Raw genomic sequence first — 57,122 nt, forward strand, 5'->3', positions numbered from 1 at the left:
GCGGACTCCAGGAGCCGCTTGGTCAGCTGCTGGAGCAGCCCGCCCTCGCCGGTCAGCTGCAGGCCCTCGGCCTGGGCACGGCCGACCAACTCGTCAATGAGCTGGTCGTCCACTCCCTTCGCCGGCTGCGGCTCAGCGGAGTTGACGGACTCGGCCTCGGTCACGTTGTTGCTGGTCATCGATGCATCCTCCTTGATCAGGAGTTACACCGATCGTTTTACAGTCCCCCTGCCCGAACGGGGCGCACGGGGCGCCCCGCCCGGCTCGTCGCAGGCCGGCTCGTGCTCAGACGCGGTCGGCGGCGATCAGCACGTACTGGAAGGAACCGTCCTTGTAGGAGTTGATGAAGGCCTCCTCGATGCCGGTGACCAGCGAGGAGGTGGCGCGCAGCTCCCAGTACGGCAGGGTCTGCGGGGTGAGGTCCACCACGGCCTGCGGCACGAGGCGGTTGTCGGCCATCGCCCGCAGGTACTCGCGGCGGGAGTGGATGTTGCACTCGAAGTGCGCGTTGATCTGGGAGACCCACTTGGACGGTTGGCCGTATCGCGGGTTCCAGCACCCGGTGATGGTCACGTAGCGGCCCCCGACGCCCAGAACGCGGGCGTGCTCGGCAAACAAGTCGTGCAGGTCGACGTACATGCTGGACTCGTTGTTCCAGGAGCCGGCTGCCTGCCCGGTTCCGAAGGGCATGTCGAGCATGTTGCACACCTGGGCGTGCACCCGGTCCTCGATGCCGAGTTCGCCGGCGCGGCGGTTGGCGAACTCCGCCTGCTTGGCCGAGAGCGTGACGCCCTCGACAGCACAGCCGAATCGCTGGTGGGCCATCACCATGGAGCCGCCCCGCCCGCAGCCGGCGTCGACGAGCAGGTCGTCGCGGCGGATGGGCCCGAGGTGGTCGAGGAGGACCTCTGCCTGGGCGGACTCCAGTCGGTGGAGCTCGGCGACGAGCCGCTTGTCGTAGGCGGAGTCGCCCGCGTCGCCGAGAGCGGCGTGGTCGACGTCTCCGATGCCGTAGTGGTGGTGGTAGAGCCCGTCCACATCGCCCAGGCGCAGGTTCACGGGCCTGGCCTCGGCGTCCCAGTAGCGGGCGATGTCGCCCTGGTACGGGGACGCGGGGGCGGGCACGAAGGCGGAGGGCCGGGTGGCGGTGGGCAGTTCGGTGCTGGTCACAGTGGGGTTCCGTTTCTTACCAGTTCTTACCAGAAGTCGGGCAGGCTGTATCGGTAGGTGTTGGTGCGGTGCCAGTAGTGGTTGCCGTCGACCCAGGCGGCCACGCCCCGCAGAAAGCGCAGCACGGTCGGGACGGGGCAGGATGCCGCCAGTGCGGCCGCCTCGGCCTCGAAGTCGCGCATCAGATCGTTGTGGACCTCGACGGCCTTGAGATAGGCGTCCCGTTCGGTGAGGCCCTCGCGGTCGGCGATCACCACGGGCAGGTTGAGGTGCCGGCCGGGTGAGGCCAGTTCCTTGGTGTACGAGTACAGGTCGTTGACGATGGTGGTGGCGTTCGAGGCCAAGGCGATGACCCGCTGCACGGCGGGCTGGGCGTGCAGGTCGGCGGCGAGTTCGTAGCCCCCGACGGTGTCGGTGATGGTCGGGCAGGGGCGGAAGTTGTTGAACTGCCGCATGGCCAGGTACTCCCACACTTCGGGGGTGTGGTCGGTCTGGGCCCAGGCCGCCTCGGCGAGATAGCCCAGGTGCAGGCGGGCCATGTCGTGCCGGTACCGGTCCGCCTGTGAGGGGGTGGCCCGGTGCGTGAAGTGCTCCATGGCGGAGCGGTAGGCGCGGCGCGGGGCGTCCGAGTGCAGCGACGCGTTCCCGGGCCGCTGGTACTCCCGGGTGGTGTGCAGGGGGTCGAGGGCGGTGTGCGCCAGCAGGAGTCGGCTGCCGAGCCCGACGGGGGAACCGCCGTGGTCCTCGCAGTAGCAGTCGTCCACGGCGTTCTCCGCGACCATCAGGCGGGTGGCCACCATGACGTGCTCGACGGTGGGCGCGTCCGGGTGGCAGGCGACCATGTAGCGGCCGACGGAGAAGCCGTCGAACTCGCCCTCCCATTCCGGCGGGAAGAGCTGGATCTCGTCGACGGCCCACGACTTGATCCGGCGGCTGACCTCCGCGACCCGAACGGGGTCGGGCTCCGCCACGGGATGGTGGTAGAGGCCGGGGACGGCGGGTCCGTCCGCGACGGGCGGCTCCGCGGGCGCGGGACCGTCCGGTGCCGGTCCGGGGGCGCCGGGCCGCGCCGGGGGTGCGGGCGACGTGGCGAGGCTCAGGCTCCGGGTACCCAGCCCGCTGGGGCCGTGCGGGATCCGCCCCGGGGCGGTGAGCGGGGCCTGTGCCGCCGGCGGGGGCGTGTTCCGGACCAGGGGGCCCGGTCCGGTGGGGGGCGGCACCGTCGCGGGCCTCGGTACGGTGCCCGTGGTGGGGAACGTGTAGGACGCGGGCGTGCGGGACGGGGCGGCGGACGGCACTGCCGCGGCCGGTGCCGCCGGGGGGCGTGGTGCGAGGGCTGGGAGGCCGGTTGTCAGGGCGGCCAGGTGCTCCTGGAGGCTCGCCGCCCCGGGCGGCGGGTCCGGCGGGTGCGGGGAGCGCCCGGTGTCGGGCATCCGTAACTCCTTGCTGAGGGGCGGGGGAAGGCTGTCGGGACCTGGGGAGGCACGGATGCGCCGCGGGGATCCGTGCGCGGCGCGCCTTCCGGGTGCGGTGCGCTCGGCGGCGGTGCGCTCGGCGGCGGAATCCGGGCGTGTGGGGTCCGTGTGGTCCTGCGGCGCGGTCAGTTCCGCCGACGGGCGATCTGAACGTTCTCCAGTACACCGAGCGCATCGGGGACCAGGACCGCCGCGGAGTAGTAGGTGCTGACCAGGTAGGAGATGATCGCCTGCTCGCTGATGCCCATGAAGCGCACCGACAGACCGGGCTCGTACTCCTCCGGAAGACCCGTCTGGAACAGTCCGATGACTCCCTGGTTGTCCTCGCCCGTACGCATCGCGAGGATGGAGCTGGTGTTCTCCTCGCTGATGGGGATCTTGTTGCAGGGCAGGATCGGCACTCCCCGCCAGGCCGGTACCTGCTGGCCCCCGACGTCCACGTGGTCCGGGTAGAGCCCGCGGGCGTTGAACTCGCGTCCGATCGCGGCGATCGTCCGCGGGTGCGCCAGCATCAGCTTGGTGCCGCGGCGGCGGCAGAGGAGTTCGTCGAGGTCGTCCGGGGCGGGCGGACCCGCGTGGGGCTGGAGGCGCTGCTTGAAGTCGACGTTGGCGAGCAGCCCGAACTCCGGGTTGTTGACGAGTTCGTACTCCTGGCGCTCCCGCAACGCCTCGATGGTGAGGCGGAGTTGCTCCTCCGTCTGGTCGTGGGGGCCGTTGTAGAGATCGGCGACCCTGGTGTGGACGCGCAGCACGGTCTGTGCGACGGAGAGTTCGTACTCCCTCGGGCGGAGTTCGTAGTCCACGAAGGCGCCCGGCAGCACGGCCTCGCCGACATGGCCGGCGGACATCGCGATCTCGGCCTCGCCGTGGCGGTTCTGCCGCTGCCGGGGCAGCGAACTGAAGTTCTCGATGTGCTCCCGCAGGCCGGGCGCAGAGGAGAGGACGGCGGCGAAGTCGGAACGGGACAGGGTGAGGAGGGTGCCGGCGGTCTCGGCGGTGGCGGTGTAGTCCCAGGTCGCGTCGGTGTCCAGGAGGGCGTTCTCGCCGAAGCGGTCGCCGTCCGCGCGTGTGGCGACGGTGACTTCGTCGCCGTACTTGCCGGCCGTGGTCTGGGCGATCCGGCCGTGGGCGATGAGGTGGATCTGCTCGGCGGGCGCGCCCCGTTGGACGAGGACCTCGCCCGGGCGGAAGTCGTGCTTCACACAGCGGTCGGCGAGTGCGGTGAGCACCTCCACGTCCTCGAACCCGCGGAGCAGGGCCAGTTCGCCGAGTTCGCGGGGGATCACGCGGACGTCCGAACCGTTCTGGACGAACTCGATGCGGCCGTCGCCGACGGTGTAGCTCAGGCGCCGGTTCACCCGGTAGGAACCGCCCCTTGCCTCGACCCACGGAAGCATCCGCAGCAGCCAGCGGGAGGTGATCTCCTGCATCTGCGGTGCGGACTTCGTCGTCGAGGCGAGGTTGCGGGCGGCGGCCGTGCCCAGGCTCGACTGCTGCCGGGGCAACTGCTCCGCCTGCACTTCCTGGCTGGTCTCAACTGACATCGGGCGAGGTCTCCTTCGCAGGGGTGGTTCGGTGGGCACACATGTGCCCACCGGTAGAGGAAAGAGGAGAAGGTGGTCGAGTTCGGGGAATTCACCTGGAACCAGGAAGGACAGTAACGACTTGTGAGCGCCTCCCGGCGGGAGAGGCCGTTCTCTTACCTCGATGCGGTGATCTTGCTCGGAAGTCGGTTTATCCACACGATCATCGGTACCGGGATCATCGGATCAGCCGCCCGCCCGGAAACGCTCTGTTGGCCGGGTCTTCCCATCGCGGCTCCCGGAGGGAAAACTGTGCCGGGCACTGTGGTGCCCCTGTCCGGACGGGAGTTGGACAACGTTGTCATACCCCGACTCCGTCCGGGGTCCGCGCCTTCCGTCTCCCCCGAGAGGACCGCTATGCGGGAACCCGCCGCCGCCGAACACCCGCTGCCCCGGACGAGACGGGGGCGGCTGCGCGCCGCCGTCGTCGCCGCGTTCACCTCGGGCGCGCTCGTCGCCGGCCTGGCGCCGGCCACGGGCACCGCCACGCCCGCCGCAGCCGCCGAGGCCGCGCCGAGGGCCTCGGCGATCAGCGCGTACGACGCCGTCGACCCGTTCATCGGGACCGCGTTGGACCCGTCCCAGAACAAGGGCAACAGCGCGTACGGCAACACCTGGCCGGGGGCGACGACCCCGTTCGGCATGGTGCAGTCGAGCCCGACGACGTACCGCTCGTCCGACGGCGACCAGAAGGGCGGCTACGAGTACAGCGCCGACAGGATCCGCGGCTTCGGGATGACGCGGCTCTCCGGCACCGGCTGCGAGGGCCGGTTCAGCGCCTTCGACTTCCCGGTCCTGCCGTACACGGGCGCGCTCGACGGCGGTGCGCTGCCGACCAGTCCCGGCACCCGGATCGAGCCGTACTACCCGGGCTTCGACCACCGCGACGAGACGGCGGCCCCCGGCCATTACACGGTCGGTCTGGCCAACGGCGTCGAGACCGAGCTGACCGCGACCACCCGGACCGCGGTCAACCGGTACGCGTTCCCGGCCCGCAAGGAGTCCTCGACGCTGATCCTGGATGTGGCCGGCTCCAACAACCGGGTCTTCGACAGCGAGGTGAGGGTCGAGGGCCGTACGGTCAGCGGCTGGGTGGAGACGGCGTCGGTGTGCGACGAGGGCGGCCGCTACCGTGCCTACTTCTCCTCGACCTTCGACCGCGCCTTCACCTCGTACGGCACCTGGCAGGGCGGCGAGGTCACCCCGGGCGCGGCAGCCGCCCGCGGTGGTGCGGCCAGGCACGGCGCGGGTGCGTACCTGGTCTTCCCGAAGGGCGCGACGGTCACCGCGCGCACCGGGCTGAGCTACGTCAGTGTGGCGAACGCGGCGCGCAACGCGGAGGCGGAGACCGGTGGCCGGAACTTCGACCAGGTGCGCAGGGCGGCCGCGCAGGCGTGGAAGGACGCGCTGGGCACGGTGAAGGCCACCGGCGGGACGAAGTCGGAGCGGGTGAAGTTCTACACGGCGCTCTACCACTCCCTGCTCCACCCGAACATCGCCGACGACGTGAACGGCCAGTACCCGGGCCACGACGGCACGGTCCGCAGGGTCGCCCCCGGCCGGCACCACTACGTCACCTACGCGGGCTGGGACATGTACCGGGGCCAGGCGCAGCTCATCGCGCTGCTCTTCCCGAAGGTCGGCGACGACATCAACCAGTCGCTGGTGGACCTGGTGAAGCAGACGGGCGCCTGGCCCAACTGGCCGCATCTGAACCAGTCGCAGCAGAAGATGAGCGGTGACTCGCTCCAGGTGGTGCTGTCGTCGATCGACGCGTTCGGCAGCGTGGACTACGACCGCAGGGCGGCGCTCGCCTCGATGCGCACGACGCAGTCGCTGCCCGTCGGCGCGACGAAGCGGGCGCACGCTCAGCAGTACTTCAGCGCCGGGTTCATCGACAACGGCAGGGGCGACTCCGCGACATCGAAGACGCTGGAGTACGCGATCGACGACTTCGCGATCGCCCAACTGGCGGGCCGCCTCGGCGAGAAGGCGACGTACGAGCGGTTCATGACCCGCGCGCAGAACTGGCAGAACCTCCTCGACCCCGAGACGGACCGCATCCGGCCGCGCGGCCGCAACGGCTTCGACCGGTCCTTCAACCTCGGTGAACGCGGCAACCAGTTCGAGCAGGCGACCGGCTACCAGTACGGCTGGATGGTCCCGCAGAACCTCGGCACGCTGATCGAGAAGCGCGGCGGCGCCGCCGCGGTCACGCGCGACCTCGACGAGCACACGAAGTCGCTGGACGCGGGCGTGTACAACACCACGGGCGCCTATCTGAGCAACCAGCCGAGCTTCTCCATGCCGTACGTCTACAACTGGCTTCGCCGGCCGGACCGTACCTCGGAGGTGCTGCGCCGGGCGGTGGACGAGATGTACGACACGAGTCCGTCGGGCCTGCCGGGCAACGACGATCTGGGCTCGCTCAGCTCCTGGTACGTGTGGGCGAACCTCGGGATGCACCCGGTGGTGTACGGCACGGCGAACCTGGTGCTCAGTTCGCCGATGTTCGACCGCATCACGATCGCGGCGGCGGACGGCGACCGCCGGATCACGATCAGGGCGGCGGGGGCGGCCGCGGACAAGCCGTACGTCACGGGCCTGAAGGTCAACGGCCGCGCCACGACACGGTCCTGGCTGAGCGAGGACTTCGCGCGGGCGGGCGGTGAGCTGACGTTCACGATGGGCGAGGCTCCCCGGGCTTGGGGCACGGGTGAGGCCGATGTCCCGCCGTCGTACACGCAGGGCTCCGACGCCCGCAACAACATCGGCTCGACGCCCGACGGGCAGGGCAGGCTGGGCTCGCTCGACCTGAGCGACAACTCCCTCTCCCGCGAGAAGCTGGCGGCGGCGGGCGCAGCCCCGGGCGCGAAGCTGCCGCTGGGCGACACGGGAGTGACCTTCACCTGGCCGAAGGCGGAGCCGGGCGAGCCGGACAACTGGATCCCGCACGGCCAGCGGGTGGATCTGTCGGGCAGGAACGGCAAGGGCGTCAGGGCGACCGGTATCTCCTTCCTCGGCCTCGCGACCAACGGCCCGGCGCAGGGCCTGGCGACGGTGGAGTACGAGGACGGCTCGACGCAGAACGTGGCGGTGCAGTTCACCGACTGGACGCCGGGCATCAACTACCTTTACGGCAATGTCCCGTTGGTGGTCACCGAGGGCCGCAACAGGGTGAACGGCACCTCGGACACGACGCGGACGGTGGTCTTCGGCACGGTCCCGCAGGTGCTGGACGGGAAGAAGCGGGTGCGGTCGGTGGTGCTGCCCCAGGGCACGGACCGGGGCGTCATGCATGTCTTCGACGTGGCCCTGACGACCGACCCGGACCTGCGGGCGCCGGGCGTGCTGCCCGAGCGCATCGTCCTCACCCCGACGGCCACGCCCGCCATCTCCCAGGCGGTGACCTGGCGGACGGGCACCGGCACGACGGAGGGTGAGGTGCGGTACCGCGAGGCGGGCTCCCACTCCGCCTGGCGCAGGGCGAAGGCGACGACGAACGAGGAGCTGCTGAGCGGCGGCGTGCCGACGCGGACGCACTCGGCGGTGATGGCCCGGCTGAGGCCGGGCACGGCGTACGAGTACCGGGTCGGCACGGGGGACAGGCTGAGCGGGACGTACGCCTTCACCTCGGCCAGTGAGCCGGGCGAGGAGTTCACGTTCCTCTACTTCGGCGACGCCCAGAACGACCTGAAGGCGAAGTGGGCCCCGGTCGTGGAGCGCGCCTACCAGCGCTTCCCGAAGGCGGTCGGCAGCGTCAACGCGGGCGACCTGGTGGACTCGGGCGGCAACGCGGGCCAGTGGGACGAGTGGTTCGGCGCGATGGACGGGCGCAGCCGGACGACGAACGTGATCGCGGCGCCGGGGAACCACGAGTACAACGCGGACCTGTTCCTGCGGACGTGGAAGTCGACGTTCGCGTATCCGGCGAACGGGCCGGTGCCGGTGCCGGCGAGGGACACGACCCCGGCGGAGCGCCAGCGGGCGGCGTACGAGAGCCATATGGCGAAGGCGATGGCGGAGACGGTGTACTACACCGACTACCAGGGCGTGCGTTTCATCAGCCTGAACGCGAGCACGCACGACGCCCGCGAGCTGATGACCCCGCCGGACCTGCCGCCCTGCGCCGAGGGCTGCCCGGACCCGCAGAAGCTCTGGCTGGACCTCCAGGCCCGCTGGCTCGACCGCGTCCTCGCCGGCAACCCCCACAAGTGGTCGGTCGCCACCTTCCACCAGCCGGTCTTCTCGGCGGCGGTGGGCCGCGACGAGAAGCCGGTCCGCGACGCCTGGCTCCCGGTCTTCCAGCGCAACGACATCGACCTGGTCCTGATGGGCCATGACCATGTGTACGCCCGCGGCTACGTCGACGCGGACGCGACGGACACACCCGGTGTGACGACGGGCCCGGTCTACGCGGTCGCGATGGCGGGCCCGAAGTACTACGAACTGGCCCCGGCCGACGACAACGTGTGGACCCGCAACGGCGCGACACAGGTGGCCCGCGCGGCCCATACGTCCACCTTCCAGGGCATCACGGTCACGAAGGACACGATCCGCTACGAGGCGGTCGTCGGCGCGAAGTGGGACGACAGGTCGACGACGGACAAGGAGGTGGGCGAGACCCTGGACGCGTTCACGATCACGAAGCGGGACGACGGCGTGAAGTACGTGACGGAGGAGGGGGTGGGGGTGCCGGGGGCGCGGTAGGGGGCTCCGGGGCGGGGGCGGCACGTGGGGCGGGGTCCTGCGTGCCGCCCGGGGCTCGGAGCCGGCCCGATGGCGGTGGAGAACACTTCCGGGCAGCGGCTATTCGGCCACGGTGCCGCCGGAGGAGCGGGCCGCGCTTCTTCTGCGGTGGACGATCACCCCGCCCACCGCGAGGAGCAGCACGGCCACGGCCGAGACGCCGAGGGCCGTCCGCTCGGCGAAGAGCCTTCCCAGCACGGAGAGAACGCCGAGGCCCGCGGTCGCGTAGATCAGCGCCCAGGCCGCCCCGCCGACGAAGAGGGCGGGGAGGTAGCGCGACAGGGGCATGCGCATGCTGCCCGCGAGGAAGTTGGCGGCGGTCTGGAAGCCGATGGTCAGGAAGGAGACGGCCACGACCGGTGCTCCCCACCGCTGGATGGCCCGCTCGGCGCGCTGGAACTTCGCGGAGGAGAGCCGGGCGGCGAACCTGCTGCGCCGGGCGCCGGCACCGGACAGCAGCCCGACGGCGAAGGTGCCGCCGGCCCGGAGCAGGACGATCACGTACAGGGCGCCGGCGGTGAGGGCGACCTTACCCATATCGCCCCGTTCCGGGCACAGGGCCGGGAGCCGCGTCCTCTGCCGTCTGCGGGGGCGTCCCGCCCTCGGCGGGGGCGCGACGCACACAGGCCCGGTCACCGTGTCTCACCTGCGCGCCCGTCTCCTTTGGGTTCCCGCCCGCAGTGCGCATCCCGGACCCGATCCCGGACCGCTGCACGCAGGCAAGGGCAGCCTAACCGACTGCGTATGCGTCGCGGCGGGCCGCCCCGGCAGCGGGGCTCCCCCGAACGATCACCGCCGGTTGATCCGTACCGGTCGGGGGTAGCGGAGGGCCATGGCATCCGACGACTCCTCCGCCGCGGTGAGCGGCTATACGCGGCCCGAGATCGACGTCAAGGCCCTGGCTGCCGTGCTCGACGGCGGGTACGGCGGGATCCGCGGCCTGGTGCGGGCCGGTCTGGTGGAGCATGCCTCCGTACTGGAGGACGCCGAGCGGCTCGGCATGGACGCGTTCCGTGAGCGGGTGCGGGACGTGGTGGTCGAGCTGGCCGGGACCGGCCGGACGGGTATGGGTTTTCCGGCGGTGTACGGCGGTGGCGACGATGTCGGCGCCTCGGTCGCCGCCTTCGAGACCCTCGCGTTCGGCGATCTGTCCGTGCTGGTCAAGGTCGGGGTCCAGTTCGGGCTGTTCGGCGGGGCCGTTCTGCATCTGGGCACCGGGCGGCACCACGACGCCTATCTCCCGGACCTGGTCGCCGGGCGGCTGCTGGGCTGCTTCGCGATGACCGAGACCGGACACGGTTCCAACGTCCAGGCGCTCGGGACGGTGGCCCGGTACGACGCCGGGGCGCAGGAGTTCGTCGTCACCACCGAGGGGGACGCCGCCCGCAAGGACTACATCGGGAACGCGGCCCGCCACGCCGAGCTGGCGGTGGTCTTCGCGCAGCTGGAGGTGGGCGGGGAGTCCCGTGGCGTGCACGCGCTGGTCGTCCCGCTGCGGTCCGGGGGACGGGTCCTGCCGGGGGTGGAGATCGAGGACGACGGCCGCAAGATGGGCCTCAACGGCGTCGACAACGGCCGTATCCGCTTCAACGGGGTCCGGGTGCCGCGCGAGGCGCTGCTCAACCGCTTCGCGGACGTCACCCCCGACGGCACATACACCAGCTTCATCGACAGCCCCGACCGCCGCTTCTTCACCATGCTCGGCACCCTGGTCCAGGGCCGGGTCTGCGTCGGTGGCGCCGGGGTGAACGTGGCCAAGGTCGCCCTCACCCTGGCCGTCAGGTACGCGGTGCGGCGGCGCCAGTTCGAGGCGTCGCCGGGTGCCGAGGAACGGCTCCTGCTGGACTACGGGCTGCACCAGCGCCGGCTGCTGCCTCTGCTGGCCCGCACGTACGCGCTGCATTTCGCGCAGGACGTGGTCCGGGGGCAGCTGCACGAGGTGTTCTCCGGCGACGGGGACGATCCGCGGGCGCGGCGGCGGCTGGAGTCGCGGGCCGCCGGAACGAAGGCGCTCGGCACCTGGCACGCCACCCGCACGGTGCAGGAGTGCCGTGAGGCGTGCGGCGGCGCGGGCTATCTGGCGGTGAACCGTTTCGCGGCCCTCAAGGCCGACAGCGACGTCTTCACCACCTTCGAGGGCGACAACCATGTGCTGCTCCAGTTGGTCGCGAAGGGCCTGCTGACCGATTACGCGGGCGAGTTCGAGGATCTGGACCAGCTCGGTGTGGTCCGGTACGTCACCGGGCTGGCGGTCGAGACGGTCATCGAGAAGGCGTCCGTGCACAAGCTGCTGGAGCGGGTCCGGGACCTGCTGCCGGGCGGTGACGAGTGGGACCAGGAGGCGGGGCTGCTCGACTCGGAGTACCAGCTGGCGATGCTGCGCTACCGGGAGGAGCACATGCTCGCCGGGCTGGCGCGCCGGCTGAAGCGCGGTGTCGACCAGAAGCGCGATCCCGGGGCTGTCTTCTCGCAGGTGCAGGACCATGTGATCGCGCTCGCGCACGCGCACGTCGAGCGGTTGGTGCTGGAGGCGTTCGTGGACGCGTTCCGGGCCGTGCCCGACGGGGGGAACAAGGTCGCGGTCGGACTGCTGTGCGACCTGTTCGCGCTCTCCACGATCGAGGCGGACCGGGCCTGGTTCATGGAGCACGGCCGGCTGACCGTCCAGCGGTCCAAGGCGATCAGCCGGGAGGTGAACGACCTCTGCCGCAAGGTCCGGCCGCTGGCCGTCGACCTGGTCGACGCCTGGAACATCCCGCCCGAGCTGCTGCGGGCCCCGGATCTGCTGGAATGACACCGGCCCGGCAGCCGGCGCGAGGCCGGGCAACGGGAGCGGGCAGGAGACGAGCGGGCGGCCGGCCGTCAGGCGTCCAGGAGGCGGTGCAGGACGGGGCTCACCCCGGTGACACGGATCCGGCCGCCGGGAGACTGCCGCAGGGTGATCAGGCGCCGGGCCTCGAGTTCGGTGAGCAGTTGGCGCACGACGAGGGGTTCGGTGGCGCACACGGTGGCGAGGGCGGCCGGGGTGGTCACCCCCGTCGGGCGGGCGGCGGCCAGGAGGCGCAGGATCCGGTCGTGGGCCTCCTCGTGGCCGGGTGCCGCCGCGGGCAGCCCGGCGATGTAGCCGGTGCGGGTCAGGGTGGCCTGGCGGACCCTGCCGCGGAGCCGGTTCACGGTCACGGCGTCCGCGGACTCCAGGGCCGCCAGGGGCTCGGCCGTCTCCGGCTCCCGCAGGCCCGACTCCTCGGCCCGGGCGGCGACCCGGGCCCAGGGCAGCGGGCCGAGCCGCCCGAGCGGCAGGGCCGTGCGGACCGTCGCGGTCAGCAGGGTGCCGTCGGCGGGGCTCAGTCCCGGCACCAGAGGGGCGGCGACGGGTGGGGGCGGTTCGGGGACGCCGTGGATCGCGTCGGCCACCCGGCGTGCGACCGCGGCGGCTCCCCCGGCCGTCCCGTCGGCCGTCAGCCAGAGGCGGTAGGCGAGGGCGAGGGGCGGGCGGGCTCCGTCGAGGCAGACCGTGATCAGCCGGCGGCCGTTCTCCACGCGGAGGTACACCGCGGCTTCGAGTTCCTCCCGGACCCAGGGCTTGGCCATCGACCCCGGGGAGACGATCAGTACGATCGCGTCGGCCCGGGTCAGGCCCTCGTCGAAGACGCGGCGGGGCAGGCTGTCGTCCGGCTCGATCTCCCAGGCGTCCACCCAGGACCGGACGCCGTGGCGGGCGAGTCCGGCGGCGAGCGGCTTGACGAAGGACTCCTTGACGTCGCTCGCGTGCGAGAGGAACGCGAGCGGTCCCTCGGCGCTCACGCGGGCGGCTCGCGCAGCAGGTCCTCCAGGGCGCCGATCGCGGTGGCGAGTTCCCCGAGGCGCTTCTGCTGGGCGGTGGTGAGGGTGTCCGGCGGTCGCAGTGCGCGCAGCGCGGTCCGGGCGGGGGCCACGGTGCGGTCCTGCCATTCGGCCGCGGCCGCGACGGTGATGTCGTCGGCGGTGCGGTCGAGGTCGGCCCGGAGCTTGCTCAGCCGCTTCTGCTCCTTGCCGGCCCTGCGTTCGGCGAGATAGCCGATCAGCAGTGCGGCACCGCCCTCCAGCCCGCTCTCCAGCATGCCGTCCGCCACTCCCTCCCCGCCGGACGGAGCGGACACCTGCCCCTGGTCCGGGGGCAGCGCCGTGGTGTCGGCGGCTGTCGTGTCGGTGGCTGTCGTGTCGGTGGCGGTGGTGTCGGTCGCCTCGCCGGATCCGCCGGTTCCGCCGCCGGCCCCGGGGACGCCGCCCGGGGCGGTGTCCCCGGGCGGCGGCATCGCCGCAGGGGTTCCCGCCGTGGCCCGGGCGTCGGTGAACTCGGCGATCTCGGTGCGGGCCGCGTCGGCGGCGCGGCCGTGGAGCCGGTCGAAGCTGCGCCGGGAGCCGCCGCGGACGGCCTCGCCGATGCTGTCGAACAGGTGCATCATCCCAAGGACGTTCAGCGGGGAGACCCCGCCGTCGGGTTTCGGCGCGGGCGCTGCCGCGAGGGAGAGCACATCGTCGAGGTAGTCGTGCAGGACCTGTGCTCCCGGCCGGGTCCTCGCCGCGTCGGCGTGGGCCCCGGCGCGGGTGGTGATCAGAGTGACCTCGCGTCCCCACCGTGCGCTCCAGGCGTCGAAGGTGCCGGTGAGACGTCGGCGCACCGCAGTACGCAGGGCGTCGCCCGTGGTGGTGGGGGCGGCCTGGGTGAGCTGCCCCAGCTCCTCCCGGACGGCGGTGCGCAGTTCGGCCCGTGCCGCGGCGTCCAGCGCGTCGAGTTCCCGTTCCAGTGACGTCAGGTGTCCGGTGTCCCGTTCGCTCTCGGCGCGGGCCTCCTCGGCACGGTCGCGCTCGTGCCGTGCGGCTCGCAGGACGTGCGCGGCCGCGGTGCTCCAGAAGCGGACGAGCGTCGCGGCCCGCAGTTCGTCGTGGCGTGCCGGCAGCCGGGCCAGGGCCGTGCGCAGCCCGTCCATGCCGTCCCATTCCCCTGTGCCCTCGTAGTCGACGGGCTCGGGGGCCGGGTCGGCGCCGACCATGCCCTCCAGGTCGGCGACCACGATGTGCACATCGGTGTCGGGCGCGGGGGCGAACAGGAGATCCAGGTCGCGGCGTACGCGGGCGACGGCCCCGGCGAACTCCTCGGGCGCGTCGTACGGCGACGGACCGATGAGGTCGGCCTGTGCGACGACGGTCAGGAGCGCGCCGTGGGGCAGCGGAAGCGGGGTGCCGGGGTTGAAGAACTCGCCGGTGACGATGGACAGGACGCGGTCCTTCTGCTTCCGGTCCGTGAGGAGTTTGGGCAGCAGCACCAGCATCAGGACGTCGGTCCCGGTCAGGGCGTCCTCGGCGGCCTGTTCGTCGCCGCCGTCCGCGCCGATGCCGGGGGTGTCGACGTAGCAGAGCCCGCCCGACTCGATCATGCGCGCCTCGAAGGTCTCGCGCCGGCCGCTGACGGTCAGCCATCCCGGTACCGGTGTGCCGTTCTCCACCAGCAGGCGTTTGAGGAGTGTCGACTTGCCGGCGTCGTAGGGGCCGAAGAGGGTGACGCTCACCAGTTCCCGGGCCGCGAGCTGCTGTGCGTGGGCGGCGAGCGCGGCGGTCCAGGGTTCCTCGGCGATCGGGGTGATCGCCTGCCGTACGCGCTCGGTCCAGGGGGGCGTGGTCTGGTCCGTCACCGTGGTTCTCCCTTCTGTGTGCCGGGCCGCGGTGTTTCCGCGCCGGGCCGCAGGGCCCGTTCGGCGACGGCCATCAGGTCGTTGCAGCGGGTGATCAGGTCCTGGGCGGCGGCGATCTTCTCCAGCCGGTCCAGGCGCTGCTCGCCCAGTTCGGTGGCGGCTGCTTCCAGGGCCAGGCACTGCTCGGCGACGGACTCGGGGCCGTCGCTGTGTTCGAGGAGCGAGGTCCAGGTCTCGGCGGACTGGCGCATGCCCTGAAGGAGGGCCTCCCTCAGTTCCTTCAGCCGGCTCTCCTTGTTGAGCGAGTCGAGCAGGGCGGCGACTTCGACCACCGCGTGCACGACGTGGAGCAACGAGCGTCCGGCGTCGAAGGCTTCGAGCAGTTCGGTCGCCTCGTAGGGGGCGAGTTCATGGCCGGCGATCTCGGCGATTTCCTGGATCCGGTCGGCGTCCAGCAGCAGGGTCAGGTCGCCGGCCGACTCGGCGCTGTGCAGGACGGCCTTCGCGCTTGCGGTGGTGGCCGGGGTGACGAGGAAGCCGATGTCGATGTCCGGCCGGTGTTCGGGGAACGCCGTCTTGAAGGCGGGAGAGCCGGTCCTGCGGGTCACGGCGGCCCGGACGTCCTCGTGCCAGCGTTCGACCCGTTCCGCGAAGTCGCTGTGCCACCGCCCCAGGATCTGCTGGAACTCCTTGTCCGTGGACCAGTTCCGGCAGCGCTTGGCCCGCAGGGCGCGCTGGTCCTGGTCGGTGGCGCTCAGGGCGTCCTGGGCGAGGGTGGCGGTGAAGTCCTCGGCCAGCCGGCCGGCCGTGCCGACCTCGTCCCGCAGCAGGGTCCGTCCGATCCGGGCCGCCGAGGTCAGGTCGGCGCCGAGTGCGGCGAGCTGGGCGACCTGCTGCTCCAGGTCGTGGGAGTCGGCCCGGGTGGCGTGGCGCAGGGCGCCGAGCCGGACCAGGCCGCCGTGCAGCAGGGTGACGTCCACGGCGGTGGATCCCAGGGTGTTCCTGACCTCGACCAGGGCCTTGGCGAAGCCTCGGAACCCGTCCCAGGAACGGTACGGGTCGAAGCCGGCGGCGGAGGCGGGCGTGGTCTCGAAGGGGTCGGCGGCGACGGACACGATGCGGTCCCGGCGCAGCCGGTCGCGGGTGCCCGGGCCCTGTGCGCCCGGTCCCCCGGTGCCGTCCGTCCGGTCGGCGGTGCCGGCGAGCCGGGCGAGGGCGGCCGCCAGTCGCTCCTCCTGGGCGTCGGCCAGCTGCCGGAACTCCTCGGGTGCGTCGAGGGGGTCGGGGGCCAGGTCGTCCACGCGGTTGACGACGAACAGCGCCCGGTCCAGTTTGGCGGGCACGCCGCGCGGGGCGTCGCCGCGCAGCAGCAGCCGCAGGTCGCTCCGGTCGCCGACGGCGAACCCCGAGGGCGTGAAGAGGTGGATCACCACGGCGGCGTCGGCCATTGCGGCGCGCGCGGCCCGCGCGTGTTCCTCGCGGCCGCTCTGGAACCCGGGGGTGTCGATCAGAAGCATGCCGTCCCAGGCGTACTCCTCGGCCCGCTCGGTCTCCGGTCCGCCCGCGACGGTGAGCCGGTCGGGCACCGGTAGGCCCGCTTCCAGCAGCAGCCTGCGGATGAAGGACGACTTGCCGGAGCTGTAGTCGCCGGTGACGACGATCCGGGGCCGCCCGTCCGCGGCCAGCGCGTCGAGTTCGGCCAGGCAGTGCGCGGCCGCCGGTTCGCCGTCGAGCACGGTGTGCATCCGGGCCAGGAAGGCCCGGCCCGCGCCTGGGTGGGGCTCGGGCCGGGGCCGGAACAGCGCGCTGCGGAGCCGGTCGAGCAGGCCGGGCCCGAAGGAGGGGCTGCTCCGGTGCCGCCGTGTCGTCTCCGGTTCCGGCTCGTCGGTCACGACGAGCCCCTCGGGGTCGTCGGTCCAGGAGCCGCCGAGCCACAGGGAGTCGGCCTGCCGTCCGTCGCGGATTCCCGCGCGCTGCTCGCGCAGCCGTACGGCCCGGGTCAGCACGGCGACGGGGTCGCCGGTCTCGGGGGTGACGTCCCGGACCTCCTGGACGGCCCGCATGCCGCGGCGGGCGGCGGCCTCGATCTCCCGGAACGCGACCGCGCTCTCCACTTCCGGGCTCAGCGCCACCAGGTACGCCTGCCGGATGTCGCGCACGCAGGCGGCGGCCGCCGCTTCGCCCAGCTTGTCGAAGAAGTCGCCCACCGCGCGGCGGGCGTCCGTCCGGCCGTTCGTCCTGGCCTCCTCCATCTGCTTGGCGGCGCTCTTGCGGCCGTAGCGGGAGAACAGCCGGGTGGCGATGCCGGTGACGGCCGCCGCGAATCCGAGGGCCCAGCCCGCCGGGTTCCAGATGTTGGTGAGGGCGGCGATACCCAGTCCGGCGGACAGCCCGCTGCCGAGGAATCCGGCCGCGTAGCCGGCGGTGCGCCTGCGCCGGCCCCGGTCGCCGCCGATCTCGGCGTGCTGGTTGGCCACGGCGCTCAGGTCGGCCCGGACGTCGGCGACGGTCAGCTTGATCCGGTCCTCGATGTAGCGGCGGAAGGTGTCGATCGCCTCCGTGGCGGCGCGGTCGATGGCCGTGCGGTCCAGTACGGCTGCCTCGAACTCCTCGGCGGTGACCTGGACCCGGTTCTCGAAGGCCCGTTCCACGAGTGCGTCGGCCTTGCTCTGCGCGTCGTCCCGGAGCGGTCCGAGCGCGGCGCCCAGCAGATGCCGCGCGTGGCGGCGGGCCTCGCCCTCCACCGGGACGGTGAAGCTGCCGCCGCGCAGGACCTCCAGCTGGGCGAGACGGGCCAGCAGTTTCACGTAGGCGATGTCCTCCGGGCGTTGCACGGGGTGGTCCGGGGGTTGGGGGCGGCCCAGGATGCGCAGGTAGTCCTCGATGCCGCGCTCGTACTGCTCGGCGAACCGGCGGGCGGGCTCCCGCAGTGCGAGGTCCAGCTCGCCGTCCGCCACGTCGAGCGTGGCGCGGACCTGCCGGGTGAGGCCGCCGAGCCGCAGGCTCACGGCGTCCGTGGTGAGGGCGGTGGTCAGCAGGTCTTCCAGTGCCGGCAGGTTGGAGTACCGCAGCAGCCGGTCGGGCCCGAGGCGGGTGCGGAGTTGGCGGATCGTGTCCGGATAGGGCCCACGGTAGACGTGGGCCGCGCGGGCGGCGACGGCCTTCTGCGTCTGGATCGCGACCAGGGGGACGCCCGGGAGGCCGATCCTGGTCAGTTCCGCGCGAATGGTGGCGGCGTGCTCGGCGACCGTGCGCTGGAGTTTCCGCCGGGTCTGCCGGCGGGGTACCCGGGCGGGGTCGCGCCATGCCTTGCTCCGGCAGTTCAGGACGGCGATCGCGGGTTTGCGGTAGGCCGCGATCCAGTCGGCGACCTTCTGGAACTCGGCCTCCTGCTGGTTCTGGTTGTCGAAGCAGAGCAGCACCAGGTCCGCCGTGACGACGGCGCGCCGGGCCTGCTCCTCCAACCGCTCCGAGGGGCCGGCGCGTCCCCATCCGCCGATGCCGGGGGTGTCGACAAGCCGGCAACTCGCCCAGCCGAGCGCCCTGATCGCGGTGGTGAAGTCGCTCTCACCGGGGGAGATGGTCTGCCCGTCGCCCCCGGACACGGCCTCGATCAGGCTGCTCTTGCCGACGCCGGTGCGGCCGAAGAGCGCGATGTCGATCGTGTCGACGGATCGCAGCCTCTCGTCCACGAGTTCCTGGAGTCCGGCGGTCACATGGGCGCGTACGCGGGCCTCGGCGCGCCGGAGTTCCGCCAGTGACGCGTCGTCGCGGGCGGTGGCCGGGGTGTCCCGGTCCAGCGTGCGGACGAGTCTGTCGATCCGGTCGGCCATCGCGGCGGCGGGTGGCCTGCTTCTGGCCACCGCGTCGGCGACGGCGGCCCGGAGCGCGGATGCGTGGGTGTGCGCGCCGTCCTGGTTGTTCGCGCTGTCGGCATGACCGTGCGCGCGGCCCTGTGCGCGATCTCGCGCGCGTTCTCTTGTGTGGTCGTTCGCGTGGCGGTGCTCGTGGTCGCCCGCGTCGGTGGTCGTTCTCTCTGCCACGGTGCCCCCCAGCGCCGCTTCCGCACCCGACGGCCGTCGCGTTCAGTGTGCGCAAGTGCACTCATCGTAAAGCGAGTTGAGGAGCTTGTGTGGATTTCGGAAGAACCGATGGGATCGCATGGCGGGGCCTTCCCCGATTGCGCCGGGGGCGGGGTCAGCCCCGTGCGGCCCGCCGGTGGGCGAGGTGGCAGACGGCCAGGCCGGCCAGGAAGGCGGCGAGGGGTGCGGCGGCCTCCGTCCAGGGGTTGCTGACGGACTTGTAGACGGCGGTTCCGCCGGCGATGACGATGAAGCCCCGGGGGCGGGCCCCGGCGCCTCCGCCTCCCCCGCCGCCGGTCCGGGCCGTCTCGGTCTCGCGCCCCGCGCCGAGGCCGGCGCCGAATCCGTAGGCGGTCCCGGCGACGGGGACGACGGTGACGTCGCCGTGGGTGACGGGCTCGCCGAACACGGTCCGCGCGCAGGCCCGTGCGCCGAATCTGTCGGCCAGCGCCTCGAGCAGGTCCGCGGCGGTGCGGGCGGCGTCCGCCGCTGCGGGCGGGGCGGGGCGGTCCGCGTCGTCCTCGCTGGTCATGCGTGCCTCCTCGGTCGCCGGAGCGGCCCCGCAACCCATTGTCGGGGACGTGCGCGGGCCGCACCACGCCACGGGTTGCCCCGGAACAACTCCGTGGATGTCGGGGCCGGTTCTGCCCAGGTCCGGCGGCAGGCTGACGAGTGCTTCACGCATCCCCGGTTGGCCGCGATCCACGATGCGCTCGCTCCCGACCGCGGTGATGCGGGGCCACGGCCTGCGGCACGGGCGGGTGGCGGCGGCGACGCCGTCCATCCCGCCGGTGTCCTCACCGCTCAGGTCACCAAACTCGTCGGTGGTGCGGTCCGGTGAGTCGGTGTCGCCGCACGGGTCGCGGTATTGCGCCCGGCCCCTGCACGCCGACGTGGACCGGGAGGTCGCCGCCGATCTGCCCGCGCACCTCACGGCGTAGCCGACGCCACGGGCCCAGGGAGTGTCCGGAACGTCGCGCCGTTCGCCCGGAGGGCGTGGTTCGCGGCGTCCGGTGCGTGCGATCGCAAGGCGGAGGAGGGGGACAATGGCGGAGCCATGGCCCCTGACGACAACGCGGCGAGGGTGCGTGCCGGACGTCGCGAACCAGGCGAGACTTTGCGGACACGACCCAGGCCCGGGCCCCTACCGTGGCCGTATGGAACAGCGCATCAGTCTCGTCACCCTCGGCGTCCGGGACCTCGACCGGGCCCGGCGCTTCTACGAGGACCTCGGCTGGCGGGGGCAGGAGGTGGAGCGGACGGTCTTCTTCCAGGCGGGCGGCCTCGCCTTCGTCCTGTGGGACCGCGACCTGCTGGCCGCGGACTGCGGGCTCCCGCCCTCCGCGCCGCCGGGGCCGGACGACGCGGGCCCCGGCTTCGGCGGGATCGCCCTGGCGCACAACGTCCGGTCCAGGGACGAGGTGGACGCGCTGCTCGCCGCCGCCGAGTCGGCGGGCGGGACGATCACCAAAGCGGCGGCCGTCAACCCCGTCGGCTTCTACTCCGGCGCGTTCACCGACCCCGAAGGGCATCCGTGGGAGGTCGCCCACAATCCGGGGTTCCCGCTCGCGGAGGACGGTTCGCTGACCCTGCCCGACTTCGGCGCGGGGCCGGACCGCCAGGACGGGCAGGACGGGTGACCGGTCCCCCCGCGGCGGGCCGGAAATCCCCTCCCGTGGCGGTCCGGTCCCCGGCTATGATCCACCGCGGCATCGCGTGCCGGTCACCGGCTGGGTGAGGCATGGAGGTGTCGGGAGTTGCCCTCGGAGGCATCCCTTGTCAGTCGATCTCAACCACACCATCGTTCATTCCCGTGACAACCGGGAATCCGCGGAGTTCCTCGCGACCCTGCTCGGCCTCGACATCGCCGGAGAGTGGGGCCCGTTCATCGCCGTCGTTCTCGGCAACGGCGTGACCCTGGACTTCGCCACCGTCCCCGCCGAAACGATCACCCCGCAGCACTACGCCTTCCTCGTCTCCGAGGAGGAGTTCGACGCGGCGTACGCGCAGATCCGGGAACGCGGGATCGAGCACTACGCCGACCCGCAGCGCAGGCAGCCCGCCACGATCAACCACAACGACGGCGGCCGCGGCGTGTACTTCATGGACCCGGCCGGGCACGCGATGGAACTCATCACGGTGCCGTACGGCGGCTGGCCCGCGTAACGCGGAGGGAGGCGGGGTGGGGGTGCCGCCCGCAGCGCGCCCCGCCCCGTTCCTTCCTACGATGGGCGTGTGACAGCCACCGGCCGTTCGCTGGGTGGGGGGCGTACGGTACAGCCGCCGGGTTCGGCGCGGACCGTCATCCTGACCGTGGATGACGATCCGGGGGTGTCCCGTGCCGTCGCGCGTGATCTGCGGCGGCGGTACGGCGAGGCGCACCGGATCGTGCGGGCCGAGTCGGGTCAGGCCGGGCTCGACGCTCTGCGGGAGCTGAAGCTGCGCGGGGACCAGGTGGCGGTGATCCTGGCCGACTACCGGATGCCGCAGATGAACGGCATCGAGTTCCTGGAGCAGGCGCTCGATGTGTACCCGGGGGCGCGCCGGGCGCTGCTCACGGCGTACGCGGACACCAACGCGGCGATCGACGCGATCAATGTGATCGACCTCGACCACTATCTGCTCAAGCCGTGGGACCCGCCGGAGGAGAAGCTCTACCCGATCCTCGACGATCTCCTCGCCGCCTGGCGGGCCAGCGACTACCGGCCCGTTCCGACCTGCAAGGTGGTCGGCCACCGCTGGTCGGCGCGCACCTCGGGGGTGCGGGAGTTCCTGGCCCGCAACCAGGTGCCGTACCGCTGGTACGCGTCCGACTCGCCGGAGGGGCAGCGGCTGCTGGCCGCGGCCGGGCAGGACGGGGAGCGGCTGCCGCTGGTCGTCACCGCGGACGGCACCCCGCTGGTGGAGCCCGACGACACCGATCTCGCGGCGAAGGTGGGGCTGGCCACCACACCGGCGGCGGAGTTCTACGACCTGGTCGTCATCGGCGGGGGCCCGGCCGGGCTGGGGGCGGCCGTGTACGGGGCGTCCGAGGGGCTGCGCACGGTGCTCGTCGAGCGGTCGGCGACGGGCGGGCAGGCCGGGCAGAGCTCCCGGATCGAGAACTACCTCGGCTTCCCCGACGGGGTGTCCGGCGCGCAGCTGATCGACCGGGCGCGGCGGCAGGCGGCCAAGTTCGGCGCGGAGATCCTGACCGCGCGCGAGGTGAGCGGCCTGGAGGTGACGGGAGGGTCGCGGACCATCCGCTTCACGGACGGTTCCGCGATCGCGGCGCACGCGGTGATCCTGGCGACCGGGGTGTCCTACCGGCGGCTGGAGGCCCCGGGGCTGGACGGTCTGACCGGCTGCGGCGTCTTCTACGGCTCGGCGCTGACCGAGGCGGCCGCCTGCCAGGGCCACGATGTGTACATCGTGGGCGGCGCGAACTCCGCGGGCCAGGCGGCCCAGTTCCTGTCCCGGGGCGCGAAGTCCGTCACGATCCTGGTACGCGGGCCCTCGCTCGCGGCATCGATGTCGCACTATCTGATCCGGCAGATCGAGCAGACGCCGAATGTGTCCGTGCGTACCGGCACGGTGGTCGAGTCCGCTGAGGGCGACGGTCATCTGGAGCGGCTCACCCTGCGGGACGTGGCGAGCGGGCGGACCGAGACGGTGGACGCGCAGTGGGTGTTCGTGTTCATCGGCGCGGCGCCGCTCACCGACTGGCTGGAGGGGACGGTGCTGCGGGACGGGCGCGGGTTCATCAAGGCCGGTCCGGACATGACCCCGGACGGGCAGCCGCCGGCGGGCTGGGAGCTGGAGCGGCCGCCGTACCACCTGGAGACCAGTGTGCCCGGCGTGTTCGTGGCCGGGGACGCGCGTGCCGAGTCCGCGAAGCGGGTCGCGTCCGCCGTCGGAGAGGGAGCCATGGCCGTGATACTCGTCCACCGGTATCTGGAGCAGTCGTGAACCGCGGGCCGGGAGGGACCATGACCCACTGGCCGGGCGGGACCCTGTGCCGGGGGTCGTCGTGAGTCCGCGGCGCCTCGCGTGCGACCCGGCGGAGCTGGGGTCGCTGTTCCTCTTCGAGAAGCTGGACGGCGAGCAGCTGGCGCGGCTGTGCCGGGAGGGCCGGGTCGAGGAGTTCGAGCCGGGCTGGGTGTACCGCGAGGGCGAGCCCGCGACCTGCTTCTATGTGCTTCTGGAGGGCAGCCTGGTGCTGTCGCGGCGGGTCGGCGGCGACGACGTGGAGGTCAACCGCAGTACACAGCGCGGGGTGTACTCGGGGGCGATGCAGGCGTATCTGAGCGGCGGGGAGCAGGCGGTGTACCGGGGTTCGATGCGGGTGGCCGAGCCGTCGCGGTTCTTCGTGCTGCCGGCCGAGACCTTCGCGGCGGTCCTGCGGGAGTGGTTCCCGATGGCGGTGCATCTGCTGGAGGGCCTGTTCTTCGGGATGCAGAACACCCAGCGGACCATCAACCAGCGCGAGCGGCTGCTGGCGCTGGGGTCGCTGTCGGCGGGGCTGACGCATGAGCTCAACAACCCGGCCGCGGCGGCGGTGCGGGCCACGTCGGCGCTGCGGGACCGGGTGGCGCACATGCGCGCCAAGCTCGGGGTGATCGCCTCGGGGCCGTACCGGCGGGAGGCGCTGCAGGCGCTGGTGGAGATCCAGGAGCGGACGGCGGAACGGGTGGCCAAGGCGCCGTCGCTGAGCCCGCTGGAGGCCGCCGACCGGGAGGACGCCCTCGCGGACTGGTTCGACGACCACGGTCTGGCCGGGGGGCTGCGGATCGCGCCGACCTTGGTGCAGGGCGGTCTGGACACGGACTGGCTGGAGCAGGTCGCGGACGCGGTGGAGGAGGAGATCCTGCCGGGGGCGGTCGGGTGGCTGAACTACACGGTGGAGACCGAGCTGCTCATGAACGAGATCGCGGACTCCACCGCCCGGATCTCCCATCTGGTGGACGCGGCCAAGCAGTACGCGCAGCTCGACCGGGCGCCGTACCAGGAGGCCGATGTGCATGAACTGCTGGACAGCACGCTGATGATGCTGGGCGGGAAGATGAAGCGGGGCGTCGAGGTCGTCCGGGAGTACGACCGGTCCCTGCCGAGGATTCCCGCGTATCCGGGCGAGCTGAACCAGGTGTGGACCAATCTGATCGACAACGCCCTGGCCGCGATGGACGGCGAGGGGACGCTGACGGTGCGCACGGCCCGGGACGGGGACCAGGCGCTGGTCGAGTTCGCGGACACCGGGCCGGGGGTTCCGGAGGAGATCCGGGACCGCATCTTCGACCCGTTCTTCACCACGAAGCCCGTGGGTGAGGGGACGGGGCTCGGCCTGGACATCTCCTGGCGCATCGTCGTCAACAAGCACCACGGCAGCCTTCAGGTGCGGTCGGTGCCCGGGGACACCCGTTTCCGTGTGCATCTGCCGCTGACGGCGCCGGACACTCCGGAGGAGTCCTCATGACCGACCCGAACACGCCCAGCACGCCCAGCACACCCGACACGTCGAATGCGTCGGACGGGATCGATCCGTCCGTCCCGCCGAGCGGCGCCGGGTGCGTGGACTGCGACGCCGCCGGCGGCTGGTGGGTCCATCTGCGCCGTTGCGCCCGCTGCGGCCATATCGGCTGCTGCGACGACTCGCCGGGGCGGCACGCGACGGCGCACGCGCGGAGCAGCGGCCATCCGGTGGTGCGCAGCTACGAGCCGGGTGAGAGCTGGTTCTGGAACTACGAGACCTCGAAGCTCTCCCCGTCGGGGCCCGAGCTGGCTCCCCCGCAGAGCCATCCCGCCGGCCAGGCGGTGCCGGGTCCTGCGGACCGGCTCCCGCCGGACTGGGCCGAGACCCTGCGCTGACCCCGGCGGGCCGGGTGGCGGGCGGGGTGCTCAGGCTCCCAGCCACAGGTCCGGGCCGAAGACCTCGTAGTGGATCCGCTCGGCGGGCACCCCGCGCCGGAGCAGGTCGCCGCGGACCGCGCGCATGAACGGCAGGGGCCCGCACAGGTACGCCGTGAGGCCGTCCGGCAGGTCGAGGGTGCTCAGGTCGGCGCGCCCGGCGCCGACCTGCCGCGGTGCGCCGGCGCCGGGCGTCTCGTACCAGAGGTGGAGCCGCGCGCCGGGCAACTCCCCTACCAGGCCGAGGTGTTCGGTGCGGTGCGCGTGGTCGGCCGGGGAGCGGTCGGCGTGGACCGCGACGACCTGGCGGACTGATCCGGTGGCGGCCAGATGGCCGAGGACGGAGAGGACGGGGGTGTTCCCGATCCCGGCGGACGCCAGCAGCAGGGGGCCGTCGCCCTCGGGGAGGACGAGGTCGCCGGCGGGCGCGGAGACGGTGAGGGTGTCGCCCGGCCGCGCGTGGTCGTGGAGCCAGGAGGAGACCTCGCCGTCCGGTCCGGCGGCGCCCTGGACGCGCTTGACGCTGATCCGGCAGGTCCGGCGGCCGGGGGCGGCGGAGAGGCTGTACTGGTGGATCTGCCGTGCCCCGTCGGGGAGTTCGACCTGCACGGAGAGGTACTGGCCCGGGCGGAAGGGCGCGGCGGGGCGTCCGTCGGTGGTGCGCAGGACGAGGGAGACGACGTCGGGTGTCTCCTGGCGGCGTTCGGCGATCTCCATGCGGCGCCAGACCTCGCCCTCGGCGGTGCCGGCCTCGCGGTAGAGGCGGGCCTCGACGGCGACGAGGGCGTTGGCCATCAGCCAGTAGACCTCGTCCCACGCGGCGGCGACCTCCTCGGTCACGGCGTCGCCGAGGACCTCCCCTATCGCGGCGAAGAGATGACGGTGGACGATCTTGTACTGGTCGGAGGTGACGCCGAGGGAGACGTGCTTGTGCGCGATTCGGCCGAGCAGGGCGTCGGGGCGGCTGTCCGGCTGCTCCAGGAGGAGGCCGGCGAACGCGGCGATGGAGCCGGCGAGGGCCTTCTGCTGGTCGCCGTTCGCCTGGTTGCCGCGGTTGAACAGGTCGCGCAGAAGGTCGGGGTGGGCGGCGAAGAGGCGGCGGTAGAAGGTCTCGGCGATGGGTCCGAGGGCTCCGCCGACCGCGGGCAGGGTGGCGCGGACGACGGGTGCGGACTGCGCGGACAGCATGGCGGCTCCCGCTTAATCGGTAAGTGATCTTCGCATTTTTGGGCGAGCATCGGGACGGGACGGCGAGCGCGGTCGGGCGGGGCTGGGGAGTGTCCGGCGGATCAGGGCCGGACACCTCCTAGCGGGGCGGCGGGGCGCCGAGGCCGACGAGCACCGGACCGGTGGGCGAGGCGACGAGGTCGGCCACGGTGAGCGGGTCGAGCGCGGTGTAGAACGCCTCCTGGGCGGCGCGCAGCGCGCCCCGCAGGCGGCAGGCCCCGCGCAGGGGGCAGGGCGGGTCGTCGCAGGCGACGACCTCCTCCTCCCCTTCGAGCTGCCGCACCAGCCAGCCCACCGAGGCGGACCGGCCGAAGCCGGTGAGGGCGAGCCCGCCCCCGCGCCCGCGCCGGGCCTCGACGACCCCGAGGTGCTGGAGGCGCGAGACGGCCTTCGCGGCGTGCGTCTGCCGGACGTCCATGGCCTCGGCCACCTCACGGGTGGTGAGCACCTCGCCGTCGGCGCAGACCGCCAGGCGCATCACGGAACGCAGCGCCAGATCGGTGAACTTGGTCAGCCTCACACGGTGGACACTATCAAAGGCGCATTCTGGATTCGTATTCAGGGGGTGGCCGGGACGAGGCGGGCGGGCCGGGTGCGGCGGCCCTATAAGCTGCCACCCATGAACGACATGTGGACGGGGCCCACCGTGCGCCTGCGGGGCGTCGAGTCGGCGGACTGGGAGCACTTCCGGGATCTGGCGAGGCACAGCGTCGACGCGCGGAACGCCGACACGGTCGAGCCGCCGCGCTCGGACGAGGCGTTCCGAGCGTGGACCGCCGAGCGGGCGGGCCGCTCCCCCGGTGGCGACGCCTTCCTGCTCGCCGTCGAGACGACGGCGGAGGGCGCGTTCGCGGGGGCCGTGACGGTCGGGGAGACGGACAGGCGTGCGGGACGGTTCAGGACCGGGATCGAGATCGCCCGGGAGCACCGCGGCCGCGGCCTCGCGACCGAGGCGACCCTGCTGCTGCTCACGTACATGTTCGCCGAGCAGCGTATGAACAAGTGCGAGGTGGAGGTCTACGCGTTCAACGACGCCTCCCTCGCGCTCTACCGGAAGGCGGGGTTCACGGAGGAGGGGCGTCTGCGGCAGCACGAGTTCTTCGCAGGCCGCCACCACGACGTGGTGCTGCTGGGAATCACTGCCGAGGAGCACTGGGCCGCGCACGACCGGCCTCCGGTGCGCTGACGGCCAGAGCGGCGGCGCCCGGCCCCGTCCCGACGCATGGGACGGGCGGGCCTCGGCATCCGAACGGCGACCCCGAGCCAAGGAGTTCCTGATGATGGTCGTCGGCATCGTCGCCGTATATGTGGCCCTCGCGGTCCTTGCCTTCTTCCTTCCCCGTCTCTCGCGCCGCCCCGAGCGCGGCACCCAGCGGACGCTCGGTGTCGGACGAGGGCGGGAGGCAAGGCGCCCGGCGTACTCGGACGCCTGTTCAGCAAGCCCTTCCGCAGCAGTTCGAAGGCGGTCGGCCGCAGTGGTCCGGCCGGGCGGCGGACGCGCGGCAGGACGCCGTTCTGACCTGATCTGACGGGTGCGCGCGGGGGGCGTCCCCTGCGGCTCCAGCGGTCGTCGTCATCGCGGGCCCGGCAGCGGGTCGGTGGCCGCCAGTCCGTGGCGGGCCAGGAAGGCCAGTACCAGGAGGGCGACCTCGGGCCACCGGTGGTCGAGGGCGAGGGTGTGGCCGCGGCCGGGCAGTTCCAGGTACTCGGTCGGGCCGGGGCCGCGCCGCTGGACGCGGTAGGCGGCCCGCACGTCCGCCGGCGGGACGACGCGGTCCTCGGCGGCGGCGACCAGCAGCAGCGGCCCCCGGTTCGCGGACGGGTCCGGTCGGGCCGCCGGGGCGGAGGGCCGGGCGGCGAGGGCGGCCCGCAGCGGGCGTACGGGGGCGGGCCGGGCGTGCGCCGTCCACAGGTGTTCGGCCTCGCTGCGCGTCAGGGTGTTGGCGAACCGGCGGCGGAAGCCCGTCGCGGTGGGGGTGTCCCTGGTGCGGGGGTCCAGGCGGGGCGCGGTGGCCCGCAGCCACGCGGCGCGGCGGCGCAGTCCGCGGGCGGGTACGGGGGCGATGGCCGCGCCGCCACGGGCGTAGTCCAGCGCGAGCAGCCGCTGGGCGATCAGGCCGCCGAGACCGTGGCCGATCACGATCGGCGGCGACCAGAGCCCGCTGATCAGCCGCGCGTAGTGGTCGGTCAGGGCCTCCGTCCCCGGCCGCGCCCCAAAGCCGGCGCGGCCCGGCGGCCCCTCCCCCGGCCAGCGCGGCGCGAGGGGCGCGTAGCCGTGCGCGGCGAACAGCGCCTCCCACGGGGCCCAGGCGTCCGCGCCGGGGAACCGGCCCCGCAGGAAGACGACCGGCCGGTCCTCGGCGCGGGACGGCACGGCCCCGGCGCGGGTCATCGCGGCCTCCTCGGAACCGCCGCGGCAGCGGGCGGCCCGTGGGTCCGCGCGGGGCGGCACGGGCGTCCCCGCCCCGCCGTGCCCGGGGCGTGGTGTCGGCCTACCGTGGAAGGCACGGCCCGCCACCGGTGACGTCCGGACGGAGGCTCCCCATGGCGACGGTGCTCGACACGGCCGGCATCCCCGCGGCGGAGCGGGCGGAGGCGGTCTTCTCGGTCATGGTGGAGGCCACCGTCCCCTGCTATGTGGTCCAGGAGGAGCGGGGCGCGGACATCCACGCCCGGATGACGGTCTTCCCGCTGGAGACCCTGCGGGTGTTCACCACCGAATCGACGGGGATACGGCTGGTCCGGACGGCGCGGCAGGCCCGGCAGGACGCCCGGCCGGTGATCGCCCTCTCCGTCCAGGAGCGCGCCGAGGGCCGCCAGGACCATCTGCGGCACCAGCGGGTGGTCCCGCCGGGCGAGCTGCTCATGATGGACCTCACCGCTCCCTACGACTTCTCGTGGACGGGGCGCGGCGCCGCCCGCAGCGTGCAGATCCCCGTGGACCAGCTCCGGCTGCCCGTCGACCTGGTGCGGGACGCCATCCCGCTGCTGCCGGCCAGTCCGTACTACCGGATGGTGGCCGACCATGTCGCGAACCTGACGGAGGGCGTCGAGGCGCTGGCGGCCGACCCGTCGGCCGTGCGTCTGGAGGGGATCACCGTCGATCTGGTGCGGGCCCTGCTGGCCTCCGCCTCCCGGCAGGACCGGTGGGCCCGGCCGACGCTGGCGGAGACCCGGCTGACACGCATCCGGGCCTATGTCCGCCGGCATCTCGCCGATCCGGACCTGACGCCCGCCAGGATCGCGGCCGCCCACCATCTCTCGGTCCGGTCCCTGTACAAGCTGTGCGCCGGGGCCGACATCAGCCTCCGCCAGTGGATCATCGGGCAGCGGCTGGAGGGCGCCCGGGAGGAACTGGCCCATCCGGCGGCGCGGAACCGCACGATCGCGATGGTCGCGCGCCGGTGGGGGTTCACCGACCCGACGCACTTCAGCCACCGCTTCCGGGACGCGTACGGCATGTCGCCACGGGAGTGGCGGCGCCTGGCCCTGGAGGACGACGCGGCACGGGCGGACGACAGCGCGCGACCGCCGGTCTGACGCCGGACGGGCCGGGGGCGGACGGGTCGGCGGCGGACCGGTCGGCCGGGCCGGTGCCGGGCGCGCCGGCGCAGGGTCAGCCGGGCGGGCCGGGCGCCGGGAGGTCAGGCCGATGCCTCGACGGCGGCCTTGATGCGCTGGCCGAAGGCGGGGGCGTCCTTGCGGGCCGCGCTCCCCGCCAGCGGAAGCAGCAGTTTCCCCAGGCCGTGGCCTTCGAGGACGTTGAACAGACGCACCCGGGTGCCGCCCTCGGCGGTGCGTTCCAGGTCGTAGCCGCCCTCCTCGGCGGTGATGGAGTTGTGGGAGACCTCGTGCCAGCGGATCCGGGTCGGGGCGGTCATCTCGCTGATCTCGAAGTCCCGCTGGGACGTCATACCGGCGTCCTTGACGGTGCTGTGGAAGACGGTGCCCACCCGGGTGGCTCCCTCGGGGCTCTTGTCGATCTCCAGGACCCGTGGGCTGAACTCGGGGTCGTGCCGGCCGTCCGCGAGATAGGCGAACACCTCCTCGATGGGGCGGTCGATGTCGACGGTCGCCTCGAACTGCGTGCTCATGGCTGCTCCCTCGGCTGGCTTCCCCCTCGGCCTGTGCCGTCCCGACGCTAGTCCGGGGGCGGGCCGCCGGGCGGGCTGTGCGCGCACAACCGCTGGCCGGGCGTGCACGGGTGCGACACGGCGGGGCCCTGCCGCCCGGGGTGTCAGGCGGGGGCGGCGGCGGTGATGTGGCTGAGGACGCACTGCCAGCGGCCGTGGCGCCGTACGAACACATCGGTGGTCCACTCGTCCGCGTCATGGCGCACGCCCCGGTAGTGGGCGGTGTTGGTGACGCGGCCGGTGAGGACGGCCGTGTCGCCGTAGACGCGGATCCGGGGCGGTGCGACGAGGTCCATCGCCGAGTGGGTCAGGTCGCCGGACCGGACCACGGAGAGGAACTGCTCCCGGGTGGAGACGCCGGACTCGGAGACGATGACCCAGTCGTCGGCCATGAAGGCGGCGATGCGCGCGGGGTCGTTGCCGGCGATCGCGGCGGCCCACTCCTCGGCGAGGCGCCGCAGCTCGGCCCGCACCGCGTCCGGGCCGCCGGTGTCCGGGGGCGGCGGGTGGGGGCCGGGGTGCTGTCGCTCGTCCACGTGCCGACGGTAGTCCACCCGCCCCGGGCGGGCGCGGCGGCGGCCGTTCAGGCGCGGTCGAGTTCCGCGCGCCGCCGGCGCAGCCACATCCCCGTGGCGGCGGCGACCAGGGTGGCGCAGCCGGTGAAGACGAGGCCGGCGCCGCGCAGGCCCAGGGCGAGGGCGAGGGCTCCGACGCCGATGACGGGCAGGGAGATGCCGGTGTAGGCGACGACGAAGAAGGACGAGACGGTCGCGGCGCGGTGCGCCGCGGGGGCCGCGGCGCTGACGGCCGTCAGCCCGGCCCGGAAGGCGAGGCCCTGGCCGAGCCCGCCGCAGGCCCCGCCCACGACGAGCAGGGCCGTCGACTCGGCCCACAGTGACGCGCCCACCAGCAGGAGTCCCCCGACCAGGACCAGGCAGCCGAGGGGCAGGGTCAGTCCGGCGGGGCGGCCGCCGGCGAGGGCCTGTCCCGCGGTGGAGGCCAGGAAGACGGCGAACACCACGAGGCCGCAGACGGCGAGGTTCCGCTCCCCGAGGGTCTCGGCGAGGAAGCTCGGCGCGACGGCGGTGAACAGCCCGAGGAGCGAGAAGCCGGCGAACGCGGCCACGGCGGCGGGGGTGAAGACGGCCCGGACCCGCGCTGGGACATAGAGGCCCTGGGGCCGGGGGCGTGCGGTGAGCCGGGGGTTGTCGACCGTCTCGGGCAGCAGGAGCACGACGACGGCGGCGACGGCCAGCAGCGCCAGGTGGACCAGGTACGGCGTGGTCAGCGGCGAGGGCGCGTACTCGGCGAGGAAGCCGGCGAGCAGGGGCCCGCAGCCGAGGCCGCCCATGTTGGCGGCCGTGGCGGCGAACCCGGCGCGCGAGCGGCGGCCGGGATCGGCGAGTTCCAGCACGGTGACGGTGCCCGCGCCGCTGAGCAGCCCGGCGGAGAGGCCGGACAGCAGTCGTCCCGCGTACAGCAGGGGCAGTCCGCTCTCCAGGAGGAAGCAGCCCGCGGAGGCCGCCGCGAGGGCGAGGGCGCACAGCAGGACGGGGCGCCGGCCAACGCGGTCGGAGTGGTTGCCGACCAGCAGCAGGGTGAGGATGACGCCCACCGCGTAGGTGGCGAACACCAGCGTCACGGTCAGCTCGGAGAAGCCGAGTTCCTCGCGGTAGAGCCCGTACAGCGGGGTGGGCAGGGTGGTGCCGGCCATCCCGACGGCGAAGACCGCGGCGGCCGAGCGGAATCCGGGGCGGCGGCGCCCGGGGTGCGGGGGACGCCGGCGGGTCGCGGTCATGGCGCCACCCTAGAAGGCGGCGGCGCGCGGCCGGCGGCGGGACGGGCTCGGCGCGCCGTCGTGTCGCCGGAACACACCACCTATTGACTTTCGATAGCTTCCTATCGAAACTCGATAGATGCATCGTCTTGTGATCAGCGCTCTCCGCTTCGGTATCGCCCTGACCGTTCTGCTCGGGCTCTTCGGACAGATCGTGGTCGTCCCGACCACGGCCGCCGACGAGGTCGAGCTGTTCCCGCCGTACGAGCCGTACGCGCTGCCCTACGCGGCGGCGGCGATCGCCGGGATCGCCTGCGTCCAGGTCGCGTGTGCCGCGGTGTGGATGCTGCTCGGCATGGTGGAGCGGGACGCGATCTTCACCGCCGCCGCGTTCCGCTGGGTGGACCTGGTGATCGGCGCCGCCGGTGCGGCGACCCTGGTGGCGCTGGCCGCGTCGGCCCATCTGACCTTCGCCACCATCCCCTCCCCCGACGACGGGATGGACGTGGAGAGCGCGCTGCTGGGCGCGCTGGCGTGTGTGGCGGCGGGTGCGGCGTTCTGTCTGCTGATGGTCGTGATGCGGAGCCTGCTGGGCAAGGCGACCGGTATGCGCGCCGAGCTCTCCGCGGTCGTCTGATGGCGATCGTCGTCGACCTGGACGTCCAACTGGCCCGGCGGCGCATGTCGGTGGCCGAGTTCGCCGCGGCGGTCGGGATCACGCCGGCCAATGTCGCCGTGCTGAAGAACGGCCGGGCGAAGGCGGTGCGGTTCACCACGCTGGACGCCATCTGCCGCACCCTGGAGTGCCAGCCGGGCGACGTCCTGCGCTGGGTGCCCGACGAGGACGCCGGGGGCGCGGACGGCGCCGGGGTAGAACTGGGGCCATGATCTACCATGTCGTACCGCTCACCGCATGGCGCGAACGCCCCGGGAGCCCGTACGCGCCCGCCTCCCTGGAGACGGACGGGTACGTGCACTGCTCGCCGGACGAGGCGACCACGCTCGCGGTCGTCAACGCCTTCTACCGGTCCGCGCCCCGGCCGCTGCTGGCCCTGGTGCTGGACGAGGAGCGGCTGTCGGCCGGCGTCCGCTTCGAGGCGGCGGAACCGGCCCCGCTGCCGGGCGCCCCGGAGGGCGTCCTCTTCCCCCATGTGCACGGGCCCGTCGAACGGGAGGCCGTGGTGCGCCTGCTGGAGGTCCGGTGGGACGACGCGGGGCGGGCGACGGGACTGGCGGAGTTCGTCCCGTCGCCGCCGCCGTCCGCGCCGTAGCGGTCAGCGCTTGCCAGGCGGAACGGCGGCCGCGGCCGTCTCGCCGTGGACCGCGGGGAACAGCTCGGCGGCCAGCAGGAGCAGCCGGCGCGGCTGGGGCCGCAGGCCGGTGACGGTGAGGGTGCGGGCGCGCAGACGGGCCGCCTGCCGCTGGTCACGGAACAGGTGGAGTGCGGCGACGTCCATGAACGGGGTGTCGCACATGTCCCAGGTGATGGTGTGCACGGTGCCCGGGAGGGCGGCGGTCTCCGCGTGCAGGCCCGGCAGGGCGTCGTAGCCGAGGTCGCCGTGCGGGGTGATCCGGGCGGTGCCGTTGTCGATCACTGTGGTCGTGTGCATGAGGTCGCCCCCTTCCGGGGGTCGTGAGCGCACAGACGGACCGGCGTGTGCGGTGCCGGTCGCCCGAGGGGATCCGAATGCCCGGGGTGGGGGCAACGTCCGGATGCCGTGTGCGGGCGGCCGGAGGAACCGGGGCCGCCGCACCAACTCGTCGTCGGGCCATCGTCGCACGGTGGTCGGGGCGCTGGCCAGGCCCGGGCCGGAAGCCCCAGTTCCGGGCCCCGGCGCCGTGTGGCCGGGGTCGGATTCCGTTCCGCGCGGGGGCGGATGGGGCGGCCATGCGGGTGATCTCGGCCGGGCGACGCCCCGCCCGGGGGCACGGGTCTCCTCGCGAGGGTGTGGGCGGCGGGTGCCCGCGGGTAGCAGGTGGTGATGAACGACGACACCGCAGACGACAGCCCACGGGACCGCATGGCGAAGGTCGCCCTCTACCTGGAGACGGTGAAGGCGCGGATGGCGCCCGAGCAGTTCGCCACCCTGCACGAGGCCGTGCAGGAGATGACACGTCTGATCGACGAGGGCCAGGACGGCTTCCTCGAAGCCGGTGACCGGGAGAGCTTCACCGGGGACGTCCAGCGCGAGTTCCTGGCCGTGATGGCGATCGTCACCACGGGCCGGATGGACCACGAGGTGGTCGACATGCCGGGGCCGGACGGCAGCGCCGGGTACGCGGTCGTCACCCCCGAGGTCGCCAACGACCCGGAGGCGCTCGCCGACGTGCGGGAGCAGGTCCACGCCTGGATGACGGAGCGCAAGGCGGTCGACGAGGAGTTGGAGGGCATCGCCCGCGCGAGCGGTCTCGACCCCGAGGTCTGAGCGTCGGCCGCCCCGCCCTCGGCGTCCCGCTCGCGGCCGCCGGGGAACCGGCCTGTCCGGACGCCGAACGCCTGCCGGTGCCGCTGAGCGACGAGGAGGTGAGCCGGGTGCGCCACCAGGCCGCTCACCTGGCAGCGGTGCACGCCGCGGCCGGCTGAGACCCGGCGGGGTACGCGCCGCGGGAGGTTACCCGTGCGTTCCGCACCCGGCAGTGGTGACAGCGGTGACTGTCGGGGGCCGATCGCCGCGTGACACCGTCTCTTCTGTCGCCGACAGGAGGGGAAAAGGGCGTGAACAAGGGCTATGCCGTGTTCTGCGACGCGGACCGTCACTTCTACGACGCACCGCACCGCACGCCCCGTACCGGCGCCGGGCGGGGGTCGCGGTACGCGGCCGCCGAACGGCCCGTCCCCGAGGGGTGGGAGCGGCACGAGCGGGGTGACTGGCTGGCGCTGCGCCCGTCGGGAGCACAACTGCCCGCGCAGGGCTGGAAGATCCATGTCTCCGCCGGTCTGGACAACGCCGAGTCGGTCCTGGAGCGGGTGTCGGCGCACTGCCTGGCGCACGGTGTCGCGTTCAAGTTCGTGCCCGGCCGGTATCTGCTGCACCAGCGGAACGCCAAGTACGCGGACCGCGCGGCGAGCGGCAAGTTCCTCACCGTCTACCCGCGCGACGAGGCGGAGTTCGAGCGGCTGACGGGCGAACTGGACGCCCTGCTCGCGGGCGAGCCCGGTCCGCTGGTCCTCAGCGATCTGCGGATCGGGGACGGTCCGGTCCATGTCCGGTACGGCGGCTTCACCCGCCGGGAGTGCTACGACGCGGACGGCGTCCTGACGCCGGCGGTGGCCGATCCCGCCGGGGTCCTGGTGCCCGATGTGCGGGGTCCGGTCTTCCGGGTGCCGGAGTGGGTGGAGATACCGGAGTTCCTGCGTCCGCATCTTCGGGCACGGGAGGCGGTGACGGTCTCCGGGGTGCCGTACGCGATCGAGGCGGCCCTGCACTTCTCCAACGGCGGCGGGGTCTACCGGGCGCGGGACACCCGCTCGGGGGCGACGGTGGTGCTGAAGGAGGCGCGCCCGCACGCGGGGCTGGCCGCCGACGGCGCGGACGCGGTGACCCGGCTGCACCGGGAACGGAGGGCGCTTCAGGCGCTGTCGGGCCTGGGCTGCACGCCCGAGGTGCTGGACTCCTTCACCGTCGGCGAGCATCACTTCCTGGTGCTGGAGCACATCGACGGCAAGCCCCTGAACACCTTCTTCGCCCGCCGGCACCCGCTGATCGAGTCCGATCCCTCCCCCGAGCGGCTGACCGGGTACACCGAGTGGGCGCTGCGGATCCACGCTCTGGTGGAGCGGGCGGTGGCCCAGGTGCACGGGCGGGGGATCGTCTTCAACGACCTGCATCTGTTCAACATCATGGTGTCCGAGGACGAGTCCTCGGTGACCCTGCTGGACTTCGAGGCCGCGCACCCGGTGGACGGGCCGGGACGCCAGACGGTGGCCAGCCCCGGCTTCGTGGCCCCGGCGGACCGCCGGGGGTTCGCGGTGGACCGGTACGCGCTGGCGTGCTTACGGCTGGCCCTGTTCCTGCCGCTGACGAGCCTGCTGGCCGTCGACCGCCGGAAGGCGGTCCATCTCGCGGAGGTGGTGGCGGAGCACTTCCCGGTGCCGCGCTCCTTCCTGCGGGAGGCCGTCGAGGAGATCCTCGCGGGGGCGGCGGGCGCGGCGGCCGGAGCGGTCGCACGGCGCGCGCCGGAGGCTCCGGTGGTGCCGGTCGCGCCGGGTGACTGGCCGCGCAGCCGGGACTCGATGGCGGCCGCCGTCGTCGCCTCGCTGACCCCCGAACGCGAGGACCGGGTCTTCCCGGGTGACATCGCCGCGTTCGCCACCGCGGGCGGCGGCCTCTCCTTCGCGTACGGCGCGGCGGGGGTGCTGTACGCGCTGGCCGAGAGCGGCGCCGGGCGCTGCGAGGAGGCCGAGGAGTGGCTGCTGCGGCACACCAAGGCCCTCCCCTCGGGCATGCCGGCCGGCTTCCAGGACGGGATCGCCGGGGTGACCTGGACCCTGGAGCGGCTGGGCCACCGGGAACGGGCGCTGGACCTGGCCGCGGTCCTTCTTGAGCAGTCCTGGGCGGGCCTCGGCGCGGATCTGCACGGCGGCACCGCCGGGGTGGGGCTGGCACTGGAGTCGCTGGCGTCCCTCACGGGTGAGCCCGCGCTTCATGAACAGGCCGCGCACTGCGCCGAGTTGACGGCCGCGGCGCTGGCGGCGACGCCCGCGGAGGGCGACGGGACGGGCCGGCGCGGGCGGCGGGCGGGTCTGCTGCACGGGGCCTCGGGCGGGGCGCTGCTCTTCCTGCGCCTGTACGAGCGGACCGGGGACACCGCCCTCCTCGACCTCGCGGCCGACGCGCTCCGGCAGGACCTCGCGCACTGCGTCGACGGCGCGGGCGGCGCTCTCCAGGTCGACGAGGGCTGGCGCACGATGCCCTATCTCGGCGCGGGGAGCGTCGGGATCGGGATGGTCCTCGACGACTACCTCGCCCACCGCGGCGACGACGCCTTCGAGCAGGCCCGCACGGGCATCGTGCGCGCCGCGCAGGCCATGTTCTACGCGCAGCCCGGGCTCTACCGGGGCGCGGCCGGGATGGTGCTCCATCTGGGGCGCACCACGGCCGCCGGGCCCGGGACGGGTGAGGCGGCGGTGCGCCGGCAACTCGACGCGCTCGGCTGGCACGCCATGTCCTACCGCGGCCGGCTCGCCTTCCCGGGCGAGCAGATGATGCGCCTCTCCATGGACCTCGCCACCGGAACGGCCGGATGCCTGCTCGCCGTGGCGTCCGTGCACGGCGAGCGCTCCGCCCATCTGCCGTTCCTCCCGCCGCTCCGCGCGGCCCACGATCCGGCCCCGGTCCCGGGGTCGTCCTGCACCACCACGTCCTGAAGTGAAAGGGAACCCACATGAACCTGTTCGAGCTGCAGTCCCTGGAGACCCCGAAGGAAGAGGCGATGGGCGACGTCGAGACGGGCAGCCGCGCCAGCCTGCTGCTCTGCGGCGACAGCAGCCTGAGCGTCACCACCTGTAACTGACCGGGTCGTGGCCACGCGGGGACGCACGGCGGCCACGGCGTGACGCCACGCGTCCCCGCACGGTCGGCGCCCCGGGCCTGCACAAGGCCCGGGGCGCCGGCGCGCGTTGCGGGGGGGGTGCGGGGGCGTTCGCGCCGTGCGCGCACGGGGCGGTGAGCGACGGCATCGAGGCGAGGAGGGCCGGACCGGTGAGGACGATCAGGCCGGGCGGCGGCGCGGCGGCGGGCCGGGGGCGCACGACGGAGGCGACGCCGGGGCGGGGCGGGCGCGTCCCCCCGGCCGGGCCCGGCTCCGGGCCCGGCGAGCGGAGCCGGGGGGCGGCGCCCGGGCGGGGGCCCGCGCTGCTGGTGCTGTTGTGTTCGGTGGGCGGCGCGGTCGCCGCGGTGGCGCAGCCCCTGGTCCTCGGCCGCACCCTCGATCTGCTGCTGCGCGGGGAGACGGTCGGCGGGTGGCTGCTCCTCGCCGCGCTGCTGCTGACGGCGGAGGTGGTCCTCGACGCGCTGACCGCCCTCGCCACCGGGCGCTGCAACGCCCGCTGGACGGCCGCCGTCCGCACCGCCGCGCTCGGCGGCCTGCTGCGTACCGCGCCCGGACGGGCGGGCGCGTACTCCCCCGGCGACGTGGCGACGCGCCTGACCCTCAACGCGGCCGACGCGGGCACCGCCCCGGCGGCCCGCGCGGGGCTCACGGCCTCGCTGTTCACCCCGGCCGGGGCGCTGGTGGCGCTGGCGTTCGTCGATGTCTGGGTGGCGGGCTGCGTACTGGCCGGGATGCCGCTGCTCGCCCTGGTGCTGCGGGTGTTCGCCCGGGACACCTCGGCGTCCGTAGGGGAGTACCAGCGGGTGCAGTCGGAGATCGCCTCCCGGCTGACGGAGTCCCTCGCGGGCGCGGCGACGGTGACCGCGGCCGGGACCTGGGAGCGCGAGCGGGCCCGGGTGCTCGCCCCGCTCGCGGGGCTCGGCGCGGTGGGCGCGCGGATGTGGGCGGTGCACGGCCGGGCCGTGGCGCTCAGCGGGGTGCTGGTGCCGCTGCTCACCGTGGCGGCCGTCGCGGTCGGCGGGATACGGCTGAGCGCGGGCGCGGTCACGGCCGGGGACCTGCTGGCGATCTGCCGGTACGCGGCGCTGGCGGCCGGGGTGGGGAGCGCGGCGACCCTGCTCGGCGGTGTGGTGCGGGGCCGGGTGGCACGGGAGCGCACCGGGGAGTTGGAGGGGCTGCCGCCGGTGCGGCACGGCACGCGGGCGCTGCCGGCGGAGGGGCCGGGGACGCTGGAGTTGCGCGGGGTGTCCGTGACGCGGGCGGGGCGGGCGGTGCTGCGCGGGGTGGACCTGCGGGTCCCGGGCGGGAGCACGGCGGCGGTGGTGGGGGCGAGCGGTGCGGGGAAGTCGGTGCTGGCCGCCGTCGCGGGCCGGCTGGCGGACCCGGACGCCGGGCGGGTGCTGCTGGACGGCGTCCCGCTGGCGGAGCTGTCGCGGCCGGAGCTGCGGCGGGAGGTCGGGTACGCGTTCGCCCGGCCGGTACTCGGCGGCGGCACGGTGGCGGAGGCGCTGGCCGCGGGGCCGCGCCGGGTGACGGCGGATCAGCTGGCCGAGGCGGTCCGGGCGGCGGGGGCCGCGTCGTTCGTGGACCGGCTGCCGACGGGGGTGGACACGCCACTGGCCGGGGCCCCGCTGTCGGGCGGTGAGCACCAACGGCTGGGGCTGGCACGGGCGTTCGCCCACGCGGGGCGGCTGCTGGTGCTGGACGACGCCACATCGAGCCTCGACACGGCCACCGAGTACGCGGTGGACCTGGCCCTGCGCCACCGGGTCCGGCCCGGCACCCGGCTGGTCGTGGCCCACCGCCCGTCCGTGGCCGCGCGGGCGGACCTGGTGGTGTGGCTGGAGCGGGGCCGGGTGCGGGCGGTCGCCCCGCACACCGAGCTGTGGCAGGAGGCGGCCTACCGGGCGGTGTTCCGCGCGGCGGACGGGGACGGGGCACCGCCCGGGGGCGTTAGCGAGGGCCCTCCCCGCGGTGCCGCCGCACCGGGCGGTTCGCGTCCCGGTGCGGACGGGTTCGCGGACCGGCGTCCGGACGCCGTCCGTGAGCAGGAGGTGCGCGGGTGACCGGGCGGCACGCGAGCCCGTTCCACCGGCAGGCCGCCGCGGAGAAGACGGCGGCGGCCGCCGGCCCCGCCCGGCCGGGCCCGGTGGGCGGTGCGCCGGACGCACACGACCTGGTCACCGGCCCGCTGCGGCGGGTCGCGCCGGACGCGCGGCGCTTCCTCGCCCGCCGCAAGGCGGTCCTCGGGCGCCTCGCCGCCTGGTCGCTGGCGGAGTCCGCGGGGACCTTCGCCGTGGGCTTCGGTGTCGCCCGCGCGGTGGACCGGGGCTTCCTCGCCGGGGACGTCCGCACCGGGCTCGGCTGGCTCGCGGTGGCCGCCGTGGCCGTGCTGTTAGGCGCGCCCGTGCTGCGTGGCGTCTTCCGTGAACTGGCGCTGCTCACCGAGCCGTTGCGCGACGGTCTGGTGCGGCGGGCGGTGGACCGGAGCATCGCCGTCGCGGCGGACCGGGGGCGGGCGGGCACGGCGGCGGCCGAGGCGTCCGCCGCCGTCTCCCGGCCCACGCACCAGGCGGAGATCGCCCGGGACAGCTTCGCCGGACTGGTGCTGACCCTGCGGTCGTTCCTGTTCACGGCCGCCGGGGCGCTGGCGGGGCTGCTCGCCCTGGACCCGGCCCTGCTCCTGGTGGTGCTGCCGCCGCTCCTCGCCGGGCTGGTCCTGTTCCTGGCGACGCTGCGACCCATGGCGGCGGCCCAGCGGCGCGCTCTGGCGGCGGACGAGGCGCTCGGCGACCACACGGCCGGGGTCAGCCGGGCGGTCCGGGACATCGCCGCCTTCGGGACCTGCGACACCGAGGAGGCCCGCGGCCTGCGGCTGGTGGCCGCGTCGGAGTCGGCGGCCCGGGCCCTGGCCCGGTGGGCGGCCGTGCGGAACCTGGCGCTCGGGGTGGCCGGGCAACTACCCCTGCTGACGCTGCTGTTCGGTGTGCCGTGGCTGCTCGGCCGGGGGGTGACGGCCGGGGCGCTGCTGGGCGCGTTCACCTATCTGGTGCAGGCGCTGCTGCCCGCGCTGCACACCCTGATGACGGCGCTCGGCGCGGCCGGGACCCGGCTGCTGGTGGTCCTGGAACGCTTCACGGCACCCGCGCCCGCACCCGCACCCGCACCCGGCCCGGCTCCGGCCGTGACCCGGCCCTTGGTTCCGCCGCCGTCCGGGCCGCCCGGGGCACCGACCCCGTCCGGGCCGGTCCCGGTGCGGACGCCCCGGCGAGTCGCGCCGCCGGTGGCCGTGGAGCTGTGCGGGGTGCGGGTGTCCTACGGCGAGCGCGCGGAGCCCGTGCTCGACGGGCTCGATCTGCGGATCGAGGAGGGTGAGCACCTGGCCGTCGTGGGGCCGAGCGGCATCGGCAAGTCGACACTGACCCGTCTCGTCGCCGGGCTGACGGCCCCCCGGCGCGGCCGGGTGGCGGTGGGCGGCACCGTGCTCGCGGCCCCGGGACCGCCCGGGGACGCGCTCCCGGCGCACCCCGGCGACCGGGACCCGGCCGGGCTGCGGGTGCTGGTTCCGCAGGAGGCGTACGCGTTCACCGGCACCGTGCGGGAGAACCTCGTCTATCTGCGCCCGGACGCGGGTGACGCCGAAGTGGCCCACGCCGTACGGGAGCTGGGCGCGGCGCCGCTGGTGGAACGGCTCGGCGGCACCGGCGCGCTGCTGCGGCCCGAGGAGCTGTCGCACGGCGAGCGGCAGCTCCTCTCCCTGGTCCGGGCGTGGCTCTCCCCCGCTCCCCTGCTGCTGCTGGACGAGGCGACCTGCCATCTGGACGCGGCGGCGGAGGCCCGTGCGGAGGCCGCGCTGGCACGCCGGCCGGGCACCCTGGTGGTGGTGGCGCACCGGCTGTCGTCGGCCATGCGCGCGGACCGGGTGCTGGTGCTGGACGGCACGCGGGCGGTCTGCGGGACGCACGCGGAGTTGCTGGAGCGCTCGCCTCTCTACCGCGATCTGGCGGGCCACTGGGACCGGTCGGGCAGCTGAACCCGACCGGTCCCCCGGCGCAGACCCGGGCCCGGTCCGGCGCGGGCTCAGGCCCAGCCGGCGTCGCGGACGATACGGATGGCGTCCATCCGGTTGCGCGCGCCGACCTTGCGGATGGCGCTGGCCATGTAGTTGCGGACGGTGCCGCGGGACAGATGCAGCCGCGCGGCTATCTCGGCGATCGGCTCGCCCTGGGCGGCGAGGTCGACGACCCGCAGTTCACGGCGGGTGAGCGGGGGCGCCGGGGCGTCCAGGAGGGCGAAGGCGAGGGACGCGTCGAGGAATCGTTCCCCCTTGGCGACGGTGTGCACGGCGGTGATCAGGCGGGTGCCGGGCGCGTTCTTGTCGACCAGGCCGAGGGCCCCCTCGTCCAGTGCGCGGCGCAGCAGGCCGGGCCGGTCGGGGGTGGCGAGGACCAGCAGGGCGGGTGACTGCCCGCCGGGCGTCCCCGTCCCCGTCCCCGCGCCGGTGTCCGAGTCCGGCCCCGGGCCCCCTCCCGGGTCCGTGCGCCAGGCCGTACAGTCCACGTCGACGACGCGCACATCGAGCCCCAATCCGTCCCCGTCCCCCGCGCGCCGTGCCGCCGCCGGGTGCGAGTGCGTCGACGCCACGTCCAGCGCCGGGTCCGTGCGCAGCAGTTCGACGAGTGCCGAGCGGAGCAACTCCGCGTCGTGCACCACGAGAACCCTGACCATGTGCCACCCCCTGGTTTCACCGGCGCTCGTCCCTCATGCGCCGGGCGGTCCCCCCGCTCCACCCAACTGCCCCGCGTGACGGGGTGGGAACACAGCGTGCGGGAGCACCGGGGGCGCACTGTGTGCCCCGGGGCCGCCCCGGGTCCTCCCAGGGAGCGCGAATCCGACGCTTCGGACGGCGAAAGAGCCCTCGGGCGGCCGGTGCGGCCGGTGAACGCGCAGGTCGGTGGCGTCCGGCCGCCCGCGGGCCGCGGAGCGTGTGCGGGACGGTGGCCGATACCGGCCGCCCCCGCCGCCGTCACGGGACCGGACGGGCCGTCAGCACGGCCGCCCTCGGACAGGAGTTCGCCCGGACCGCCCCCGGACCGCCCCCGGCGCCCGGCCGTGTCCGGATTGCGACGAGGATCACGCCGTCCGCCGTACATCCCTCAGGCCCTCTCGTGCGTCTTGTGAGCGCCGGGCCTGTGTCCGGCCCAGTGCAGGACACCAGCAGGACCCCGGCATTACCCCAGCAGGACCCGGAAAACATCGTTTCCTACCAAGGGCAGAAGACTTTGATCACACCGACTCTCGGCATGCGCAGAGCCGTGACCGTCTCGGTCACGGCCTCGGCCGTGCTGGCCGGCGGCCTGTTCGCCGGCCAGGCGCATGCCGCCGCGCCGCCGGCCCCGTCGATCACCGCCAAGGGCGGCTTCGTCATGAACAACGGGACCGGATCGACGCTGTACGGGAAGGCGCCGGACACGCGCCTCTCCACCGGTTCCACCACGAAGATCATGACCGCGAAGGTGGTGCTGTCCCAGAAGAATCTCAACCTCGACGCGAAGGTCACGATCCAGAAGGCCTACAGCGACTACATCGTCTCCAAGAACGCCTCCTCGGCCCGGCTCATCGTCGGGGACAAGGTGACCGTGCGGCAGCTGCTCTACGGTCTGATGCTGCCGTCGGGCTGCGACGCCGCGTACGCGCTGGCCGACAAGTTCGGCAGCGGTTCGACGCGGGCGGCGCGGGTCAAGTCGTTCATCGGGAAGATGAACGGCGAGGCCAAGAAGCTCGGGCTGAAGAACACGCACTTCGACTCGTTCGACGGAATAAGCAACGGGAAGAACTACTCGACTCCGCGTGATCTGACGAAGATCGCGAGCAGTGCGATGAAGAACTCCACGTTCCGCACCGTCGTCAAGACGAAGTCGACGAAGCAGAAGGTGACCACCAAGAGCGGCGGTTACCGCTACATGTCGTGGAGCAACACGAACAAGCTCCTCAGCACGTACAGCGGAGCGATCGGTGTGAAGACCGGTTCGGGTCCGCAGGCCAAGTACTGCCTCGTCTTCGCGGCCACCCGCGGCAGCAAGACGGTCATCGGCACGGTGCTCGCCTCGTCCAGCGAGGCGAACCGGGCCGCCGACGTGAAGAAGCTGCTGGACTACGGCTTCAAGAAGTAGCGGGACCCCGGCGGCCGCCTCCCGTAAGCGGGGGCGGCCGCCGGGTGACGCCCCCGCGCGCCGGGGCGCGACCGCCCCGGGGCCGTGCCGCCGGAGACCTCAGCGGGCTCCGGCGGCCCGCACATGGCGGCCGATCCGGGCGACGGCCGCAGCGTTGCCCTCGAACAGGTGGGCGCTCATGCCCGCTTCGCGGGCGGCCTCGACGTTGACGGGCACGTCGTCGACGAAGAGACAGTCCTCCGGGCGGACGCGCAACGCCTCGCACACGGCGGCGTAGGCGCGCGGGTCGGGCTTGCCGACGCCGATCTCGTGCGAGTAGACGAGCGCGTCGACCAGGGTGTCGAAGCCGTAGCACGCCGACTCGCGCTCGCGGGCGCCGACGAAGCTGTTGCTCAGGATCCCCAGGTCGCAGTGGGGCCGCAGGGCGCGGACACAGGCGATGAGTTCCTCGTTCGGGGTGCCGAGGTACTCCTCCCAGAGGTCTGCCATGAACGCCTCGGTCTGCCGCGGTGTCAGCGCGAGGTCGCCGGCGACCCGGGCGTGCACGTCGTCCTCGGTGACGGCGCCGACGCTGCCGACGGCCCAGACGTCCGCGAGCCGCCGGTGCACCGTGCCGGCGGGCAGGCCGAGCCGCCGCTCCCAGCGGGGGACCCAGCCGGTGTCCGGGGTGTGCTCCAGCACTCCGCCGATGTCGAGCACGACGCAGGGTCGGGCCACGGGTGTCTCCTCCCCGGGGGCCGGCGGGCCGCCGGACGGCGGCGCGCTTCCGGCGCTCCCCGGGGATCATGACGCGGCACGGGCGGACTCGGGTTCCCCGGCGGCCCGGTCCCGGGTTCCCCGCGCAGGGGTCAGGGGCCGGCGGGCGGGGCGAGGAGGGTGGTGGGGCGGTCCGAGCGGTGGAGGGCGCCGGCGATGAAACCGTTCGCCTTCAGTTCCTCGACCAGCTCGCGCAGGAAGGCGGCGGTCTCGGGCCGCTTGGTGCGCGGGATGCCGACCGCCTGCCGGATCTCCATGAACGCGGGCTCCAGGAGACGGACTTCGGGGTGGGCCGCGGCGTACTCCGCCATCGGCTGGCGGATGCCCGCGCCGGCCTCCAGTCCCTGGTCACGGAAGGTGTCGACGCCCTCCCGGCCGCGGACGAGCTCCGCCTCGGCGAGGGTCCGGGTCAGATAGAGGTCGTAGGCGGAGCCCTCCTTCACGCCGATGCGCACACCGGGCCGGTCGACCTCGCCCGGGGCGGTGAGCGGTGAGTCGCGGGGGACGGCGTAGACGCCCTCGATCAGGACATAGGGGGCGGTGAACGCCACCTCGGCCTCGCGGGCCGGTTCGACGGCGAGGAAGCAGAGGTCGGCGCGCCCGTCCGCCATGGCCTCGAAGGACTTGCGGGCCGCGTCGAAGCAGAGGAACTCCACCGGGACCGAGCCGGGCGGCGACCTCGCGGGCGATGTCGACCGTGACCCCGGCGGGGGCGTCGGGGGTGCCCTGGGCGAGCACCGGGTTGCCGAGGTTGACGGAGGCGCGCAGGACCCCGGTGGGCGTCAGGTCCCGGACGACGGCGGTGTCAGCGATCTTCATGGGCCGGAGTGTAGGGCAGGCGCCCGACGCCTCGGGGCTCGCCCGCGAGGGGGGGTGTCCATGGCCACCGGGCCGTGGAACGCCGACCGGGGCCACGCCGCGCACCCTGTCCGCCGCGTCCGCCGCGCGGGCTCCGGCGACACCGTCAACGCAGCACACACCGTGAACGCAGAACACTATGAACGCAGAGGCCCGGGCCATGGCTCCGCCCCGGCCGCTGCCTGGCATCACGTCGCCCGGCGCGCCACCGCGCCGCCGGGCGAGCGGACGGCCCTCCAGCAGCGGAACCTGGACGACATCCTGGGCGTGACACGGCTGCCGGAGCGGACCCTGGAGTCCCATCTGCGCTTCGCGACCTTCACCTTCCGCGACCTCGTGCATGAACGGCTCGGCGGGCGGAACCCCTTCGGCAACCGGGGTGTGCGCTACACCGGTTCGCACGACGACGCGGCGCTGAACGCGGGGGTGGAGTGCTTCTGGCCCGATCCGGCGGCCCGGCGGGACCTGTCGTACGACAGCGACCTGACGGGCCGGGTCGGCATCCCCGTCCTCACCCTGCACGCGATCGGCGACCCGACCGCGTTCGTGGAGCACGAGGCCGCCTACCGGGACACCCTGCGGGGTGCGCACCGGGCGGGGAACCTGGTGCAGGCATACACCCGGGAGAGCGAGCACAGCGCGCTGAGCGGCTCCGGGTACGCGGCGTCGATCGCGGCGCTGGACTCCTGGGCGCGCACGGGGCGCAGGCCGTCCCCGGCGTCGGTCGCGGCCGCGTGCGAGCGCTTCGACGCGCGGTACGGCACGGGCTGCTTCCACGACCCGCTCTTCCGCCCGGCCGCGGACGCGGCGAAGGTCCGGCCGCGGCCGGGCGATCTGGTGTGGCCGGCGATGAGCGCGGCGCGGGAGCGGGTGTGGAGCCGGATCGAGGGCGTGGGCATCGCGCCCTGAGCGCCCGTCCAGGGCCGTGTTCTCGAACGGGCGCCGTCCGGCCGGACGTCTCACCCTGGACCTGAGGTCGAGGGTGAGACCTCACTCGACGGGAGCAGTGCCGCGCGCGGCCGGGGGCCTGGTCCCGGAGAGATAGCCGGCCAGCAGGGTGCGGTGGCGGCGCAGTCCGTCGATGCGCTCGTCCATGGCCGCGAGTTCCCGGCGCAGCTCGTCCCGCAGGTCGGGGCACCAGTCGAAGTCCGGGCCCTCGCCCCGGGTGCAGGGCAGCACCCTGCGGATGACGCGGGTGGGCAGTCCGGCGTCCAGCAGGGCGCGCACATGGCGCACCGTCAGGACGGCATTCTCCTCGTACACGCGGTAGCCGCCGGTGTCGCGGCGGGCGTCCAGGAGCCCCTGCTCCTCGTAGTAGCGCAGCAGCCGCGGGCTCACGCCCGTGCGGCGGGACAACTCTCCGATCAGCATCTGACCGCCCCCTGGTGGACTCGACCTCCGGACCCGATCTCCGGACTTGACCTTCACATCGGTGTGAAGCCTTAACGTCCCGATCGTGGGCGGGCATTCCGCGCCGGCGGCATCCGTGCCGGCGGTATCGGTGCCGGGCCCGCGGACCGACCGATTCCGTAGCGATGGAGTGACCATGACGCCGTCAGCCGCATCCGACGCCGCCGCACGCCCGGCGGGCGACCGCTCGTTCCTCTTCGTGCTCGGCAGTTCCCGGCCGGACGGCAACAGCGAGCTGCTCGCCCGGGACGCCGCCGCGCATCTGCCCGCCGGGACCCGGCAGCGCTGGGTGGACCTCACGGCCCTGCCCCTGCCGGACTTCCAGGACGGCCGCCACGAGGAGGAGTCGTGGACCGCCGGGGAGAACGAGAGACTGCTGCGCGCGGCCACCGAGGAGGCCACGGACGTGGTGATCGTGTCGCCGCTGTACTGGTACTCGGTCTCCGCGAACGCCAAGCGCTACCTCGACTACTGGTCGGGCTGGCTGACGGCCCCCGGTTCGGGCTTCAAGAAGCACATGGCCGGCCGCACCCTGTGGGGAGTGACGGTGATGGCCGACCACGACGAGGCCCTGGCGGACGGCCTGATCACCAGCCTCTCGCACAGCGCCGCGTACATGCGGATGCGGTTCGGCGGAGTACTGCTCGGCAACGGCTCGCGGCCGGGGCAGGTGCGGAACGACGTCCGGGCGGCCGTGCGCGCGAAGACCTTCTTCGAGCGGGAGGCCCCCCTCGCCCGCTTCCCGGCGCAGCAGGTCCCGGTCGCGGGCTGACGCCCTTCTTCCGGACGGGGCCGGCCCACGCTTCCGGACGGGGCCGGGCCCGCGCGCCGGGGCCGCGAACAGGTCTACGGGGGCTGGACGGGGGTACGGTCCGGCTGGACGCACTGTGCGCGGTCACCCACCGCGGCGGTGCGTCGGGAGACCCCCCGGCAGACCATGGAGGCGGAGTGCGAGACATCTGGTCCTATCCGCAGGACAGCGGCTACACCGCAGCGGACACGCTCATCGGTTTCACGGTGGAGGCCGGCGACGGGACCATCGGCCAGGTGGAGCGGCATTCGGACGAGCCGGGCGCGAGCCGCCTGGTGGTGGACACCGGTGTGTGGGTGTTCGGCAAGAGCGTCCTGGTGCCGGCCGGTCTGGTCTCCCGGGTGGAGGTCAGCGAGCGCCGGCTGATCGTCGACGCCACGAAGGAGCAGATCGACGGGGCGCCGAAGTTCGCCCGGGACAGCGAGACCCGCGACCCGGAGTACCTGGACCGGGTCGCCGCGTACTACCTGGGGCTGCCGGCCGACGCGACCGGCGCCTGAGCCGCCCCGGTCCCCCGCCGCCGCGATCGTCCGTGCCACTTCGGCGATCGTCCGCGCCACTTCGGGGAACACGCGGGCGGTGAACACCCGTCGGGCCGGGGAGCTGCCAGAGTGGCGGGGGCACGGTCGCGTGCCGGCCGGCGGGCGGGTGACCTGCGGCGGAAAGGTGGAGCTGTGACGTCCCGTCCCCCCGAAGGAGCCCCGGCCGGCGGGTCCGGGTCGCAGGCAGGGGACGGCGTCCCCGGCGCCCGGCGCTGGCAGGCGCTGGCGGTCTGCCTGATCGCGGGCTTCATGACCCTGCTGGACGTGTCGATCGTCAATGTGGCGCTCCCCTCGATCCGTGAGGGGCTCGACGCCTCGGAGTCGGTGCTCCAGTGGGTGCTGTCCGGGTACGCGCTGGCGTTCGGCCTGATCCTGGTCCCGGCGGGCCGGCTGGGCGACGCGCGGGGGCGGCGGGCCGTGTTCATGGTGGGGCTGGCGCTGTTCACGCTGGCCTCGGCGGCCTGCGGGGCGGCGCAGTCGGGGACCTGGCTCGTGGTCGCGCGCGTCCTCCAGGGGTTCGCCGGCGGGCTGGTGACGCCCCAGATCTCGGCGCTGATCCAGCAGTTGTTCTCCGGCCCGGAACGCGGGCGCGCCTTCGGCATGTTCGGCACGGTGGTCGGCATCTCGACGGCCGTCGGACCGCTGCTGGGCGGCCTGCTGATCCATCTCGCGGGCGCGGAGCACGGCTGGCGCTGGGTGTTCTACGTGAACCTGCCGATCGGGGCCGTGTGCCTGGTGCTCGCGGCCCGGCTGCTGCCGGACACCCCGTCGGCGCAACCGCTCACCCTGCGGCGGCTGGACCCGGTCGGGGTGGTGCTGCTCGGCGCCGGGGTGCTGGCGCTGCTCCTGCCGTTCGTGGAGGCCCAGCAGTGGCCCGGCCCGGGGCGGTGGCTGCTGCTGGTCCTCGCGGCCGTCCTGCTGGCCCTGTTCGTGCTCTGGGAGCGGCGGTGGGCCCGGCGGGGCGAGGAGCCGGTGGTGGACCTGTCGCTGTTCCGGGTGCGCGGCTACTGGCTGGGCTGCCTGCTGATCCTGTTCTACTTCGCCGGCTTCACCTCGATCTTCTTCGTCAGCACGCTGTATCTGCAGAGCGGCCTGGAGTACAGCGCGCTGCTGGCGGGGGTGGCGCTGACGCCGTTCGCCGTCGCGTCGGGGCTGTCGTCGACGGTGGGCGGCCGGCTGGTGAACCGGTTCGGCCGATCGCTGATCGCGGTGGGGCTGGCCCTGGTGGCCGTGGGGCTCGCGGGCACGGCGCTGGCCGTGCACCTGGTGCCGGGCCGGGGGGTGGGCTGGGCGATCGCGGGGCCGCTGCTCCTCGCCGGTCTGGGCAGCGGGCTGGTGATCTCGCCGAACCAGACCCTGACGCTCGCCGAGGTCCCGGTGGCGTACGCGGGGAGCGCGGGCGGCACGCTGCAGACCGCGCAGCGGGTGGGGTCGGCCATCGGGATCGCGGCGGTGGGGGCGGTGTTCTTCAGCCGCCTGGACGGCGGCGCATGGCGGTCGGCGTACGACGCGGGGCTCATCGTGTCCGTCGCCTTCGTGGTGGCCGCCCTGGTGATCGCGCTGGCGGACATCATGACCTGCCGGGGCGCCGGACGGCGGACGGGCGGCGATGACGGCGCCGGCCGGGACGGTGTGGCGGCGGGTGGCGGCGCGGGGAGCGCGCGCGAGCGGTCCTGACCGGCCGCCGCCGGGGCCGGTCAGGACGGCTGGTCAGCCGGCGGCCGGTGTGCCCTGGTGGAAGTAGAGCCGCCAGCCCGCGTCCGTGCGCCGCCACAGCGAACTGCGCAGGACACGGCGGCCCCCGTGCTCGCTGCGGTACGTCAGATGGACCAGTCCGGGGGCGAGTTGCTGTCCGGTCAGCTCCGTGACCAGGACCGGTTCCTCGTCGGTGACGTCTCCCGCGCCGGTGGCGGCGAGGACGGTGACAGCGTCCCAGACCCGTCCGGAGGCGCCCACCTCGGCGAAGTCCGGATCGAGGAGGTCGGTGACGAGCTGCGGAGAGGCGCGGACGGCGGGGTCGAGCAGCCGCAGTTCCGCCTCGGCGGCCGCGCGGACGGCCACCTCCGCGTCTTCTTGATGGTCCGTCATGCCCGCAGCCTAGAGGGCGGCTTGGCGTACCGTCCGGCGGGGCGCTGGAGTTGCGGGCGCCGGACCTCTTGCGCTCGGGCAGCAAGCGCTTGCATGCCGCGCTGCGGACACCGTCGTGCACACCTTCCCCAGGGGGTCATGGATGCGCTCCACCCGTACGACCGGTCCCCGCACGAGCCGCCCGAGCCGGCGCTCGCTCCCGGCCGCGGGCACGGCCGCGCCGCCCCCTGGGGCCACAAGGGCCCGGGGCCACAGGGGTTACAGGACGACCTCGGCCCAGATCGTCTTGCCGTCGGGCGAGTAGCGGGTGCCCCAGCGGGTGGCGAGCTGCGAGACGATGAAGAGGCCGCGGCCGCCCTCGTCGACGGTCCGGGCGTGGCGCAGGTGCGGGGCGACCTGGCTGCCGTCGTGGACCTCGCAGGTCAGGGCGGACCCGGACCGCAGCAGGCGCAGGGTGAGCGGGGCCGTGCCGTAGCGGACGGCGTTGGTGACCAGTTCGCTGACGACGAGTTCGGCCGAGTCGGTGGCGTCCTCGGTGAGGCCCCACTCCCCCGCCTGGCGGCGGACCAGGGCGCGGGCGGCGGCGGGTGCGTGGCCGGTGTGGTCGAGCGGCCAGGTGGCCTGGTGGTCGGCGCCGATCGCGCCGGTGCGGGCGAGCAGGATCACGGCCCCGTCGAGCGCGGGCGGCGACTCGTAGACGACGGCGTCGCACAGTTCGCGCAGGGGCCGGTCGGGCGGGTTGAGGACCTCGCGCAGGGGGCGGCTGTCCCCCAGCCCGTCGTACCAGGGGTCGGCGGTGCACAGAGCGAGGAGGGAACCGGGTTCCAGGTCGACGGTGGCCGTCCCGTAGGGGGCCCAGTCCTCGCCGTGGTCGGCCAGGGTGGGGCCCTCGGGCGCGGTGACGGGGTGGGACGTGCCGTCCGGGCCCACCACCAGGGGGACCAGGCCGCCCGCGCGCGCCAGAGTGCAGGTGCGGGTGAAGGGGTCGTAGACGCCGTAGAGGCAGCTGGCGCTGAGCGGCGGGCCCGGGTCGTCGCCCTGGGGCTGGGCGGCGCGTTCGCGGGCCATGGTGACGGCGGTGTCGGCGAGGCGGGCGAGGAGTTCGTCGGGTTCCAGGTCGAGGGAGGCGAGGGTGCGGGCGGCGGTGCGCAGCTGCCCCATCGCCGCGGCCGTCTGGATGCCGTTGCCGTCGACCCGGCCGACGCTGAGCGCGGTGCGGGCGCCGGAGAGGGGGACGGTGTCGAACCAGCAGCCGCTGTTGCGTCCGGGGAGGTAGGCGTGCGCGGTCTCGACGGCGACGAGGGAGCGGGACTCGGCGGCGGGCGGCAGCAGCCGGCGCTGGACGGTGGAGGCGATGCTGTGCTCGCGTTCGTAGCGGCGGGCGTTGTCGACGCTGAGGGCGGTGTGGGCGGCGAGCGTGACCGCGAACGGCATGTCGTCGGGCTCGTACGGGTCGGACTCCTTGCAGCGGTAGAAGCTGACCAGGCCGAGTGCCGTGCCGCGCAGGGTGAGGGGCACGACGAGGAGCGAGTGGGCGCCGTAGCCGTGGATGGCGCGGGCGCGGTCCGGGTCGGCGGCGAGCCAGGGGGTGTCGTGGTGGATCTGCACCACGCGGGGGCGCAGGTCGGAGAGGGCCTGGGTGTAGGGGGTGGGGGCGGGCAGGCTGCGCACGTCGCCGACGGGGTGCGCGGGGCCGGTGCCGCCGTGCGGGCCGAGGAAGGCGGTGCGGCGCAGCAGCGTGCCGTACCCGAGGGGGCCGAGGGGGGCCTCCGCGCCGCGCAGGACGTCGTCGACGATCTCGACGACCGCGATGTCGGCGAAGTCGGGGACGACGGCCCGGGTGAGGTCGTCGCAGGTCGTGGCGAGGTCGAGGCACTGGCCGACGCGTCCGCGGACGGCGTCGAGGGCGCGGGCCCGGGCGGCGGCGCGTTCCCGCTCGGTGACGTCGGCGGCGAGCACCAGGACGCCTTCCGAGGCGTCCCCGGGGTCGCCGATGGGGTGGGCGGCGAGCTCGAAGGAGCGCCGGGGGCCCTCGTCGCCGGCGAGTCGGCCCCGGGTCCGGACGCGCACGGAGGCGCGGCTGCGGAAGACCTCGTCGGCGAGGGCGTCCGCGTCGTCGGGGCTGTCCAGGCGGTAGAGCTCGCCCAGGGTGCGGCCGATGACGGGGCGGTCGGCGGGGACGGCGCTGAGGGGGCCGATGCGGGCGACGCGGTGGGTGCGGTCGAGCAGATAGGCCGCCACGTCCGCCTGGGCGAACAGGGCCTCGATGAGGGCGTTGCCCAGGCGGTCGTCCGCGCCCTGGTGCAGGAGGGGCACGTGCTCGGGGTGCACCGGGGGCTCGTCGTGCACCGTTCCACCGTCCTTCCCGGCGCCGCCCGACGCGGCGACCGCCGTGATCCGGTCCCCCAAGCCTCGGCCGTCCGGGCGACGGGCGCCAGCCGGGGCGTGGACGGGCAGCCCCGATGAGTTGTCGCTATGTTGATTCGGCGGCACGGGGACGTCCGTGCGGTGTGCCCGCGGCCGGGCGTACGGCCACCCCGTACACCCGATCAGCCCAGGTGGGAGAGGTGCGCGGCCATGGCCGATCCGACGGAGCTCATGGCGTTGCTGGGGCGCCTGCTGCGCTGTGACGGACCGGGGGCCCTGCTGCGCGAGCTGGCCGGACCGGCGCCGCTTCCCCCGGGACCGAAGAGGCTGTATGTGCGGCGCGGCGCGGGGGTGGAGGTCTTCGGGGCGGACGGCCGGGAAGACGGCCGGCACGCCGGGATACGGGCCGGCGGGGAGCTGGTCGGCGCGGACGTGCTGCGGGTGCTGTCCACGGGACGGTTCGGGATCGCGGCCTCGGACGGCGGCACCTCGGTCCTGCTGCCGCTGAGCGCGGGCGGCGAGGTGACCGGGGTGCTGGCCGCGCCGCTGGGCGCCGGGGACCCGGTGCCGGGCGGGGCGGGGCGGTTCGCCGAGGGGCTGGTGGCGGTGGCCGACTGCTGCGCCCTGGTCCTGCGCGCGCACCGTGCGGCCGGTCCGCTGGCTGAGGCGGTCGACGCGGCGCAGGCGGGGGTGTTCGCCTGGGACTTCTCGGCGAACGACGTCTACTGGGACGACCGGACGTGCGCGGTCTACGGGGTGGACCCGGCCCGGTTCGACGGGCGCGGGGACACCTTCTTCGAGCTGCTGCACCCGGAGGACGTGCCGGTGCTCCAGGCCGCGATCGCCGAGGTGACGGAGGCGGCGGTGGCCCCGCGGCTGCCCGGCTCGGACGCCGATCCGGGCCGGTACCGCCTGGACTACCGGGTGGTCCACCCGGACGGCAGTGTGCACCGGCTGACCGAGTGCGGCCGTATCGTGCTGGACGACCTCGGGCGGCCGGCCCGGGCGCTGGGGCTGGTGTGGGAGAGCGGCGGGCAGGGGGCGGCGCCGGTCCCCCGTCCGACGGCGGCCTCGGGGGACGGCTCACGGGACGGGTCGCGGGACGCCTTCCTGTACACGCTGACCCGCGCGCTCTCCCAGGCGGTGTCGGTCTCCGACGTGACCCGGGTGATGACGGACCTGGCGCGTCCCGCGCTGGGCGCGGAGAACCTGCTGCTGGGCGTGGTCGAGGGCGAGCATCTGGAGATCGTGGGCGAGAGCTGCATCTCGCCGGCGCTGGAGTTCCTGCGGGCCCCGGCGTACGAGGTGATGGCGTTCGCCGCCGAGCGGGAGACGCCGCTGTTCGTGGAGGACCTGACGGGGCCCTGGCGGGACGGGGTGCCCCGGCCGGAGGCGGACGGCCCGCTGCCGGCCCGGTCGTGGGTGGTGCTGTCGCTGGGGTCGCTGGACCGCACGCGCGGGGCCTGTCTGATCTCCTTCGCCCGGCCGCGGCGCTTCGACGAGGAGGAGCGCACCTTCTACACGGCCGTGGCGGTGATCCTCACCCAGAGCCTGGAGCGGGCGCGGCTGTTCGACACCCAGCACCAGCGGGCGACCGATCTCCAGAAGGCGATGCTGCCCAGCCATCTGCCCGCGCTGGACGAGCTGAGCGCGCACTCCTGCTATCTGCCGGGGACGCAGGGCATGCACATCGGCGGGGACTGGTACGACATCCTGCTCCTCGGCGACGGCACGGCCGCGCTGGTGATCGGCGATGTGCAGGGGCACGACGCGCACGCCTCCGCCGTCATGGGGCAGCTGCGGGTGGCGCTGCGGGCGTGCGCGGAGCCCGGCCTGTCGCCGGGGGCGGTGCTGGGCCAGGTCAACCGGGTCTTCTGCGACCTGGACACCGACCGGTTCGCGACCTGCGCCTATCTGGTCCTCTCCCCCGCCGACGGGGCGCTGACGGGCGCGCGGGCGGGGCATCCGCACCCGGTGCGGGTGGGGCCGGACTCGACCGGGGAGCTGCTGCTGGCGGGCGGTCCGCCGCTCGGGGTGGACCCGGCGGCCCGCTACCCCACGACCCCGGCGGTCCTCGGGCCGCGGGACACGCTGGTGCTGTTCACGGACGGGCTGGTGGAGCGCCGGGACACCGATATCGATGTGTGCGTGAGCGCCATGACGGACGATGTGCGGGTGTGGCTCGGCGAGGGCGGGGAGGAGCGCGCCGGGGACCTGGCGGCGCTGGTGGACTTCCTGACGGGCCGGGACGCGCCGGGCCGGATCGACGATCTGGCGCTGCTCGCGGTGCGGCGGCGGGGCGGGTCTCCGGGGCCGGGCTGAGGCGGGAAGCGGGGCGGGTCCCCGGGGCCGGGCTGAGGCCGGGGGCGGGGCGTCTGCCGCGCGGCGGGCGGGGCCGGGCGCACACTGGAGGCATGGGTGATTACCGGGGAGAGGTGACCGTGGTCGCCGGTGACCGGGAGTACCGGGCGACGGCCGAGCTGCACTCCTGGGCCGACCAGCCGCCCGGGCCGGGCACGGAGAGCCCCGCCGAGGCGGCGGCCCGGGCGGTGGTGGAGACGGCCGAGGGCCTGACGGACTGGAACGGCACGGTCGACGTGGCGGACGGCGAGGAGGCCGCCCGGGCGGTGATGGAGGCGCAGCACGGGGTGCTGCGCCTGGCGGACGGGCGCGAGGCGGGGTTCGACGTGAGCCGCCGCTACTTCGGGACCGGGGTGCTGCTGATCACGGGCTCGGGCGCGCCGCCGTTCTGAGGACACCACGGGACCCCCGGGGACGTCCGGGAGCGGCGGCGCGCCGGGCACCCGCCGGACGGGTGCCCGGCGGGTGGGTGTGCGTCAGCGGGCGGGGTCCGTGCGGATCGCCGGGTCGGAGAGCGAGGGCCGCCCGGTCTCCACATGGCCCGCGAGGCGGCGGACGAAGTCGGCCGAGGTGTCGGAGGTGACCGTCAGGTCGTACCAGTGGTCCGAGCCGGCCAGCGGGACGGAGTGGCGCACGGTGGCACCGGGCGCCACGGTGTGGTGGCGGGGCGGGCCGCCGTAGGCGTCGGTCACCGTCAGGCGGGCGGTGGCGGTGCCGGAGTTGGTGAAGGCGAGGTCCAGCGCGCCGGCGGCCGCGTCGTGCCGGGCGGCGACCTCGGGTCCGGCGGTGGTGCCCGGGTTGCGGAAGCGGCGCAGGAAGCCGTTCGGCCCGTGCACGGTGAGGTCGGTGGTGCCGCCGGAGTAGCGGGTGTTCCAGGTGTCGGCGATCGAGCGTCCGGCTTCGGCGGTGTACGTCCAGGGGGCGTCGGCGCGGTTGGCGGAGGTGACGTAGAAGTGGGCGCCCGCGTCGGGGCCGCCGCCGAAGGTCAGCCGGTAGGTTCCGGCCGCCGGGTCGGCGAGGCCGTCCGTCCAGGGGGCGTAGGCGAGCGGCCGGGTGGGGCGGCGGCCGGGTTCCTGGCGGGGCATCGCGGGGGTGGCGGGCGGGGTGGGCCGGAAGTCGGGGTGGCGGTCGTGGTCCGGCGGGAGGTAGCCGTCGGTCGGGGGCAGGGTGCCGGGCGGGCGCTGGGACCGGGTGAAGTCGAAGGCGGCGGTCAGATCGCCGCAGACGGCGCGCCGCCAGGGCGATATCTGGGGTTCGCGGACGCCGAAGCGCCGTTCCAGGAAGCGGATGACGGAGGTGTGGTCGAAGGTCTCGGAGCAGGAGTAGCCGCCGGTGCTTCAGGGCGAGACGACCAGCATCGGGACGCGGGGGCCGAGTCCGTAGGGGCCGGCGGTGAAACGGGCGGAGCCGGGGAACCGGTCGAGGGCGGTGGGGGTGGTGGACAGTCCCTCGGCGGCGCCGGCGGGGGCGTAGGGCGGTACGACGTGGTCGAAGAAGCCGTCGTTCTCGTCGTAGGTGATGAACAGCGCGGTGCGGGCCCAGACGTCGGGGTCGGAGGTGAGGGCGTCGAGGACCTGGGCGATGTACCAGGCGCCGTAGTTGGAAGGCCAGTTGGAGTGCTCGGAGTACGCCTCGGGGGCAGCGATCCAGGAGACCTGCGGCAGCCTGCCCGCTTGCACGTCGGCGCGCAGCCGGTCCGTGTAGCCCTCGCCCCTGCGGGCGTCGGTGCCGGTGCGGGCCTTCTCGTACAGCGGGTCGCCGGGGCGGGCGCCGCGGTAGCTGTGGAAGTAGAGCAGGGAGTTGTCCCCGTAGTTGCCCCGGTGGGCGTCGTCGATCCAGCCCCAGTGCCCGGCGGCGTCGAGACCGTCGCCGATGTCCTGGTACACCTTCCACGAGATCCCGGCGGCCTCCAGGCGCTCGGGGTAGGTGGTCCAGCCGTAGCCCGCCTCGGCGTTGTCGAGGACGGGGCCGCCGCCGGTGCCGTCGTTGCCGGTGTGGCCGGACCACAGGTAGTAGCGGTTGGGGTCGGTGGAGCCGATGAACGAGCAGTGGTAGGCGTCGCACACGGTGAAGGCGTCGGCGAGGGCGTAGTGGAAGGGGATGTCGTCCCGGGTCAGATACGCCATGGTGGTGGCCGTCTTGGCCGGAATCCATTGGTCGTAGCGGCCCTTGTTGAACGCCTTCTGGCCGCCCGCCCAGTCGTGGTTGAGGCCCTGGAGGAACTCCATGCCGAGGTCGTCGCCGGGGGGCCGGAAGGGCAGGGTCACCTTCTGCCCGTCGGACTGGTGCCACACGTCGCGGCCGCTCGGCAGGGTGACGGGACGGGGGTCGCCAAAGCCGCGGACGCCCTTCAGAGCGCCGAAGTAGTGGTCGAATGAACGATTCTCCTGCATCAGGACGACGATGTGCTCCACGTCCTCGATCGTGCCGGTGCCGCCCCGGGCCGGGATGG

The 57,122-nt window shown here is 74.1% G+C and carries 45 protein-coding genes and 3 pseudogenes (1 of these 48 running past the window's edge); 25 read left to right on the top strand and 23 right to left on the bottom strand.

Features of this window, described 5'->3' with window-relative positions; translation table 11 throughout:
- From ABZ457_RS21470 to ABZ457_RS21485, 4 genes are all read right to left on the bottom strand, one after another.
- On the bottom strand, window positions 1-179 hold a 179-nt coding region (locus ABZ457_RS21470), incomplete at its 3' end, for a transposase (protein ID WP_359159592.1).
- Window positions 180-285: 106 nt separating this feature from the next.
- Window positions 286-1,170: a geranyl diphosphate 2-C-methyltransferase gene (locus ABZ457_RS21475; RefSeq protein WP_359159510.1), complete on the bottom strand. Its 885-nt coding sequence runs from the start codon at window positions 1,168-1,170 to the stop codon at window positions 286-288.
- A gap of 26 nt (window positions 1,171-1,196) precedes the next feature.
- Window positions 1,197-2,534, bottom strand: coding sequence for a family 2 encapsulin nanocompartment cargo protein terpene cyclase (locus ABZ457_RS21480; RefSeq protein ID WP_359159594.1), 1,338 nt, complete (start codon window positions 2,532-2,534; stop codon window positions 1,197-1,199).
- A gap of 236 nt (window positions 2,535-2,770) precedes the next feature.
- Window positions 2,771-4,189, bottom strand: a complete 1,419-nt coding sequence (locus ABZ457_RS21485; RefSeq protein ID WP_359159512.1) for a family 2B encapsulin nanocompartment shell protein — start codon at window positions 4,187-4,189, stop codon at window positions 2,771-2,773.
- A gap of 396 nt (window positions 4,190-4,585) precedes the next feature.
- On the opposite strand from ABZ457_RS21485, the gene ABZ457_RS21490 reads away from it, so the two are divergent.
- Window positions 4,586-8,938 carry a GH92 family glycosyl hydrolase gene (locus tag ABZ457_RS21490; RefSeq protein ID WP_359159514.1) on the top strand — a complete coding sequence of 1,451 codons (4,353 nt, stop codon included), beginning with the start codon at window positions 4,586-4,588 and terminating at the stop codon, window positions 8,936-8,938.
- 99 nt (window positions 8,939-9,037) lie between these two features.
- Here the strand turns inward: ABZ457_RS21490 and ABZ457_RS21495 are convergent, their stop codons facing one another.
- Window positions 9,038-9,514, bottom strand: a complete 477-nt coding sequence (locus tag ABZ457_RS21495) for a VTT domain-containing protein (protein WP_359159516.1) — start codon at window positions 9,512-9,514, stop codon at window positions 9,038-9,040.
- A 295-nt stretch (window positions 9,515-9,809) separates the two neighbouring features.
- Between ABZ457_RS21495 and ABZ457_RS21500 the strand changes: the two genes are divergently transcribed.
- Window positions 9,810-11,771, top strand: coding sequence for an acyl-CoA dehydrogenase (locus ABZ457_RS21500; protein ID WP_359159518.1), 1,962 nt, complete (start codon window positions 9,810-9,812; stop codon window positions 11,769-11,771).
- A 68-nt stretch (window positions 11,772-11,839) separates the two neighbouring features.
- Here the strand turns inward: ABZ457_RS21500 and ABZ457_RS21505 are convergent, their stop codons facing one another.
- The 4 genes from ABZ457_RS21505 to ABZ457_RS21520 all read right to left on the bottom strand — a co-directional run bounded on the left by ABZ457_RS21505 (window position 11,840) and on the right by ABZ457_RS21520 (window position 19,263).
- Window positions 11,840-12,781 carry a toll/interleukin-1 receptor domain-containing protein gene (locus ABZ457_RS21505; RefSeq protein ID WP_359159520.1) on the bottom strand — a complete coding sequence of 314 codons (942 nt, stop codon included), beginning with the start codon at window positions 12,779-12,781 and terminating at the stop codon, window positions 11,840-11,842.
- Window positions 12,778-14,649 carry a GTPase domain-containing protein gene (locus tag ABZ457_RS21510; protein WP_359159522.1) on the bottom strand — a complete coding sequence of 624 codons (1,872 nt, stop codon included), beginning with the start codon at window positions 14,647-14,649 and terminating at the stop codon, window positions 12,778-12,780. The genes ABZ457_RS21505 and ABZ457_RS21510 overlap by 4 nt, the downstream gene beginning before the upstream one ends.
- Window positions 14,646-18,692, bottom strand: coding sequence for a GTPase (locus tag ABZ457_RS21515; protein ID WP_359159524.1), 4,047 nt, complete (start codon window positions 18,690-18,692; stop codon window positions 14,646-14,648). Before ABZ457_RS21515 ends, ABZ457_RS21510 begins: the two co-directional genes overlap by 4 nt.
- A gap of 154 nt (window positions 18,693-18,846) precedes the next feature.
- On the bottom strand, window positions 18,847-19,263 hold the full coding sequence (locus ABZ457_RS21520) for a spore germination protein GerW family protein (protein ID WP_359159526.1): 417 nt from the start codon (window positions 19,261-19,263) through the stop codon (window positions 18,847-18,849).
- A 625-nt stretch (window positions 19,264-19,888) separates the two neighbouring features.
- Between ABZ457_RS21520 and ABZ457_RS21525 the strand changes: the two genes are divergently transcribed.
- The 5 genes from ABZ457_RS21525 to ABZ457_RS21545 all read left to right on the top strand — a co-directional run bounded on the left by ABZ457_RS21525 (window position 19,889) and on the right by ABZ457_RS21545 (window position 24,575).
- The gene (locus tag ABZ457_RS21525; protein ID WP_359159528.1) at window positions 19,889-20,371 is read left to right on the top strand and encodes a VOC family protein; all 483 of its coding nucleotides are present in this window, start codon (window positions 19,889-19,891) and stop codon (window positions 20,369-20,371) included.
- A 136-nt stretch (window positions 20,372-20,507) separates the two neighbouring features.
- Window positions 20,508-20,897 (top strand): VOC family protein, encoded by a 390-nt coding sequence (locus tag ABZ457_RS21530; protein WP_359159530.1) that lies wholly within the window; start codon window positions 20,508-20,510, stop codon window positions 20,895-20,897.
- A gap of 90 nt (window positions 20,898-20,987) precedes the next feature.
- Window positions 20,988-22,679 carry an FAD-dependent oxidoreductase gene (locus tag ABZ457_RS21535; RefSeq protein ID WP_359159597.1) on the top strand — a complete coding sequence of 564 codons (1,692 nt, stop codon included), beginning with the start codon at window positions 20,988-20,990 and terminating at the stop codon, window positions 22,677-22,679.
- A gap of 61 nt (window positions 22,680-22,740) precedes the next feature.
- Entirely contained in the window at window positions 22,741-24,183 is a 1,443-nt protein-coding gene (locus tag ABZ457_RS21540) for an ATP-binding protein (protein WP_359159532.1), read from the top strand.
- A complete protein-coding gene (locus ABZ457_RS21545) occupies window positions 24,180-24,575 on the top strand; it encodes a UBP-type zinc finger domain-containing protein (RefSeq protein WP_359159534.1) in 396 nt (131 codons plus the stop codon). Before ABZ457_RS21540 ends, ABZ457_RS21545 begins: the two co-directional genes overlap by 4 nt.
- A 30-nt stretch (window positions 24,576-24,605) precedes the next feature.
- Here the strand turns inward: ABZ457_RS21545 and ABZ457_RS21550 are convergent, their stop codons facing one another.
- Complete coding sequence (locus ABZ457_RS21550) at window positions 24,606-25,802, bottom strand: globin domain-containing protein (protein WP_359159536.1); 1,197 nt, start codon at window positions 25,800-25,802, stop codon at window positions 24,606-24,608.
- A 118-nt stretch (window positions 25,803-25,920) separates the two neighbouring features.
- Window positions 25,921-26,361 (bottom strand): Rrf2 family transcriptional regulator, encoded by a 441-nt coding sequence (locus ABZ457_RS21555; RefSeq protein WP_359159538.1) that lies wholly within the window; start codon window positions 26,359-26,361, stop codon window positions 25,921-25,923.
- Between the two features lie 99 nt (window positions 26,362-26,460).
- On the opposite strand from ABZ457_RS21555, the gene ABZ457_RS21560 reads away from it, so the two are divergent.
- The gene (locus ABZ457_RS21560; RefSeq protein WP_359159540.1) at window positions 26,461-27,027 is read left to right on the top strand and encodes a GNAT family protein; all 567 of its coding nucleotides are present in this window, start codon (window positions 26,461-26,463) and stop codon (window positions 27,025-27,027) included.
- A gap of 91 nt (window positions 27,028-27,118) precedes the next feature.
- Window positions 27,119-27,360: pseudogene (locus ABZ457_RS21565) on the top strand (DUF6411 family protein).
- 54 nt (window positions 27,361-27,414) lie between these two features.
- Here ABZ457_RS21565 and ABZ457_RS21570 read toward each other — a convergent pair.
- Complete coding sequence (locus tag ABZ457_RS21570) at window positions 27,415-28,233, bottom strand: alpha/beta hydrolase (protein ID WP_359159542.1); 819 nt, start codon at window positions 28,231-28,233, stop codon at window positions 27,415-27,417.
- Window positions 28,234-28,385: 152 nt separating this feature from the next.
- On the opposite strand from ABZ457_RS21570, the gene ABZ457_RS21575 reads away from it, so the two are divergent.
- Complete coding sequence (locus tag ABZ457_RS21575; protein WP_359159544.1) at window positions 28,386-29,381, top strand: helix-turn-helix domain-containing protein; 996 nt, start codon at window positions 28,386-28,388, stop codon at window positions 29,379-29,381.
- 104 nt (window positions 29,382-29,485) lie between these two features.
- Here ABZ457_RS21575 and ABZ457_RS21580 read toward each other — a convergent pair whose 3' ends face one another.
- The 3 genes from ABZ457_RS21580 to ABZ457_RS21590 form a co-directional block, all read right to left on the bottom strand.
- Complete coding sequence (locus ABZ457_RS21580; RefSeq protein ID WP_359159546.1) at window positions 29,486-29,935, bottom strand: SRPBCC family protein; 450 nt, start codon at window positions 29,933-29,935, stop codon at window positions 29,486-29,488.
- A gap of 143 nt (window positions 29,936-30,078) precedes the next feature.
- Window positions 30,079-30,447 carry a nuclear transport factor 2 family protein gene (locus tag ABZ457_RS21585; protein WP_359159599.1) on the bottom strand — a complete coding sequence of 123 codons (369 nt, stop codon included), beginning with the start codon at window positions 30,445-30,447 and terminating at the stop codon, window positions 30,079-30,081.
- Between the two features lie 110 nt (window positions 30,448-30,557).
- A complete protein-coding gene (locus tag ABZ457_RS21590) occupies window positions 30,558-31,772 on the bottom strand; it encodes an MFS transporter (RefSeq protein ID WP_359159548.1) in 1,215 nt (404 codons plus the stop codon).
- Between the two features lie 118 nt (window positions 31,773-31,890).
- On the opposite strand from ABZ457_RS21590, the gene ABZ457_RS21595 reads away from it, so the two are divergent.
- Genes ABZ457_RS21595 through ABZ457_RS21605 form a run of 3 tightly spaced genes read left to right on the top strand, consistent with a single transcriptional unit; the run spans window position 31,891 to window position 33,022 of the window.
- Window positions 31,891-32,388, top strand: a complete 498-nt coding sequence (locus ABZ457_RS21595) for a DUF2975 domain-containing protein (RefSeq protein WP_359159550.1) — start codon at window positions 31,891-31,893, stop codon at window positions 32,386-32,388.
- A complete protein-coding gene (locus ABZ457_RS21600) occupies window positions 32,388-32,639 on the top strand; it encodes a helix-turn-helix transcriptional regulator (RefSeq protein WP_359159552.1) in 252 nt (83 codons plus the stop codon). The genes ABZ457_RS21595 and ABZ457_RS21600 overlap by 1 nt, the downstream gene beginning before the upstream one ends.
- Window positions 32,636-33,022: a DUF952 domain-containing protein gene (locus tag ABZ457_RS21605; protein ID WP_359159554.1), complete on the top strand. Its 387-nt coding sequence runs from the start codon at window positions 32,636-32,638 to the stop codon at window positions 33,020-33,022. Before ABZ457_RS21600 ends, ABZ457_RS21605 begins: the two co-directional genes overlap by 4 nt.
- A 3-nt stretch (window positions 33,023-33,025) precedes the next feature.
- Here the strand turns inward: ABZ457_RS21605 and ABZ457_RS21610 are convergent, their stop codons facing one another.
- A complete protein-coding gene (locus ABZ457_RS21610) occupies window positions 33,026-33,361 on the bottom strand; it encodes an STAS domain-containing protein (RefSeq protein WP_359159556.1) in 336 nt (111 codons plus the stop codon).
- A 372-nt stretch (window positions 33,362-33,733) separates the two neighbouring features.
- On the opposite strand from ABZ457_RS21610, the gene ABZ457_RS21615 reads away from it, so the two are divergent.
- From ABZ457_RS21615 to ABZ457_RS21635, 5 genes are all read left to right on the top strand, one after another.
- A complete protein-coding gene (locus ABZ457_RS21615; protein WP_359159558.1) occupies window positions 33,734-34,177 on the top strand; it encodes a hypothetical protein in 444 nt (147 codons plus the stop codon).
- A 290-nt stretch (window positions 34,178-34,467) separates the two neighbouring features.
- Window positions 34,468-37,119 (top strand): class III lanthionine synthetase LanKC, encoded by a 2,652-nt coding sequence (lanKC, locus tag ABZ457_RS21620; protein WP_359159560.1) that lies wholly within the window; start codon window positions 34,468-34,470, stop codon window positions 37,117-37,119.
- Between the two features lie 17 nt (window positions 37,120-37,136).
- Window positions 37,137-37,265 carry a SapB/AmfS family lanthipeptide gene (locus tag ABZ457_RS21625; protein ID WP_018849360.1) on the top strand — a complete coding sequence of 43 codons (129 nt, stop codon included), beginning with the start codon at window positions 37,137-37,139 and terminating at the stop codon, window positions 37,263-37,265.
- A 347-nt stretch (window positions 37,266-37,612) separates the two neighbouring features.
- Window positions 37,613-39,370, top strand: coding sequence for an ABC transporter ATP-binding protein (locus ABZ457_RS21630; protein ID WP_359159601.1), 1,758 nt, complete (start codon window positions 37,613-37,615; stop codon window positions 39,368-39,370).
- Window positions 39,367-41,337: an ABC transporter ATP-binding protein gene (locus ABZ457_RS21635; protein WP_359159562.1), complete on the top strand. Its 1,971-nt coding sequence runs from the start codon at window positions 39,367-39,369 to the stop codon at window positions 41,335-41,337. The genes ABZ457_RS21630 and ABZ457_RS21635 overlap by 4 nt, the downstream gene beginning before the upstream one ends.
- Before the next feature lie 47 nt (window positions 41,338-41,384).
- Here the strand turns inward: ABZ457_RS21635 and ABZ457_RS21640 are convergent, their stop codons facing one another.
- Window positions 41,385-42,032 (bottom strand): response regulator transcription factor, encoded by a 648-nt coding sequence (locus tag ABZ457_RS21640; RefSeq protein WP_359159564.1) that lies wholly within the window; start codon window positions 42,030-42,032, stop codon window positions 41,385-41,387.
- A 575-nt stretch (window positions 42,033-42,607) separates the two neighbouring features.
- On the opposite strand from ABZ457_RS21640, the gene ABZ457_RS21645 reads away from it, so the two are divergent.
- Window positions 42,608-43,477 (top strand): serine hydrolase, encoded by an 870-nt coding sequence (locus ABZ457_RS21645; RefSeq protein WP_359159566.1) that lies wholly within the window; start codon window positions 42,608-42,610, stop codon window positions 43,475-43,477.
- A gap of 99 nt (window positions 43,478-43,576) precedes the next feature.
- Here the strand turns inward: ABZ457_RS21645 and ABZ457_RS21650 are convergent, their stop codons facing one another.
- Both ABZ457_RS21650 and ABZ457_RS21655 read right to left on the bottom strand, forming a co-directional pair.
- The gene (locus ABZ457_RS21650) at window positions 43,577-44,194 is read right to left on the bottom strand and encodes an HAD family phosphatase (RefSeq protein ID WP_359159568.1); all 618 of its coding nucleotides are present in this window, start codon (window positions 44,192-44,194) and stop codon (window positions 43,577-43,579) included.
- Between the two features lie 131 nt (window positions 44,195-44,325).
- Entirely contained in the window at window positions 44,326-44,889 is a 564-nt protein-coding gene (locus ABZ457_RS21655) for a transporter substrate-binding domain-containing protein (protein ID WP_359159570.1), read from the bottom strand.
- Between the two features lie 409 nt (window positions 44,890-45,298).
- Between ABZ457_RS21655 and ABZ457_RS21660 the strand changes: the two are divergent.
- Window positions 45,299-46,000: pseudogene (locus ABZ457_RS21660) on the top strand (hypothetical protein); the annotation flags it as partial.
- A gap of 81 nt (window positions 46,001-46,081) precedes the next feature.
- Here the strand turns inward: ABZ457_RS21660 and ABZ457_RS21665 are convergent.
- Window positions 46,082-46,462: a MerR family transcriptional regulator gene (locus ABZ457_RS21665; RefSeq protein WP_359159572.1), complete on the bottom strand. Its 381-nt coding sequence runs from the start codon at window positions 46,460-46,462 to the stop codon at window positions 46,082-46,084.
- A gap of 175 nt (window positions 46,463-46,637) precedes the next feature.
- Between ABZ457_RS21665 and ABZ457_RS21670 the strand changes: the two genes are divergently transcribed.
- The 3 genes from ABZ457_RS21670 (at window position 46,638) to ABZ457_RS21680 (ending at window position 49,531) form a co-directional block, all read left to right on the top strand.
- A complete protein-coding gene (locus ABZ457_RS21670; RefSeq protein ID WP_359159574.1) occupies window positions 46,638-47,273 on the top strand; it encodes an NAD(P)H-dependent oxidoreductase in 636 nt (211 codons plus the stop codon).
- Between the two features lie 176 nt (window positions 47,274-47,449).
- Window positions 47,450-47,812 carry a PRC-barrel domain-containing protein gene (locus ABZ457_RS21675; protein ID WP_359159576.1) on the top strand — a complete coding sequence of 121 codons (363 nt, stop codon included), beginning with the start codon at window positions 47,450-47,452 and terminating at the stop codon, window positions 47,810-47,812.
- A 174-nt stretch (window positions 47,813-47,986) separates the two neighbouring features.
- Window positions 47,987-49,531 (top strand): MFS transporter, encoded by a 1,545-nt coding sequence (locus ABZ457_RS21680; protein ID WP_359159578.1) that lies wholly within the window; start codon window positions 47,987-47,989, stop codon window positions 49,529-49,531.
- A gap of 33 nt (window positions 49,532-49,564) precedes the next feature.
- Here the strand turns inward: ABZ457_RS21680 and ABZ457_RS21685 are convergent, their stop codons facing one another.
- Both ABZ457_RS21685 and ABZ457_RS21690 read right to left on the bottom strand, forming a co-directional pair.
- Window positions 49,565-49,942: a DUF4440 domain-containing protein gene (locus tag ABZ457_RS21685; protein ID WP_359159580.1), complete on the bottom strand. Its 378-nt coding sequence runs from the start codon at window positions 49,940-49,942 to the stop codon at window positions 49,565-49,567.
- Between the two features lie 258 nt (window positions 49,943-50,200).
- Complete coding sequence (locus ABZ457_RS21690; RefSeq protein WP_359159582.1) at window positions 50,201-52,291, bottom strand: SpoIIE family protein phosphatase; 2,091 nt, start codon at window positions 52,289-52,291, stop codon at window positions 50,201-50,203.
- A 228-nt stretch (window positions 52,292-52,519) separates the two neighbouring features.
- On the opposite strand from ABZ457_RS21690, the gene ABZ457_RS21695 reads away from it, so the two are divergent.
- Both ABZ457_RS21695 and ABZ457_RS21700 read left to right on the top strand, forming a co-directional pair.
- Window positions 52,520-54,631 (top strand): SpoIIE family protein phosphatase, encoded by a 2,112-nt coding sequence (locus ABZ457_RS21695; protein ID WP_359159584.1) that lies wholly within the window; start codon window positions 52,520-52,522, stop codon window positions 54,629-54,631.
- Window positions 54,632-54,723: 92 nt separating this feature from the next.
- Window positions 54,724-55,062 carry a hypothetical protein gene (locus ABZ457_RS21700; RefSeq protein ID WP_359159586.1) on the top strand — a complete coding sequence of 113 codons (339 nt, stop codon included), beginning with the start codon at window positions 54,724-54,726 and terminating at the stop codon, window positions 55,060-55,062.
- 84 nt (window positions 55,063-55,146) lie between these two features.
- Here the strand turns inward: ABZ457_RS21700 and ABZ457_RS21705 are convergent.
- Window positions 55,147-57,122, bottom strand: a pseudogene (locus ABZ457_RS21705) (phosphocholine-specific phospholipase C) (it continues 91 nt past the right edge of the window).

Origin of the sequence: Streptomyces sp. NPDC005805 (genome assembly GCF_040630445.1) — a bacterium.
In the GTDB taxonomy this organism is placed as follows: domain Bacteria; phylum Actinomycetota; class Actinomycetes; order Streptomycetales; family Streptomycetaceae; genus Streptomyces.

Coding starts and splice junctions, on each gene's coding strand:
- ABZ457_RS21685 (WP_359159580.1), bottom strand. CDS start 49,942: ATGACGGACCATCAAGAAGACGCGGAGGTGGCCGTCCGCGCGGCCGCC.
- ABZ457_RS21700 (WP_359159586.1), top strand. CDS start 54,724: ATGGGTGATTACCGGGGAGAGGTGACCGTGGTCGCCGGTGACCGGGAG.
- ABZ457_RS21665 (WP_359159572.1), bottom strand. CDS start 46,462: ATGCTGATCGGAGAGTTGTCCCGCCGCACGGGCGTGAGCCCGCGGCTG.
- ABZ457_RS21595 (WP_359159550.1), top strand. CDS start 31,891: ATGCATCGTCTTGTGATCAGCGCTCTCCGCTTCGGTATCGCCCTGACC.
- ABZ457_RS21645 (WP_359159566.1), top strand. CDS start 42,608: ATGCGCAGAGCCGTGACCGTCTCGGTCACGGCCTCGGCCGTGCTGGCC.
- ABZ457_RS21545 (WP_359159534.1), top strand. CDS start 24,180: ATGACCGACCCGAACACGCCCAGCACGCCCAGCACACCCGACACGTCG.
- ABZ457_RS21570 (WP_359159542.1), bottom strand. CDS start 28,233: ATGACCCGCGCCGGGGCCGTGCCGTCCCGCGCCGAGGACCGGCCGGTC.
- ABZ457_RS21495 (WP_359159516.1), bottom strand. CDS start 9,514: ATGGGTAAGGTCGCCCTCACCGCCGGCGCCCTGTACGTGATCGTCCTG.
- ABZ457_RS21610 (WP_359159556.1), bottom strand. CDS start 33,361: ATGCACACGACCACAGTGATCGACAACGGCACCGCCCGGATCACCCCG.
- ABZ457_RS21590 (WP_359159548.1), bottom strand. CDS start 31,772: ATGACCGCGACCCGCCGGCGTCCCCCGCACCCCGGGCGCCGCCGCCCC.
- ABZ457_RS21490 (WP_359159514.1), top strand. CDS start 4,586: ATGCGGGAACCCGCCGCCGCCGAACACCCGCTGCCCCGGACGAGACGG.
- ABZ457_RS21625 (WP_018849360.1), top strand. CDS start 37,137: ATGAACCTGTTCGAGCTGCAGTCCCTGGAGACCCCGAAGGAAGAGGCG.
- ABZ457_RS21695 (WP_359159584.1), top strand. CDS start 52,520: ATGGCCGATCCGACGGAGCTCATGGCGTTGCTGGGGCGCCTGCTGCGC.
- ABZ457_RS21640 (WP_359159564.1), bottom strand. CDS start 42,032: ATGGTCAGGGTTCTCGTGGTGCACGACGCGGAGTTGCTCCGCTCGGCA.
- ABZ457_RS21520 (WP_359159526.1), bottom strand. CDS start 19,263: ATGACCAGCGAGGACGACGCGGACCGCCCCGCCCCGCCCGCAGCGGCG.
- ABZ457_RS21485 (WP_359159512.1), bottom strand. CDS start 4,189: ATGTCAGTTGAGACCAGCCAGGAAGTGCAGGCGGAGCAGTTGCCCCGG.
- ABZ457_RS21615 (WP_359159558.1), top strand. CDS start 33,734: ATGAACGACGACACCGCAGACGACAGCCCACGGGACCGCATGGCGAAG.
- ABZ457_RS21550 (WP_359159536.1), bottom strand. CDS start 25,802: ATGCTGTCCGCGCAGTCCGCACCCGTCGTCCGCGCCACCCTGCCCGCG.
- ABZ457_RS21575 (WP_359159544.1), top strand. CDS start 28,386: ATGGCGACGGTGCTCGACACGGCCGGCATCCCCGCGGCGGAGCGGGCG.
- ABZ457_RS21605 (WP_359159554.1), top strand. CDS start 32,636: ATGATCTACCATGTCGTACCGCTCACCGCATGGCGCGAACGCCCCGGG.
- ABZ457_RS21580 (WP_359159546.1), bottom strand. CDS start 29,935: ATGAGCACGCAGTTCGAGGCGACCGTCGACATCGACCGCCCCATCGAG.
- ABZ457_RS21560 (WP_359159540.1), top strand. CDS start 26,461: ATGAACGACATGTGGACGGGGCCCACCGTGCGCCTGCGGGGCGTCGAG.
- ABZ457_RS21500 (WP_359159518.1), top strand. CDS start 9,810: ATGGCATCCGACGACTCCTCCGCCGCGGTGAGCGGCTATACGCGGCCC.
- ABZ457_RS21525 (WP_359159528.1), top strand. CDS start 19,889: ATGGAACAGCGCATCAGTCTCGTCACCCTCGGCGTCCGGGACCTCGAC.
- ABZ457_RS21670 (WP_359159574.1), top strand. CDS start 46,638: ATGACGCCGTCAGCCGCATCCGACGCCGCCGCACGCCCGGCGGGCGAC.
- ABZ457_RS21600 (WP_359159552.1), top strand. CDS start 32,388: ATGGCGATCGTCGTCGACCTGGACGTCCAACTGGCCCGGCGGCGCATG.